The 54,967-nt window shown below is 68.8% G+C and carries 57 protein-coding genes, 1 tRNA gene and 2 pseudogenes (2 of these 60 only partly in view); 22 read left to right on the forward strand and 38 right to left on the reverse strand.

Annotated features, from left to right (window positions below; genetic code table 11):
• Positions 1 to 801 carry the 3' portion of a LysR family transcriptional regulator gene (locus EDD41_RS00225; RefSeq protein WP_170165167.1) on the forward strand. It extends 90 nt beyond the left edge of the window, so the window shows 801 of its 891 coding nt (coding positions 91-891); its start codon lies off the left edge, out of view; it ends in the stop codon at positions 799 to 801.
• Positions 802 to 885: 84 nt separating this feature from the next.
• Here EDD41_RS00225 and EDD41_RS16460 read toward each other — a convergent pair whose 3' ends face one another.
• The gene (locus tag EDD41_RS16460) at positions 886 to 1,377 is read right to left on the reverse strand and encodes a TetR/AcrR family transcriptional regulator (protein WP_245995472.1); all 492 of its coding nucleotides are present in this window, start codon (positions 1,375 to 1,377) and stop codon (positions 886 to 888) included.
• Between EDD41_RS16460 and EDD41_RS16465 the strand changes: the two genes are divergently transcribed.
• Positions 1,366 to 2,094, forward strand: coding sequence for an SDR family NAD(P)-dependent oxidoreductase (locus EDD41_RS16465; protein WP_245995473.1), 729 nt, complete (start codon positions 1,366 to 1,368; stop codon positions 2,092 to 2,094). The two genes, EDD41_RS16460 and EDD41_RS16465, sit on opposite strands and share 12 nt — an antisense overlap.
• Here the strand turns inward: EDD41_RS16465 and EDD41_RS00235 are convergent.
• The 6 genes from EDD41_RS00235 to EDD41_RS00255 form a co-directional block, all read right to left on the reverse strand.
• Positions 2,078 to 3,328, reverse strand: coding sequence for an alpha-amylase family protein (locus EDD41_RS00235; protein ID WP_123574590.1), 1,251 nt, complete (start codon positions 3,326 to 3,328; stop codon positions 2,078 to 2,080). The genes EDD41_RS16465 and EDD41_RS00235 overlap by 17 nt on opposite strands.
• 112 nt (positions 3,329 to 3,440) lie before the next feature.
• Positions 3,441 to 3,608, reverse strand: a complete 168-nt coding sequence (locus tag EDD41_RS16680) for a hypothetical protein (RefSeq protein WP_170165155.1) — start codon at positions 3,606 to 3,608, stop codon at positions 3,441 to 3,443.
• Positions 3,605 to 4,678 carry an IS3 family transposase gene (locus EDD41_RS00240; RefSeq protein WP_123574591.1) on the reverse strand — a complete coding sequence of 358 codons (1,074 nt, stop codon included), beginning with the start codon at positions 4,676 to 4,678 and terminating at the stop codon, positions 3,605 to 3,607. The genes EDD41_RS16680 and EDD41_RS00240 overlap by 4 nt, the downstream gene beginning before the upstream one ends.
• On the reverse strand, positions 4,675 to 5,559 hold the full coding sequence (locus EDD41_RS00245) for an MlrC C-terminal domain-containing protein (RefSeq protein ID WP_170165169.1): 885 nt from the start codon (positions 5,557 to 5,559) through the stop codon (positions 4,675 to 4,677). The genes EDD41_RS00240 and EDD41_RS00245 overlap by 4 nt, the downstream gene beginning before the upstream one ends.
• 196 nt (positions 5,560 to 5,755) lie before the next feature.
• Positions 5,756 to 6,394 (reverse strand): response regulator, encoded by a 639-nt coding sequence (locus EDD41_RS00250; protein ID WP_094764988.1) that lies wholly within the window; start codon positions 6,392 to 6,394, stop codon positions 5,756 to 5,758.
• The gene (locus tag EDD41_RS00255; RefSeq protein WP_094764989.1) at positions 6,391 to 7,686 is read right to left on the reverse strand and encodes a sensor histidine kinase; all 1,296 of its coding nucleotides are present in this window, start codon (positions 7,684 to 7,686) and stop codon (positions 6,391 to 6,393) included. Before EDD41_RS00255 ends, EDD41_RS00250 begins: the two co-directional genes overlap by 4 nt.
• A gap of 157 nt (positions 7,687 to 7,843) precedes the next feature.
• On the opposite strand from EDD41_RS00255, the gene EDD41_RS00260 reads away from it, so the two are divergent.
• Both EDD41_RS00260 and EDD41_RS00265 read left to right on the forward strand, forming a co-directional pair.
• The gene (locus EDD41_RS00260) at positions 7,844 to 8,917 is read left to right on the forward strand and encodes an ABC transporter permease (protein ID WP_094764990.1); all 1,074 of its coding nucleotides are present in this window, start codon (positions 7,844 to 7,846) and stop codon (positions 8,915 to 8,917) included.
• A complete protein-coding gene (locus tag EDD41_RS00265; protein WP_123574593.1) occupies positions 8,917 to 9,669 on the forward strand; it encodes an ABC transporter ATP-binding protein in 753 nt (250 codons plus the stop codon). Before EDD41_RS00260 ends, EDD41_RS00265 begins: the two co-directional genes overlap by 1 nt.
• 190 nt (positions 9,670 to 9,859) lie before the next feature.
• Here EDD41_RS00265 and EDD41_RS00270 read toward each other — a convergent pair.
• Together EDD41_RS00270 and EDD41_RS00275 are read right to left on the reverse strand one after the other, a co-directional pair.
• Positions 9,860 to 10,544: pseudogene (locus tag EDD41_RS00270) on the reverse strand (IS256 family transposase); the annotation flags it as partial.
• Positions 10,545 to 10,805: 261 nt separating this feature from the next.
• Complete coding sequence (locus EDD41_RS00275; RefSeq protein WP_123574594.1) at positions 10,806 to 11,261, reverse strand: SRPBCC family protein; 456 nt, start codon at positions 11,259 to 11,261, stop codon at positions 10,806 to 10,808.
• A 139-nt stretch (positions 11,262 to 11,400) separates the two neighbouring features.
• Between EDD41_RS00275 and EDD41_RS00280 the strand changes: the two genes are divergently transcribed.
• Positions 11,401 to 11,721 carry a hypothetical protein gene (locus EDD41_RS00280; RefSeq protein WP_148060422.1) on the forward strand — a complete coding sequence of 107 codons (321 nt, stop codon included), beginning with the start codon at positions 11,401 to 11,403 and terminating at the stop codon, positions 11,719 to 11,721.
• Positions 11,722 to 11,927: 206 nt separating this feature from the next.
• On the opposite strand, the gene EDD41_RS00285 is transcribed toward EDD41_RS00280, so the two are convergent.
• Together EDD41_RS00285 and EDD41_RS00290 are read right to left on the reverse strand one after the other, a co-directional pair.
• Positions 11,928 to 12,323 carry a glycosyltransferase gene (locus tag EDD41_RS00285; RefSeq protein WP_123574596.1) on the reverse strand — a complete coding sequence of 132 codons (396 nt, stop codon included), beginning with the start codon at positions 12,321 to 12,323 and terminating at the stop codon, positions 11,928 to 11,930.
• On the reverse strand, positions 12,323 to 13,096 hold the full coding sequence (locus EDD41_RS00290; RefSeq protein WP_148060423.1) for a class I SAM-dependent methyltransferase: 774 nt from the start codon (positions 13,094 to 13,096) through the stop codon (positions 12,323 to 12,325). Before EDD41_RS00290 ends, EDD41_RS00285 begins: the two co-directional genes overlap by 1 nt.
• Positions 13,097 to 13,403: 307 nt before the next feature.
• Here EDD41_RS00290 and EDD41_RS17020 point away from each other — a divergent pair, with 307 nt between their 5' ends.
• Complete coding sequence (locus EDD41_RS17020) at positions 13,404 to 13,709, forward strand: hypothetical protein (RefSeq protein WP_211336536.1); 306 nt, start codon at positions 13,404 to 13,406, stop codon at positions 13,707 to 13,709.
• Between the two features lie 42 nt (positions 13,710 to 13,751).
• Complete coding sequence (locus tag EDD41_RS00300) at positions 13,752 to 13,949, forward strand: hypothetical protein (RefSeq protein ID WP_123574598.1); 198 nt, start codon at positions 13,752 to 13,754, stop codon at positions 13,947 to 13,949.
• Positions 13,950 to 14,017: 68 nt separating this feature from the next.
• Here EDD41_RS00300 and EDD41_RS00305 read toward each other — a convergent pair whose 3' ends face one another.
• The 10 genes from EDD41_RS00305 to EDD41_RS00350 form a co-directional block, all read right to left on the reverse strand.
• Positions 14,018 to 15,112, reverse strand: coding sequence for a glycosyltransferase (locus tag EDD41_RS00305; RefSeq protein ID WP_123574599.1), 1,095 nt, complete (start codon positions 15,110 to 15,112; stop codon positions 14,018 to 14,020).
• Complete coding sequence (locus EDD41_RS00310; protein WP_148060424.1) at positions 15,109 to 15,885, reverse strand: glycosyltransferase family 2 protein; 777 nt, start codon at positions 15,883 to 15,885, stop codon at positions 15,109 to 15,111. Before EDD41_RS00310 ends, EDD41_RS00305 begins: the two co-directional genes overlap by 4 nt.
• Positions 15,886 to 15,899: 14 nt before the next feature.
• The gene (locus tag EDD41_RS00315) at positions 15,900 to 17,282 is read right to left on the reverse strand and encodes a bifunctional PIG-L family deacetylase/class I SAM-dependent methyltransferase (RefSeq protein WP_170165170.1); all 1,383 of its coding nucleotides are present in this window, start codon (positions 17,280 to 17,282) and stop codon (positions 15,900 to 15,902) included.
• Complete coding sequence (locus tag EDD41_RS00320; RefSeq protein WP_123574602.1) at positions 17,275 to 17,589, reverse strand: hypothetical protein; 315 nt, start codon at positions 17,587 to 17,589, stop codon at positions 17,275 to 17,277. Before EDD41_RS00320 ends, EDD41_RS00315 begins: the two co-directional genes overlap by 8 nt.
• Positions 17,586 to 18,989, reverse strand: a complete 1,404-nt coding sequence (locus EDD41_RS00325; RefSeq protein ID WP_170165171.1) for a glycosyltransferase family 2 protein — start codon at positions 18,987 to 18,989, stop codon at positions 17,586 to 17,588. Before EDD41_RS00325 ends, EDD41_RS00320 begins: the two co-directional genes overlap by 4 nt.
• Entirely contained in the window at positions 18,986 to 19,660 is a 675-nt protein-coding gene (locus EDD41_RS00330) for a glycosyltransferase (RefSeq protein ID WP_123574604.1), read from the reverse strand. Before EDD41_RS00330 ends, EDD41_RS00325 begins: the two co-directional genes overlap by 4 nt.
• Before the next feature lie 358 nt (positions 19,661 to 20,018).
• Positions 20,019 to 20,918 (reverse strand): glycosyltransferase family 2 protein, encoded by a 900-nt coding sequence (locus tag EDD41_RS00335; RefSeq protein WP_123574605.1) that lies wholly within the window; start codon positions 20,916 to 20,918, stop codon positions 20,019 to 20,021.
• Positions 20,915 to 21,364, reverse strand: coding sequence for a glycosyltransferase (locus EDD41_RS17025; protein WP_211336537.1), 450 nt, complete (start codon positions 21,362 to 21,364; stop codon positions 20,915 to 20,917). Before EDD41_RS17025 ends, EDD41_RS00335 begins: the two co-directional genes overlap by 4 nt.
• A 556-nt stretch (positions 21,365 to 21,920) precedes the next feature.
• Positions 21,921 to 23,039 carry a glycosyltransferase family 1 protein gene (locus EDD41_RS00345; RefSeq protein WP_148060425.1) on the reverse strand — a complete coding sequence of 373 codons (1,119 nt, stop codon included), beginning with the start codon at positions 23,037 to 23,039 and terminating at the stop codon, positions 21,921 to 21,923.
• Between the two features lie 113 nt (positions 23,040 to 23,152).
• Positions 23,153 to 24,562 (reverse strand): tryptophan-rich sensory protein, encoded by a 1,410-nt coding sequence (locus EDD41_RS00350; RefSeq protein ID WP_123576725.1) that lies wholly within the window; start codon positions 24,560 to 24,562, stop codon positions 23,153 to 23,155.
• A 143-nt stretch (positions 24,563 to 24,705) separates the two neighbouring features.
• Here EDD41_RS00350 and EDD41_RS00355 point away from each other — a divergent pair, with 143 nt between their 5' ends.
• Positions 24,706 to 25,437, forward strand: coding sequence for a CPBP family intramembrane glutamic endopeptidase (locus tag EDD41_RS00355; protein WP_094764744.1), 732 nt, complete (start codon positions 24,706 to 24,708; stop codon positions 25,435 to 25,437).
• A 45-nt stretch (positions 25,438 to 25,482) separates the two neighbouring features.
• Here the strand turns inward: EDD41_RS00355 and EDD41_RS00360 are convergent, their stop codons facing one another.
• The 4 genes from EDD41_RS00360 to EDD41_RS00375 all read right to left on the reverse strand — a co-directional run bounded on the left by EDD41_RS00360 (position 25,483) and on the right by EDD41_RS00375 (position 28,833).
• Complete coding sequence (locus EDD41_RS00360) at positions 25,483 to 25,989, reverse strand: DUF3253 domain-containing protein (RefSeq protein ID WP_211336538.1); 507 nt, start codon at positions 25,987 to 25,989, stop codon at positions 25,483 to 25,485.
• 53 nt (positions 25,990 to 26,042) lie between these two features.
• Entirely contained in the window at positions 26,043 to 26,519 is a 477-nt protein-coding gene (locus EDD41_RS00365) for a pyridoxamine 5'-phosphate oxidase family protein (protein WP_170165172.1), read from the reverse strand.
• A gap of 170 nt (positions 26,520 to 26,689) precedes the next feature.
• Positions 26,690 to 28,090 (reverse strand): cryptochrome/photolyase family protein, encoded by a 1,401-nt coding sequence (locus tag EDD41_RS00370; RefSeq protein ID WP_123574609.1) that lies wholly within the window; start codon positions 28,088 to 28,090, stop codon positions 26,690 to 26,692.
• The gene (locus EDD41_RS00375) at positions 28,087 to 28,833 is read right to left on the reverse strand and encodes an FAD-dependent oxidoreductase (RefSeq protein WP_123574610.1); all 747 of its coding nucleotides are present in this window, start codon (positions 28,831 to 28,833) and stop codon (positions 28,087 to 28,089) included. The genes EDD41_RS00370 and EDD41_RS00375 overlap by 4 nt, the downstream gene beginning before the upstream one ends.
• 244 nt (positions 28,834 to 29,077) lie before the next feature.
• On the opposite strand from EDD41_RS00375, the gene EDD41_RS00380 reads away from it, so the two are divergent.
• Together EDD41_RS00380 and EDD41_RS00385 are read left to right on the forward strand one after the other, a co-directional pair.
• Complete coding sequence (locus tag EDD41_RS00380) at positions 29,078 to 30,166, forward strand: lycopene cyclase family protein (RefSeq protein ID WP_170165173.1); 1,089 nt, start codon at positions 29,078 to 29,080, stop codon at positions 30,164 to 30,166.
• Positions 30,163 to 31,383 carry a cytochrome P450 gene (locus EDD41_RS00385; protein WP_123574612.1) on the forward strand — a complete coding sequence of 407 codons (1,221 nt, stop codon included), beginning with the start codon at positions 30,163 to 30,165 and terminating at the stop codon, positions 31,381 to 31,383. Before EDD41_RS00380 ends, EDD41_RS00385 begins: the two co-directional genes overlap by 4 nt.
• 57 nt (positions 31,384 to 31,440) lie before the next feature.
• Here EDD41_RS00385 and EDD41_RS00390 read toward each other — a convergent pair whose 3' ends face one another.
• The 5 genes and pseudogenes from EDD41_RS00390 to idi all read right to left on the reverse strand — a co-directional run.
• Positions 31,441 to 32,994, reverse strand: coding sequence for an FAD-dependent oxidoreductase (locus EDD41_RS00390; RefSeq protein WP_094764737.1), 1,554 nt, complete (start codon positions 32,992 to 32,994; stop codon positions 31,441 to 31,443).
• The gene (locus EDD41_RS00395; protein WP_123574613.1) at positions 32,991 to 33,917 is read right to left on the reverse strand and encodes a phytoene/squalene synthase family protein; all 927 of its coding nucleotides are present in this window, start codon (positions 33,915 to 33,917) and stop codon (positions 32,991 to 32,993) included. Before EDD41_RS00395 ends, EDD41_RS00390 begins: the two co-directional genes overlap by 4 nt.
• Complete coding sequence (gene crtI / locus EDD41_RS00400; protein WP_123574614.1) at positions 33,914 to 35,401, reverse strand: phytoene desaturase family protein; 1,488 nt, start codon at positions 35,399 to 35,401, stop codon at positions 33,914 to 33,916. The genes EDD41_RS00395 and crtI overlap by 4 nt, the downstream gene beginning before the upstream one ends.
• A complete protein-coding gene (locus EDD41_RS17285; protein ID WP_281273176.1) occupies positions 35,398 to 36,333 on the reverse strand; it encodes a polyprenyl synthetase family protein in 936 nt (311 codons plus the stop codon). The genes crtI and EDD41_RS17285 overlap by 4 nt, the downstream gene beginning before the upstream one ends.
• A 141-nt stretch (positions 36,334 to 36,474) precedes the next feature.
• Positions 36,475 to 37,062 (reverse strand): annotated as a pseudogene (gene idi / locus EDD41_RS17290) (isopentenyl-diphosphate Delta-isomerase); the annotation flags it as partial.
• 134 nt (positions 37,063 to 37,196) lie between these two features.
• Here idi and EDD41_RS00410 point away from each other — a divergent pair.
• Both EDD41_RS00410 and EDD41_RS00415 read left to right on the forward strand, forming a co-directional pair.
• Positions 37,197 to 38,057 (forward strand): MerR family transcriptional regulator, encoded by an 861-nt coding sequence (locus tag EDD41_RS00410; protein ID WP_123574615.1) that lies wholly within the window; start codon positions 37,197 to 37,199, stop codon positions 38,055 to 38,057.
• Positions 38,058 to 38,103: 46 nt separating this feature from the next.
• Positions 38,104 to 39,174: a ferrochelatase gene (locus EDD41_RS00415; protein ID WP_245995474.1), complete on the forward strand. Its 1,071-nt coding sequence runs from the start codon at positions 38,104 to 38,106 to the stop codon at positions 39,172 to 39,174.
• 17 nt (positions 39,175 to 39,191) lie between these two features.
• On the opposite strand, the gene EDD41_RS00420 is transcribed toward EDD41_RS00415, so the two are convergent.
• The 4 genes from EDD41_RS00420 to EDD41_RS00435 form a co-directional block, all read right to left on the reverse strand.
• Positions 39,192 to 39,449, reverse strand: a complete 258-nt coding sequence (locus EDD41_RS00420) for a hypothetical protein (RefSeq protein ID WP_123574617.1) — start codon at positions 39,447 to 39,449, stop codon at positions 39,192 to 39,194.
• Complete coding sequence (locus EDD41_RS00425) at positions 39,446 to 39,874, reverse strand: type IV toxin-antitoxin system AbiEi family antitoxin domain-containing protein (RefSeq protein WP_245995475.1); 429 nt, start codon at positions 39,872 to 39,874, stop codon at positions 39,446 to 39,448. The genes EDD41_RS00420 and EDD41_RS00425 overlap by 4 nt, the downstream gene beginning before the upstream one ends.
• Positions 39,875 to 40,379: 505 nt before the next feature.
• Positions 40,380 to 40,453: transfer RNA gene (locus EDD41_RS00430), tRNA-Met, on the reverse strand.
• Positions 40,454 to 40,658: 205 nt separating this feature from the next.
• Positions 40,659 to 41,810 carry an FUSC family protein gene (locus EDD41_RS00435; RefSeq protein ID WP_094764730.1) on the reverse strand — a complete coding sequence of 384 codons (1,152 nt, stop codon included), beginning with the start codon at positions 41,808 to 41,810 and terminating at the stop codon, positions 40,659 to 40,661.
• A 161-nt stretch (positions 41,811 to 41,971) separates the two neighbouring features.
• On the opposite strand from EDD41_RS00435, the gene EDD41_RS00440 reads away from it, so the two are divergent.
• From EDD41_RS00440 to serA, 6 genes are read left to right on the forward strand one after another with little or no spacing between them, the layout of a single operon-like run.
• Complete coding sequence (locus EDD41_RS00440; RefSeq protein WP_123574619.1) at positions 41,972 to 43,501, forward strand: ABC transporter substrate-binding protein; 1,530 nt, start codon at positions 41,972 to 41,974, stop codon at positions 43,499 to 43,501.
• 4 nt (positions 43,502 to 43,505) lie between these two features.
• The gene (locus EDD41_RS00445) at positions 43,506 to 44,471 is read left to right on the forward strand and encodes an ABC transporter permease (RefSeq protein ID WP_245995476.1); all 966 of its coding nucleotides are present in this window, start codon (positions 43,506 to 43,508) and stop codon (positions 44,469 to 44,471) included.
• On the forward strand, positions 44,471 to 45,286 hold the full coding sequence (locus tag EDD41_RS00450) for an ABC transporter permease (RefSeq protein ID WP_094764728.1): 816 nt from the start codon (positions 44,471 to 44,473) through the stop codon (positions 45,284 to 45,286). Before EDD41_RS00445 ends, EDD41_RS00450 begins: the two co-directional genes overlap by 1 nt.
• Before the next feature lie 8 nt (positions 45,287 to 45,294).
• Positions 45,295 to 46,158 (forward strand): ABC transporter ATP-binding protein, encoded by an 864-nt coding sequence (locus tag EDD41_RS00455; protein ID WP_123576731.1) that lies wholly within the window; start codon positions 45,295 to 45,297, stop codon positions 46,156 to 46,158.
• Complete coding sequence (locus tag EDD41_RS00460) at positions 46,155 to 46,958, forward strand: ABC transporter ATP-binding protein (protein WP_123574620.1); 804 nt, start codon at positions 46,155 to 46,157, stop codon at positions 46,956 to 46,958. Before EDD41_RS00455 ends, EDD41_RS00460 begins: the two co-directional genes overlap by 4 nt.
• Before the next feature lie 43 nt (positions 46,959 to 47,001).
• On the forward strand, positions 47,002 to 48,189 hold the full coding sequence (serA, locus tag EDD41_RS00465; RefSeq protein WP_094764726.1) for a phosphoglycerate dehydrogenase: 1,188 nt from the start codon (positions 47,002 to 47,004) through the stop codon (positions 48,187 to 48,189).
• 99 nt (positions 48,190 to 48,288) lie between these two features.
• On the opposite strand, the gene EDD41_RS00470 is transcribed toward serA, so the two are convergent.
• The 4 genes from EDD41_RS00470 to EDD41_RS00485 form a co-directional block, all read right to left on the reverse strand.
• The gene (locus EDD41_RS00470; protein WP_123574621.1) at positions 48,289 to 49,116 is read right to left on the reverse strand and encodes an inositol monophosphatase family protein; all 828 of its coding nucleotides are present in this window, start codon (positions 49,114 to 49,116) and stop codon (positions 48,289 to 48,291) included.
• Positions 49,117 to 49,554: 438 nt separating this feature from the next.
• Entirely contained in the window at positions 49,555 to 50,580 is a 1,026-nt protein-coding gene (gene rsgA / locus EDD41_RS00475; RefSeq protein ID WP_094764724.1) for a ribosome small subunit-dependent GTPase A, read from the reverse strand.
• Positions 50,577 to 51,890 carry a 3-phosphoshikimate 1-carboxyvinyltransferase gene (aroA, locus tag EDD41_RS00480; protein WP_094764779.1) on the reverse strand — a complete coding sequence of 438 codons (1,314 nt, stop codon included), beginning with the start codon at positions 51,888 to 51,890 and terminating at the stop codon, positions 50,577 to 50,579. The genes rsgA and aroA overlap by 4 nt, the downstream gene beginning before the upstream one ends.
• 22 nt (positions 51,891 to 51,912) lie before the next feature.
• Positions 51,913 to 52,527, reverse strand: a complete 615-nt coding sequence (locus EDD41_RS00485; protein ID WP_123574622.1) for a DoxX family membrane protein — start codon at positions 52,525 to 52,527, stop codon at positions 51,913 to 51,915.
• A gap of 81 nt (positions 52,528 to 52,608) precedes the next feature.
• On the opposite strand from EDD41_RS00485, the gene EDD41_RS00490 reads away from it, so the two are divergent.
• From EDD41_RS00490 to EDD41_RS00505, 4 genes are all read left to right on the forward strand, one after another.
• A complete protein-coding gene (locus EDD41_RS00490; RefSeq protein WP_094764778.1) occupies positions 52,609 to 53,394 on the forward strand; it encodes an SOS response-associated peptidase in 786 nt (261 codons plus the stop codon).
• A gap of 5 nt (positions 53,395 to 53,399) precedes the next feature.
• Positions 53,400 to 54,062 (forward strand): alpha/beta hydrolase family protein, encoded by a 663-nt coding sequence (locus EDD41_RS00495; protein ID WP_148060426.1) that lies wholly within the window; start codon positions 53,400 to 53,402, stop codon positions 54,060 to 54,062.
• 106 nt (positions 54,063 to 54,168) lie between these two features.
• Positions 54,169 to 54,846 carry a sigma-70 family RNA polymerase sigma factor gene (locus EDD41_RS00500; RefSeq protein WP_094764721.1) on the forward strand — a complete coding sequence of 226 codons (678 nt, stop codon included), beginning with the start codon at positions 54,169 to 54,171 and terminating at the stop codon, positions 54,844 to 54,846.
• A protein-coding gene (locus EDD41_RS00505) for a zf-HC2 domain-containing protein (protein ID WP_123574623.1) crosses the window boundary here: on the forward strand, positions 54,839 to 54,967 show its 5' portion. Its footprint extends 141 nt past the window's final position; 129 of the gene's 270 nt are visible here — the first part of the coding sequence; the start codon lies at positions 54,839 to 54,841; the stop codon falls past the right edge of the window. The genes EDD41_RS00500 and EDD41_RS00505 overlap by 8 nt, the downstream gene beginning before the upstream one ends.

Consider the following 54,967-nt stretch of genomic DNA (forward strand, 5'->3'; position numbering starts at 1 on the left):
CTGACCGCGGCCGGACGGCGCCTGCTGCCCGAGGCACCGCCAGCGGTGGCGGCCTTCGATGCGGCCCTCACTCGCCTGGATGGGCCCGAGGGGGTGGCCCTGCTGGGTTTCAGCTGGTTGTTGCCCAGCTGGTTGTCGGGGGAACTCGACGGAGCCCTGCGGGCCGGTGATCCGGCCTTTCGCCTGCGGCTGCAGCGCACGGAGCAGCCGGTGGCCGACGTGCTGGCGGGAGTCCTGCACGGCTGCCTGGTGCGCGAACCCTCGTCGCGGGAGGGCCTGGCGGTCACGCCGATCGCCACCGAGGAGCGCATGCTGGCCATCGCCCATGATTCGGCCCATCAGGCGGCCATCGGGGCAGCCTGGGCTGCGCTCGGCTCCCAACCGCTGGTGGTCAACCGGGCGACGGGCACCACCCAGGCCTCCTTGTGGACGCCTGTAGCCCGGGTGGCTGCCATTTGCTCGAACTTCGACGAGTGGCAGGCCTGTGTTGCGGCGGACCGGGGAATCGGGTGGCGCTGGCCTCGGCGGCGGAGCTGGCGCCGCACCCCGGCATCCAGTACCACCACATCACCGATGCCCCGCCCGTCACCGTCGCGATCGTCCACCGTCGTCAGGACCTTCGCCCCGCCACCCTGGCCCTGGCTGCTTGGGCCGTGGCCGTGTCAGAAAGACCTCGGCCATGGTGACGGCCAGGACACGTCGGCCGGTGAGCGGCGGGTCATCCGTCAACAGGGAACAACCGGGCGATTCACTGCTGGACCACCGACAGGACGGTGTTCGCGCATCATGTACCCGAAGTAGCCGGCCAGAAGCAGGGCGCCGCCGCGCACGGCGTCGAGACCGTGGATCCGAATTTTGGTGGGGGCTGGCCGGGTGGTTCTGAGATCATCGGACTGTCTCTTTCGTGATGCTGGCGAGGTGGCGGTGCACGACGGTTCGTGCGCTCAGGCTGGTGTGTTGGCCGAGGGTGATCGCGGTGGGGAGGCTCTCGAGGAGGGCCCACAGCACCCCCGCCGCCTGAACGGGCTCGGTCCGGCCATTCAGGCCGCTCCCGTCCAGCAGGCCGGTGAAGAGGCGGATGACCTCGGCTCGCCCCTGTCCGAGTCGTTCCGCCGTGGCGGGGTGTCGTCGCGCCCGGTCGAGGAACATGGCGTTGACGCGCTCGAAGACCTGGTTGGTCTCATCGGCGGTGAGGATCTCGTCGGCCAGGGCGTCGAGGATGGCGGCCGGAGTGGGGGTGGCAAGGGCCTGGACCGCGCGCTCGATGCGAGCGGTGCGCTGTTGCTGGACGTAGTCGAGGACGAAGTCCAGCATGGCCTCGCGGTCGGCGAAGTAGTGCTGCACGGTGCCCATCGACATCCCGACGTGCTGCGCCACCGTGCGCAGGCTGGCATTGTCCAACCCGCGTTGGTCGGCGACTTCGACGACGGCATGCGCCAGAACGCGACGGCGTTCCTCGTGGAGCAGGGGAGGGGCATCGACCTGCTGGTCAACAATGCCGGGGTGATGATGCTGCCCTACGGCACCACGGAGCAGGGCTTCGAACGCCACTTCGGCATCAACCACCTGGGGCACTTCGCATTGATCGGCCACCTGCTGCCCCTGCTCGTCGACACCCCGTACAGCCGCGTGGTGACGATGGCGAGCAATGGTCACAAGATGCCCGGACTGTCCTTCGACGACGTTCGTTCCGACGTGGACTACAAGGCCATGCGCGCCTATGGCCGCAGCAAACTGGCGAACCTGCTGTTCAGCCAGGAGTTGGCCCGACGGCTCGCCGCCCACGGGTACTCGACACTGTCCGTCGCGGCCCATCCGGGTCAGACGGCCACCAATCCCGCGGGCAAGCGGGGGCTGCGTGCCCTGATGGACCGGTTGGTGGGCCAGGGCGTCGCTCGTGGCGCCGAACCGGCCCTGCCTGCAGCGACGGATCCGACGGTGCAGTCCGGTGACTACTACGGCCCCGACGGACCGGGCGAACTGCGAGGCCCTGCCACCAAGGTCAAGCCCTCACGCGTGGCGCTGGACCCCGAGCTGGCGGCGGCCCTGTGGCGACGCAGCGAGGACTGGTCTGGCCTCAGCTACCTGGACTGACCAGCAGTGGCTCGCCGTTGCCGTCCTGGATCCGGATGCCGTTGCCAGCCAGGTCCAGGGTGACCTCCAGCCGTTCCCCGGCGGGTCCGTGGACGGCATAGCGGTAGAACTCGTTGCGCAGCTCCAGCTTCTCGGTGCGGGCGTGCACCAGCCACGGATTGCGCCGGCGCAGGCCAATCAGGTCCTGGTGCAGGCGGAAGATCGGTTCTCCCAAGGGGGAGAGCAGGTCCGGGTTCTCCGGGAAGGTGGGACGGACCTCGTCGTCGCCGCCAAGGCGCTCGAACTTGGTGCCGGTGAAGCCCTGCTCGTCGCCGTAGTAGAGGCTGGGGATGCCCCCGACGGTGAACAGCACGGTCAGCGCCGCCGTGACGCGTTCGTGGCCCACCAGGCTGGCAATGCGGGTGACGTCGTGGTTGCCGACGAAGGTCTGCGGCACCAGACCGCCATCGAGCCAGCCGTTGTGGCGCTGCAGGGTCCAGTCCAGCTCGAACAGGTTGGTGTCCTTGAGCGAGCTCCAGGTGGCCTTCCACAATTCGTACTGGGTGATCGAGTCCAGCCCGGAGCGACGCACGTAGTCGGCATAGTCACCATGGATCATCTCGCCGACGAACCAGGCCTCGCCGAACTCGGGGCGGACCTTGGCCAGCACGTCCTGCCAGAACTCCGGCTTGATGGCATAGGCGGCGTCCAGTCGCCATCCGTGGATGCCCCGTCGCAGCCAGTGCCGCATGACGTCTGCCACGAGGTCCGCGCCGGCGGGCTCGTCGTGGTTGAGGGAAACCAGGGAGCCGTGTCCCTCGAAGACGGCGGCGCGCGGCGGGTTCTGGTCCCAGTCGATCCGGAAGAGCTTCGCCTCGTCGCTGTCCGGCCCGTTGGCCAGGGCGGCGCGGTAGAGGGGGTGCTGGTCCCCGACGTGGTTGAAGACCCCGTCGAGCAGCACGACGATCCCGCGCTCCCGGCAGGCAGCGATCAGCTTGTCGAAGTCTGCTTCGTCGCCCAGCCGTGGGTCGATGCTGAAGTGGTCAGTGGTGTCATAGCCGTGGGTCGACGAGCTGAAGACGGGCCCGAGCAGCAGGCCGTTGGTGCCCAGGCGTTGGGCATAGTCCAGCCAGTTGTGCAGGTGCCCGAGCCGGTGGGTGAGTGCGCGTTCCTCCTCGCTCGACGGCCGCACCGGCGCCCCGGTGAAGCCCAGCGGGTAGACCTGCCACCAGATGGCGTGCTCGAACCAACGCATTGCCCTGACCTTTCCTCGACGGTTGGGTGTCCCCACCTACAATGCCATCCGGCCGGATGTGCTGCCTGGATGACCCGGAAGCCCCACCCAGTTGCGCCCAGTTGGCCAGGGATCAGGCGAAGGCCGTGACCTCGGTCGGCTCGGGAATCTCGTCGTCGAAGGGGATCATCGGACGCAGGATGCGCTGATGCCCCAGCCGCTTGAGGTCCTGATCGACGCCGCCAGGGGTCAATGCCAGGAGCCAGCCCCGCTGGAGGTCGAACAGGTCGGAAGCTGTCAACCTGTGTGGAGACACTCGCGGCGGGTTTGCTCGTCGAGGATGCCGTCGGGGTTGAGCCAGGCATGTGCGGGTGGTGTGGCCAGGTGGGGTGGCTGAGTGAATCGTTGGGGATATCGGTGGGCGAGGGCCTCAAGAGTGGCTTGGCGTCGGTGGTGGACCTGGTGCCAGGTGCCGTCGTGAACCGACTGGGGCGTGTGGCCGGCCAGGGATGAGTGGGCGTGGTGCTGGTTGTAGTCGGTGACCCGACGTGCGGCCCAAGACCGGGCGGCGTCGAGGTCGGTGAAGTATCCGGGCCAGTCACGGTGGTACTTCGCGGTCTTGAACCATGACTCCATGTGGGGGTTGTCGTTGGAGACCCGCGGCCGGTTGCGGGAGCGGGTGATGCCCATCGCGCGGAACACGCGGGCGAGTTCGTCGGACATCATCGACGGACCTCCATCGGAGTGGACGATGCGGGGATGGACGCCGTGCGTGGTGAATGCGGTGGTGAACATGTCGGCAGCCAGCTGGTCATCCTCGCAGTCCTCGACACGCCAAGCCATGATCCGGCGGGAGAACACGTCAATGACGGCATACAGGTTGAACCATTGGCCCTTGTACCGGCCGGGCAGCTTGGTGATGTCCCAGCACCACACCTGGTTGGGGCCGGTGGCATGCCACTGCGGCATCGCCGACGAGCGCTTGCGGGAACGTCGAGCAGTGGTGCAACGGATCCGTTCGGCGCGGGCGATGCGGTACCAGGTCGACAACGACGCCACCGGATCCCCGGCGTCCAACGCGTCGAACCACGCCTGATACGCGCTGATTCCCTGCTGCGCCGCCGAGCGCAACAGGCCGATGATGCGCTGCTGGTCCTGCTCCCCGACCCGGTTCGGGTAGGCCCGCCCCCGGTGTGGTGTCGGGCTGGCGATCCCGGGACGGGGATGACTGCGGTAGTGCCACGACGAACGCGACAACCCGATCACCGACAACGATCGCCGCAGGCTCCAACCCGCCTGGCGCAGGTCGTCCACCAGCGCCTGTTCGGCCGCCAAGAACCGCTCCTGCTCGGCGCTGACCTGCCCCGTCACTCGCCGTTGGTGGGCCCCTGCCTGACGGACAGCTGCTGCAAGAGCCCGATAGCTTTTCCCAACGCATCATTGGCCCGGGTCAACGACTCGATCTGCTCCCGAGCCTGCCGCGCCTCTTCCTCACGAGCCTGACGCTCGATGGCCAACTGCGCCTTCAACCGGGCGAACTCCGCCCCATCCGTGGCACTCATACGCGCAGTATCGCGAGGCTCCAACCCCAACTCCAAGTCCCCATACAAGTACTGCCGACGCCACGACTGCATCCGCCGCTGGGAAACCCCATGCTCATCCAGCCACCGCCCCTTCGACCCCTGCGGCAACACCAAGTACTCAGCCACCAACTCCGCCCGCTCCCTCGCGGTCCGCTGCTCAATCATCACGGCACCTCCCTGACTCACAACCAGCTTGCCAATCAGGGGGTCGGGCTCCAGGTAGCCCATCTTGACCACCACGATGTCCATCGCCGACGGGTCGACTCGCATCCGCTGGTACTGCACGCTCTGGGCGTACTGGGTGCGGCGGCTGGTCACGATCACCTCCAGTCCACCGTGGACCAGGCGGGCCGACGTCCCACCATCCGGGGTGTCCGTGACCTGGGCCACCGTCGCGGTCAGGGCTTGTGGGCCCGGATCGCGGGAGTCGATCACCCCGCCGATGGTGAACTCGCCCTGATTTCCCTCGCCCAACTCGATGGCGTGCTGGACGGTGGCCGGGTCGACGATCGAGGCGAGGACGGCGCGCAGCTCTCCCGAGCTGATGGCCGGCTCGCCCGCCAGGGCCGCCAGGGCAGCGGTGCAGTCGTCGGCGCCGCCTGCCCCCGGATTGTCGCCGGAGTCGGAGATGAAGAAGGGGCGCTGCTTTGAGCGGACGGCGTTGTCCATGTCGAGGTCTTCTGGACGGCGAGCGTAGGAACTTCCATCATCAAGGGGACCTGGATCCCTGTCACCACCCGCGTCCCGCCTACCGACCCACACCCTCATCTGTGAAGAGCCCCATTACCTGCCAGAACTTCTCCACCACCGCGACTGGACAGCCTACGCTCCAGCGCCTTTGGGCTGGGCCCTGTGGGGGTAAAGGTCAGCGAATCAGGCGGCGTTCGCGAGCGACCTTAGCGGCAGAAGTGCGGTTGTCGACGCCGAGCTTGGCGTAGAGGTTGACAAGGTGGCCCTTGACCGTGGATTCGGAGATGAACAAGCGACGGGCGATGTCACGGTTGCCGGCGCCGGTGGCAAGCAGGCCGAGGATCTCGGTTTCCCGGGTGCTTAGACCGGTGTCGGGGTGGGCAGCGCGCCCCATAACGCGCATCGCGACCTCGGGAGACAGGGTCGGGCGACCAGATGCAGCGTCCAGTACCGAGCGCACCAGGGCGTCGGTTGGGGTGTCCTTCAGGAGGTAGCCCACGGCCCCGGCATCCAGTGCGCCGAAAATGTCGGTGTCTGCGTCAAATGTCGTGAGGATGAGTACTCGTACGTCCGGGTGTGCGGCCCGAAGCGCCCGAGTGGCTTCTATACCGCTGATCCCGGCGCCGAGTTGCAGGTCCATGAGGACGAGGTCGGGTGCGTCCCCGCGCCGTTCAAGGGCCTGGACGAGGGTGAGGGCCTCCTCGCCGGACCCGGCTTGGCCGATGACCTCGATACCCGGGTCGGCGGCGAGCAGCATCCGCATGCCGTCGCGTAGCACGGGGTGATCATCGACAAGAATGATGCGGGCGGTCATGGGCGGACCTCCGGGGCGTCACGAATGGCAGGAGTGGGGGTTAGGTGCGCGGTGAGGGCGACCGTGGTGCCCTCGCCGGGAGAGGAGTCGATGATGACGTCGATGGCGACCTCCTCCATGCGGGAGTGCAAGGCCTGCAAGCCGAAGTGGGCGTCGGCGTCCACGGTGCGCGGGTCGAACCCGACCCCGTTGTCGATTACGTCCACGACGACCCGGTCATCGAACCAGCCGATCCCGATCTGGCAGCGGGTGGCCTGGGCGTGCCGCAGCACGTTCGACATGGATGCCTGGATCCCCCGATGCAGGGCAGCCACGATGTGGTCGTCGACGTGGCGCGGCGGGGTTCCCTCCACGACGACATCGACGGTCAGCGTCTCGCCGGCGGCCTCGCTGAGACGAAGGGCGTCCTGCGCGATCAACCGGGCGGAGTCTTCCAAGGTCGCCTCGCCGGGGTGAGCGAGGTCGCGGATGAAGCGGCGGGTCTCGATCAGGTTGTCACGGGCGGTCGACTCGATGAGGGCCAGGGCTTCCGGATTTTGCGGTCCGGCGGTGCGGGCCAACACCACTATGGAGGCGAGGGCCTGTCCGAGGGTGTCGTGGATCTCCCGGGCCAGACGTTCGCGTTCCGCCAGCACCCCTTGGGTGCGTTCGGTCGCAGCAAGGCAGTCCTGTGCCTCACGCAACCGCGCCACGAGCTCGCGTTGCCGTTGTGCGTCCTCCCTGAGCTGCATGAATACCGTCCATCCGATGAGCGCCACGCACGCCGGGACGAGCATGCCCAGCCACACGTCGAGGGCGGTGGTAACGCCCGCGGTGTGTCCGTGCAGCAGTCCCAATCCGACCGACAGTACGACGAGTCCGGCGACCACCATCGCGCCGGCCACGCCCGGCAGCAGCGCTAGGGCCAGCAAGTGCAGCGGCAAGGCCACCCACACGAAACCGTCGGTGACGAGCACCCCCGCGCTCCACACAAGGGCCATCGCGACGAGCCATATCCACACGGCCGCACTTGCCTCCGAACCCCCGGACAGGAGCCTGTCGCGAGATGCGCCGTCGCGCAGACCAGCGCTGTCGGGCGCCACTCGAAGACCGAGGAGGTAGACGGCAAGGAACACGACGGCCACGCCCGTGGCCGCCGTGGTTCGACCCAGCCCGTGCACCGACCCGCCCCCGACGGCCGCGGCGTGGAGCACGGCCGCGGCCAACAGCGTCACGACAACGAAGTGCATGGCGTGCCGCAACGTGAACGTCAAGTGGTCGGCCTGCGCCGGACGAATCGCGATTGGGTGCACGCTTCCACGTTAACGCGCGCCGGTGGTGGCCGGCGTCTCTCGTAGCGTTGTTGGCGGGGGCCGGTCCGAAAGGACTGGTCCCACCCGACCACACGGCTCCACGAATCCGACCGCTGGCGGGCCGGAACGCGGTCCGGGGGGCCTCGAATATGGATACATGTTTGTCGCTATTCGAGAGATCCGCACCGCGTGGGGCCGCTTCGGCCTTATGGTCGCGGTCGTCGCCATGATCACCTTTCTGCTGGTCACGTTGACCGGCCTGACCCAGGGACTGGGCAACCAGTCGACCTCCGCCATTACTACGCTGCCCGCGGACCGAGTGGTGTTGACCCCCACTGACGGGGACAAGGCGTCCTACGGTGATTCCGTGGTCACCCGCGATCAACAGGCGGCGTGGACCGGCGCGGCGGGCGTGACGGTCTCGCCCCTGGCCATCGGTCACGTCCGCATCGAGAAGACCGGGTCCGAGTCGGCCGCCACGGCAGCGGTGTTCGCCGCCCCCGCTGGCTCCGAACTTGTGGGCGACCTGGCGAACGACCGGATCGTCCTGCCGCGGGAAACCGCGGACGCCCTCGGTGTTGACGCGGGACGGACGGTCGCGGTCAACGGCAGCGTCCTCACCGTCGATCGTGTGGAGGAGACCCGCTGGTACTCCCACTCACCGGTAGCGACGATCACCGCGCCCACGTTCGCGCGGATGAACCACACCGCTGACGACCAGGTCGGCTCCGCCCTCATCGCGCGCGTTGATGACTCCGTCACCGATGACGCCCTCGCCCGGGTCAACGCCAAGGCCGGCACCGTCTCATATCCGGTGAAGGACTCGCTCGTGGCCCTGCCCGGATACAACAACGAGCGCTCCTCCCTGCTGCTCATCCAAGGCTTCCTGTATGGGATTTCCGCCCTCGTCGTCCTGTCCTTCGTCAGTGTGTGGACGATCCAGCGCACCCGGGACCTCGCCGTGTTGCGCGCCCTCGGTGGTTCGCGCCGCTATGTCCTCTTCGATGCCCTCGGCCAGGCTGCGCTCCTGCTCGTCGTCGGCGCGCTCATCGGTGGCCTGCTCGGCGCCGCGCTCGTTGGTGGCCTGGCCGGGGTCGCGCCCGTCCTGCTCCAGACCCTCACCGTCGCCGGCCCAGTCGTAGGGATCGCGACCCTTGGCCTGATTGGGTCGTGGATCGCCACCCGCCGCGTGTCCCGTGTCGACCCCCTGCTCGCCCTTGGAGGCAACTGATGCCCACCTCAATCCTCACCACCAACACCGCGGCACCCGGCCAGATCGGCGCCGCACCAGCCGCGCTCACCCTGCACGACGTCGTCGTCCGATACGCCGATGGAACCGATGAGACGGGCGCCACCCGCTGGTTCACGGCCCTCGACCACGTGTCAATGCAGGCCCTCCCCGGCACGATGACGGCGATCCTCGGCCCGTCTGGATCCGGCAAGTCCACCCTGCTGTCCGTCATCGCCGGGCTCGTCGTGCCAACCTCCGGTGAGGTCTCCGTGGCCGGTACCCGACTCGACAAGCTGAACGAGAACGCCCGCACGGCCTTGCGCCGCGACCACGTTGGCATCGCCTTCCAGCAGCCCAACCTGCTGCCGTCCCTCATGACCACGGAACAACTCACCGTCATGGCCCATCTGGCCGGAGCCTCACGATCGGAAATGAAACAGGCCCGCATACGCGCCGCCGAACTCCTCGACCTCGTCGGGCTCACCGACCAAGGCGACCGACGCCCCCACCAACTGTCGGGCGGCCAGCGTCAACGCGTCAACATCGCCCGCGCGCTCATGCGCCACCCCGAGGTCCTTCTCGCCGACGAACCCACGAGCGCCCTCGACCACGAACGTTCACGCTCCATCATCGAACTACTCACCCGCGTCACCCGCGAGACCGGCGTGGCGACACTCATGGTCACCCACGACACCGAATTCGCCGACGACGCAGACGATGTCGTCCACATGCGAGACGGCCACATCAGTTGAGAAAGCGTGCGCGGGGCCGTCGGGGAGAGGAACTCGCCGACCCCGTGTCGCGCTCCTCGAACGGTAGAACACCGTGGCCTACGCCATCCTGCTGTCACCCGCGGTGCCCGCGGTCCAGGCATCTCCCACCGAGTGCAAGGACAGTCTCGACCTAACGGGAGTATCCGATTAACCGTGTAAGTGGCGGTTTCTACTGGTGGGTGCTGGCCGCGGGCATGCGGTCAGCGAAGGTGGTGGCGAACGCGTTCACTCCTGGCTTCCAGCGCATGCCCCCAGCGGGTCTGGCCGGTGCCCTGGGCGTCCAACGATCTCACGGTCAGATACAAGGTCTTCAGCGCGGCCTGCTCGTTCGGGAAGTGCCCTCTGGCTCGGACAGCCCTGCGGAAGCGAGCATTCAACGACTCGATCGCGTTCGTGGAGCACAGGACCTTGCGGATCTCGACGTAATAGTCCAAGAACGGCACGAACTCGGTCCAGGCATTGCGCCAGAGACTGATCATCGCCGGGTAGGCCTTGCCCCACTTCTGCGCGAACTCCTCGAACGCGACCTCGGCCGCCTCCACGCTTGGAGCCTCGTAAACGGGCCTGAGGTTGACGGCGATCTCGGGCCAGTGCCGCTTCGACGCATAGCCGAAACTGTCGCGCAACAAGTGGATCAGACAGGTCTGCACCTTCGCCTCGCCGAACACGTTGCCGATGCTGTCCGAGAGGCCCTTCAACCCGTCGCAGACCATGAAGAACACGTCCTTCACAACCCGGTTCTTGAGTTCTGTGAGGCAGGCGAACCAGAACTTCGCCGACTCGCCGTCGCCGTTGCCGGGCCAGATCCCCAAGATGTCCTTGTGACCCTCCAGGTCGACACCGATCGCGGCATAGTATGACAACTGCACCAGCGTTGCTCGCGGTTACGAGACATTGCTCGGCAACTGCTGGTTGCCGAAAATGGTGTTCGGCCAGCGGCAGTTCTGCCCGCGGCCGTCACCGTCCTCCATCCTAGGCTGGACCCGATCTCGAAGGAGCCCTCGCCGCGGTCCGGCATCAGCATGGATACCTCGACATGGGTCGCCTGTGGACGAAACCCCTGCATGGGGGGTGGTCAGAGCGGCCCGCTCCATCCATTCCGTGTCCAGGGCCCGTCATCCCAGGATGCGCTGCAAGACCCGCGCGTAACCGGAGGCCACCGGCCCCCGCGCGAGCGCGGCAAGTGCGTTCGGAATGCCACGCGCGCCAAATTCCTGCTCCCAGTGCAGCCTGCTCCCGAGGCCCGCGGCCTCGACGCGCGCTCGAATGGTGCCGGTGAGGATCGGGCCGGTCTTCTCCACCACGGCCACCAGGGGCGGTTGCCAGGTCTCCACCACCATCCGGTCGTCGAACCACACCGGGCCGAGCTGGGTGCGGGCGACGAACCGATGACCCTCCCGCAGTGGGGAGCCGTCGCTGCTCCCCACCCGGGTGAGCGGGACTGCAGCGGTGTGCCGGTCCAGGTCCCAGAGCCGATCCCAGAGCTCGGTGGGGGTCAGCCGCGAGTCCAGCGTCACCTCGAAGCTGGCGCGGGGCGTGAAGGACTTGATGTTCCCTTGGGATGGCGTCACCTCGCGACGGTACCAACCATTCGACTGCCCGCCCGGCACGGTTGCCGGTGAGACCAGCCCTTGGCCCGCTGGATAGTCTCGGTTCCATGCAGCCCGACAGCACCGAGCCGACGACGGGCACCGTCCCACCGTGCTGGTGGTGACCACGGCCATTCCCGCCCACAGCCTGAACGCCACCCAGTCGGTGCGGGGTCTGGTGGCCGGCGGGGCACGCGTTCTGTGGAGCACGACGCCGAGTTTTGCCGCGCAGGCAGCCCGCCACGGCGCGCACCCGGTGCCGCCGGTCCCCGAACCACCACGGCTGGGCGTGGCTGACGAGACCCACGGTGCGCTCAGGGGCCTGCGGCAGGTGCGACGGATGTACCGGGACGACCTCGCAGCCCCGGTCGAGGCCCAGGTCCTCCACCTGCTGGGGCTCGTGGAGGAGCACCACGTCGACGTCATCCTCAGCGACACCTGATGTTTGGTTCCGGGAATGCCGCGGAGGTGGCGGGCTGCGCCTGGGTGACGTTGGGCGACGGACCCCTGGCCCGGCCCGACCCGCTGGTCCCGCCACTGGGGACGGGGCTGTGGTTGATGGATGGACCGGCCGGTCGTCACCGCAACCGCACCGTGAAGCGGATCAGTGACCGGATGGTCTTCGCCCCCGGCTGGTTCCCACCAGCATCAGTTCCGGGTCAGGCTGCGGCGACGTGCCAGCGTGTGGCCCATCTGCCGGGTGATCCCGCCGCTGACGATCGCGTCCGCCCCGACGGTGGCAGCGCACAGCGTGTCGACGACAACAGGGGCGGAGCGAGCGGCATGGTGGCGCATGCCCGCCCACATCAGTCCCGGCTGGGCGATCATGGCGTCGCGCAGCACGGGTGAGTGAGGCCACAGCGCCTCGTCGCCCAGTGGCACCGACTGGCAGTCCAGGCCCGCGGCCTCCACCAGGTCGCGCCACGGCTCCAGGACGACCAGCACCCCCTCGTGCCCCGCCCCACGAAGCGCCTGACCCACGGCGATGAACGGGGCCACGTCACCCCGGGAACCGATCGAGATCAGGCAGAAACGGGCCGTCATCAGCGGCGATGCTCGTGCGGGGCGCTGGCATGGATGATGTGGAGGATGTCGCGCTGCCAGCCCCGCACGGTGCGCGAGGCCACATCGCTGAAGCCTGCGCGGTGGAGCTGATCTGCGAGTTCCGGCATGGTGCTGAAGTCGTCCACCGAGCTGTGGAGGTACTCGTACACCCCGGCGTCGTCGGTGAGCACCTTGGCCAGGGGCAGGATCACACCCCGGTTGACGGCATGCCAGCGACGCTGCGCGTCGGCGGATCCGCGCACCGAGTAGTCCTCAGCCACGAAGGGCGCCCCGGGCCCGAGCGCCGCCGCGATCCCGGCCAGGGTGGCGTCCAGGTCTGTTACATTGCGCAGGAGGTAACAGGCAAGGGCCCCATGGGCGGGCGGCAGGCCCAGTTCGTCGAGGCTCTCACCGCAACCGTGCACGAAGGTCACTCCTTGGGGCCAGCGATGACGCTCTGCCTGGGCCAGCATTCCCGTTGAGGCGTCGACGCCGATGATCTGTGGCGTCATCCCGCGCCTGCGGGCAGCGCGCAACAGCTCCAGGGTGGAGAGCCCTGATCCGCAGCCCAGGTCCAGCAGCGTGGGCGTGGGGTGTTCGATGCTGGCCACCAGCAACTCGGCTGCGGTGCGCAGGTGGCGGCGGTAGCCCGGATTCAAGGCCACCATGAGGTCATAGCGGCCAGCGGCCTGGTCGAAGCCGTCCGACAGGTCCTCACGGGTCGGCGGGCTGCTGGCAGGGCGCTGCGGCGTGCTGCTCACGGTGCTGTTCACGGTGGCCTCCTCAGTGTCCGGGAGCTCCACGATGGCACACCCGCGAGGCTCCGGTTGGATCCTTGGGCCGGGCGTGGATACTGGGACTGGCCGCCCAACCCACTTCGGTGCCGCATCTCCCACCTCAGGAGCACACCATGTCCCAGCTGATCACCACCTATCTCCAGGACCACCTCGCAGGATCCACCGCTGGCATCGAATCCTTCGACCGCGTAGCCGAGGGCCATTCCGACGAGGCTGTTCGCAGCGTCGTCGCGGCCCTGGCCGACGAGATCCCCGTGCGGACAAGGCCTCGCTCGAGGGCATCATGGAGCGCATCGGTGCCAAGCCCTCCACCGTGAAGAATGCCGGGGCATGGCTGGGGGAGAAGGCAGGCCGCCTGAAGCCCAACGAGCGCCTCGCCCAGCGCTCCCCGCTGTCGGACCTCGTCGAGCTGGAGATGCTCGTCACTGCGGTCCACGGCAAGGGTCTGCTCTGGAAGGGTCTGGTGCAGCTCAATGACCAGCGGCTCGACTTGGCGGGACTCGAGGAACTGGCCCGTCGTGCCGACCACCAGGAGGCGACGCTGGAAGAGCTCCGCCGCAGCCAGGTGGGCAAGCTGTTGGTCGAGTGAGGGCCCCGTGTGACACCAGGACAACCAACGAAAGGAAGACCCATGACGAGCACCCCCGAATCCCCCCGCGACCTCGCCGACCAGGTCCAGGAGGCGCTGGCCCACCCCACGGAGCAGTTCTCCGAGGGCCAGACTGCGGGAAACGCCATCCGCAACTCCGCGGACGAAGTGGCGCAGCAGGCCTCCGACATCGATGCCGGTGACATCGACGACCTCGTCGAGCGCCAAGCCAACTCCTGAGGTCCCGCACCCCCCTGGGCTGCCATCCTTCGCCAGGTCCGGCGAATCTGGCTGCCCGGGGTAGGCCGTCATCCCGTAGGGTCCGACCCTCCCGAGGCTGCTCGGAGCACCGCCAGATGTGCCTCGACGCACGCGTCCAGGCCGGCGGCCTCCGCGGCGGCGCGGCGCACCAGGGCACGATCAAGACGCTCAGCCACGGTCACGGCCGCCGCCAGCGCCTCCAGCCGGTCCGCATCGACGGCGTCGGAGTGGTCGGGCACGACCACCCCGGCGCCATCGGCCACGGCCTCACTGACCCCGCCTCGCCCCAGGGCCACCACCGGGGTACCGCACAGGGCCTGCTCCACGCACACCAGGCCGAAGGGTTCGTCCCAGTCCGGGGTCACCAGCGCCACGGCACTGGCCCCGACGACGCGCGCCAGCTCCCGCCTGTCCAGGTGACCGGCCATCGTCACCCGTTCGTCCAGCAGCGGCTCCAGTACCCGACGCACGTAGCCCTGGTCGCTCGGCGGCCCCACCAGGACCAGGCGACGCCCCAGCCGACGGGCAACCTGGACGGCTCGGTGGGGGGCCTTCTCCGGGGCCAACCGCCCCACCCACACCAAGTCCCCGTCGGGGGATCCGGGTCCCAACGGCCACACCGAGGGGTCCACTCCGTTGGGCACCACCGCAACCTCCCTCAGCGTCGTCCACTGCGCGGCGAGGGCTCGTGACACGGCCACGTACCGGGCCGTTGGTGCCGCCAGCGCCGCCCCCAGTTCCATCCAGGGGAAGGGCGGTGTGTGCAAGGTGGTGACCACCGGCGCCGGAAGGGCCCCCGACAGTGACATCGGGAGGTGGTGCAAGGTGTGGTTCGCGATCACGTCCAGGTCACTGCGGGCGGCCAACATGGCGCACGAGGCGGTGAAGGCGTGGTGGTCCGCGAGGAACCAGGCTTCGGGTATCTGGGCGTCCCGCAGCGCCACCTCCGACAGCGGCGGCAAGGGCGGATAGGTGAACAGTTCATCGGCCAAGGTGTCCGGCGTGCCGGCGGCGGCGTGCAGGGCGACGTAGTGGCCCCGGGCCCTGAAGCCCGTCACGAGCTCGGCGGTGATGGACTCCATGCCTCCCGCGTAGGGGCGCGCCAGGCAGTTGCGGTTCGTGGCCAGGACGGCGATCCTCACGGCCCCGCCTGTCCGGCAGCGTCGTCCTCGCACAGGCTGTCCTGCGTCGGCAGTGCCTTCAGGTAGCGGGAGAAGCCGGCCGGTGCCCGGCCCCGCAGGCGACTCGACGTGACGACGCGGTGGCGGTCAGTGGAGCTCACGACCACCCCCTGTTGACGCCGCAGTCGCTCCACCAGGTCCACGTCCTCATGGGCGCCAATGGCGGCGAAGCCTCCCACCGCCAGGTAGGCGCTTGCCCGGAAGCCGAGGTTCGCGCCGTGCACGTGGTGATGGCCCTCTCGCAGGTCGTGGCGCTGCAGCCAGGCCCGCATCCTCCCGGGATCGAGGCGCCCGTCGGGGACGACCGTGCCCACGAGCACGTCGATGCCCGCGGTGGCGCAGCGCACCTGCTCGTCGAGCCAGTTGCGGGGCACGTGGGTGTCGGCGTCGGTACAAGCGATCCACAGCGACCGGGGATCCTCCGTCCCGTGCTGCGCCAGGGCCCAGTCGACCCCCGCTCGCCGTGCGGCCCCCACATTGCGAACCGTGACCGGCAGCGTGTCGCAGCCGTGCGCCCGAGCCACCTCGGCGCTCCGGTCGGTGCACCCGTCCAGCACCACGAGGCGACGCACCACCACGTCGGGACGGATGGCCGCCAGCGCGACGACGGCCCCGTCCAGATGCTTGAGGGTGCCTGGGAGGGCGTCTTGTTCGTTGCAGGCCGGCACCACCACGGTGAGGGAGGTGACACGCGTGGGGTGGCCTCTCTCATCCGGGCCCCGTGCTGCGGACATTCGTGCCAGGGCGCTCACCTCCCACCTCGTGTCACCGCTGGTCGATGCGGCGCGCTGAGGGTGATGGTCACGTCGTCGTCGGTGTAGCGGGCCGTCGTGGGCCACAGGCTGTCCAACTGGGCCTCGACGAGCCGTCCATCCAGGGGGATCTCACGAGTGGGTCGTCGCCAATGGGCCGCCAGAACGGTGCCATCGCCGTCCAACAGGCTCATCACGGCCGACAGAGTCGCCATCAGCGCGGCTCCATCGAGGAAGTATCCGACCTCGGAGAGCACCACCAGGTCAACGGGGCCCTCCAGCTCCGGCAGGACCGACGGCAGGGAACCCTGACGCCAGTCGACATTGGTGATGTGGCGATCGCGGGCCACTCGCAGGGCCTCGGCCGAGTGGTCCACAGCCACGACCTCGCGCGCCTGGGCGGCCAGGGCCGCGGTCAGGCGCCCGGTGGAACAACCCAGGTCGAGCACCCGTCCCAGCATCTGGTGCGGCAGGATGGCCTCCACCAGGGCCTGGCGGCGTGCCTCGTACCAGCTGGTCTCGACGTGCCACGGGTCGTCACCGTGCTCGAACATTGCGTTGAACTCACCCGGCGCGACGGTACCCGGCACGCGGCGGTGGGGCAGCGCGCCGTCGGGATCGATGAGCACGTCGGCCACCCGCTCGGCACGCTGTCGGGCCTGACCGGTCAGTACCGGGCCGGCCCCGGGGGCCCTGCCGAATGGGGTGTGCTGGCTCTCGAAGCAGTCCAGCGCACGGCCCCGACGGTGCAGCGCGTCGGCACCCGGGCAGGACAGCACCAGGTCAGCGACGGGGAGGTCTTCGTGGGTGCCCCAGTGCCATAGCCACACCGGGTAGGCGATGCAGGAGACACCGGTGTCGACGGCGGCGGCCCGTGCCACCCGGCCCAGGGCGTCGTGGTCGGCACGCCCGTCGTGGGACCAAGGAGCGACCAGCAACAGGCCTTCGTGCCGGTGCCACTGCAGCAGGTCGTCTATCAGCTCCTTCAGCGCCAGGTGGGTGTCCGCCTCGCCCAGTCGCCCGTCGGGCAGGCCCCAGTGTTCGGCAGGCGCCAGACCCAGTTCGTCCAGGGCTGCGGTGAGTTCGTCGCTTCGGACATCGGCCAGGTCGGTCCGCGAGAGGCAGGGGGAGTGGGGGTGCGAGGCCTCCCCGCGGGTGGCGATGACGACCTCGATCGCCGCGCCGGTTGCTGCCAAGGCTGCCAGCGTCGCCCCCAACCCCAGGGTCTCGTCGTCGGGGTGTGCCGAGAGCACGACGATGCGGTCGAAGCGTTCGCCCAGGCCGGTCAGGTCGACGACGGGCAGCTCAGCCCAGGGTACTGCGGTCAGCCACTGGCCCTCCGGTCGGCCGTCTTCGGCCGCGCTCCAGCGCTCACCCATCGCAACGCCCCATTGACTGGCGGCCGAGATCGACCAGGCTGCGTTCGGCATGGTGCTGGCGCAGGTAGACGGTCAGGTCACCCACCAGCCGGGCATGCCGCTCGTCGCCCGTCATGGGTCCCGGCCCCAGGGCGTGGCCGGCGATGGTGAGCGCCTGCTCCCCGACCTCGGCGACCACGCACCGCACCCGCGCGGCCAGGAGTGCGCCCTTCCTCAGGGTGTGGAGGTAGTGCCTGAAACCTGGTGGGTCGGCCAGACCCGCACCCACAGCGGACAGATGCGGGGCAAGTGCCAGGGCGGCGGTCACGTCGCCCCGGGGCAGGGTGTCAACGTCGGTAATGGGGTCCTTCTGGTGGGGGGCTTGGTGGGTGGGGTTTGATCCTGGGGTTGAGGTGGTTGGGGGACAGGTGGGCAGGACGGGCCGGGGAAGTCTCCGTTGGCAAGGCCGCGCCACAACTCCTCGACGCTCGTGGCGGGCGTGGGCACTGGGGTCCACTGTGAGGGGGCCGGATGCAATGGCCAGGTGCGACCGGTGGGCACGTGGCAGGCGGTCAGTGGAGCTTGGGACCCGGGATCTTCGAGGCCGTCGGCAAGATCTTGACCCGCGGCAACGGCCTGTCCGATCAGTCCTGCCAAGGTGATGCCGGACAGCACACCCACCTCGCGTGCCCGGACCAGCCAGCGAACCCCGGCCGGTGGCTCCCCGACGGTGTGGATCCGGGGATCAGCCAGCGCATCTGCGACGACCTCATCAAGGCCCGTCACCCAGACATGGCAGTCGGTGTTCGTCACCAGCGGGGCCAGGATCGACAGCGTCTGCGCCGGGGTGAGCGCCACTGCCTGCAGGGTCACCGCGACGTCAGGGACGGTCCAGACCAGGCGGGGGTCACGGGCTCCGGGAACGGTGATCAACGGGGCCAGACGCAGGGCCTCAGCGTCCTTGTCCACGCGGCGCTGCTCCGTGCTGTCGCGGCCGGCGAAGTCAGGGCCGTCGTGCCAGGCCACTGCCTGCGGCACGTGGCACAAGGATCCCCCGGACAGGCGCCAGCGGTGCGCCAGCTCCCAGTCCTCACCGCCGTAACCGCGGAATTCCGCAAAGCCACCAAGCTCGGCGAAGTGCTGGGCGGGCAGGGCCATGGCGGCGGAGATGACGAAACGGTAGGAGGTGTCGTCAGCCCCGGCCAGATTGCGGGTGATGGCGTAACCCTCGGCCAGCCACTGTGGCTCCTCCAGCACAGGAGGCCGCGGTGGCATGTCCCCCTCGGCACTGCCCCGAGGGTGCGCGTCCAGCCACCGCCGCACCATGTCGAGGTCCCAGCCGGTCAGGTCCGCGTGGCGGCGTCGTCCGACGCACAGCATCGGTCGGGCGGCCGAGACCACCGCATGGTGCATGGCGGCCAGGAAACCGGCTTCCGGCATCATGTCCCCGTCCAGGAAGACCGGCACCTGGCCGCGGGCGGTCCCGGCTCCCAGGTTGCGGGCCGCCGCCGCACGAAAACCGTCATCGGACTGCCGGACGATCCGTACCGCGTAGGGGTGGGTGCCGACGCGTGGCGGCTCGGGGGAGCCGTCATCCGCCACGACCACCTCGAAGCACCCGGCGGGGAAGTCCTGCATGTCGAGGGCGACCAGCAACCGGTCGAGTCCATTCTGGTCGCGGTACCAGGGCACCACGACGCTGACCTCGGGCGCATCAAGGCCGTTCACCGGGTCACCCCCGCGCTCAGCAACCGGTCCAGGGCAGCCCATGCCTCGGCGGGGGTGGGGCCCACCGGGGTGCCCGGGGCCAGCCAGGTCGAACCGGGATCGAGGAGGCAGGCCCGCACATCCGCAGTAGGGTCGGCAATGATCCTCACCACACCGGGGCAGCGCGCCAGCAGTTCTCGAACCCAGGGACCGTCTGACACCAAGGGGCGTCGCCCGGCCGCGATCCAACTGCCGATCGAGCCGGAGGCCGACAGATGTGCGTGGTGGGCCAGCGGAACCGCCACCTGCCGCGCGCGCTCCACCAGCGCCTCGTCGTCCAGATAACCGGTGAGCTCCCAGGACAGATCGCGGCCGTGGCACTGGCGGGCCAGAACCTCCACGAGGTCCTCATGCCCCTGGGCGACGGTCCCGAGCGCCAGCACGCCCCGCAGGCCGGCACCGGAGGCGGCCTCGATGGCCTCGGCGTGCCCCTTGCCCGGATAGACGAAACCGAGGACGGCCACGACGGGTTCGGGGCCACGACCGTCGTCGACCGGTGACGCCATCGGCTCGACCAGCGGCAGGGGCACGACAAACACCTTGCGCAGCTGGGCCTCGCGCTCGGCCGAACTCGTCCCCGGGGGGAGGCAGGCACCCAGCAACTGCCGCTCGTGCTCGCTCGCGACCACCACCAGACGCGCAGACCTGAGGACCGGGTACAGGCATGCCGCCGTCGCGTGTACCGAACTGCGCCCTCGGCCGGGCTCGGCACGTCGTGCAGGGTGACACTGGTGGGACACCGCTCGGCCAGCGCCTCCACGACACCGGGCGTGTCACCGAGCAGCTCATCGTTCAGGTGGAGGTGCACCCCCGCGGCCGGAGGGAGGGCAGTGAGGACCTCGTCGACGCCCATTCGCGGACCATCGGGAAGGCGCACGACGCGAACACCGGGCGCGTGGGTCAGCAGCCCGAGTGCGTGGCGCACGATGCCGTGGTCGTCCGGGCCGGGCACCACGTGCACCACACCGTCGGCGGCCTGATTGGGGGCGTTCACCGGGCGCCCTGCACGGTCTGCCAGCCGTCCCCGGTGCGCCGTACCAGTCCGAGGCCCTCGAACTCCTCCAGCCAGCCGGTCATGCAATCGCTGCCCCACCGTGCTCGAAAGAGCGCGGCATTGCGCACGATGTCCTCCACATGTTCGACGGGAGGCCGCGAGACGGGGTGGTGCTGGTGGTAGGCGTCGGCACCGCCAACCCAGCAGATCCCGCCACCGGCCGTTCCCAGGCGGCGGGCGAAGTCGGTGTCCTCGCCGCCGTAACCCTCGTAGGCCTCGTCGAAGCCACCAGCCGCGGCGTGGTCGGCGGCGGTGATCGCATAGCTCAACGACCAGAACAACCGCAGGTCAGTTCCGGGGACCAGCGCGCCGGCCGCCGGGTCGGGACGGGCAGTGTGTGGGGCCCGGTGCGAGCGCACCATCTGCCAGTCAATGCGTGGCGTGCTGGCGGGGTCGCTGCCCGGCAGGTCGACTCGAGCGTTGGGGCCGAGGTAGGTCACCGGCCCGCACCAGACCACCGGTCCGCTGCCCAGGCCCGGTGGGCGGGGCGAGGACATGGCGTCGGCGTAACGCTGCAACAGGAACGGATCGGCCAGGCAGTCGACGTCCAACAGGACCAGATTGGCGCTGTCAGCGGCCGCCACGCCCAGGTTGCGGGCCCGGGCCAGCGGAAGTCGGGAGGGATCGGCATCCATCGCCACGAGGGTGATGGGCAGCCCCAGCTCTGCACCGGTGGGCTCGGCCAGGGCTCCCGCCCGGTCGTCGGCCATCGCGACCACGACCACCCGCGTGGCGGGCAGGACCTGGTCGGCCAGCGAGGACAGGCAGCGCCGCAGATGTTCATGGCGGCCGTGGACGATGACCACGACGGCGAGCTCGGGTGATCCGCTGTTCATCGGCCCTCCTGGGCATCGAGCAGGCCGGGGTGCGCGCGTGCCACGTCGGAGATGGCGGCGGCGGCGCGGCGTGCGCCGAGTCCGTCGTGCCAGCGCGCCCAGCCCTGGCCGCCGAGGGCAAGGGCCTGCTCCACGAGGGCGAGCCACTGTTCGTGGTCGGGTGATCGTTCGCAGCACACGGCCAGACCGGCGGCCTCCAGGGCGCGGGCGGTGTGCAGTTGCTCGTCGAAGGGTCGGGGCTCGGCGACGACGACGGCCGGCCGTCGGGCTGCTGCCACCTCGGCGACGGCATTCTGGCCGGCGTGACAGATGACGACGGAGGCAGCGTGCAGCTCCCCCCAGACCTCGTCACCGGTTCCTGACGGCTTGTACCAATTCCAGCCGGGCATGGCCGCCGCCAGGCGCGCCGGATCGGGGCCGGTGCCACCCCCACGGCCCCACAGCACCAGCCCGTGCTGTCCAGGGAAGCCTCGGGAAGCGGGGCCGAGTCGAAGCGGGTGAGGGCTCCGACGTGGTCAGTCTTGTCCAGCCAGACCACGGGCCACCAGGGCTCCGGGCAGTCGGCCGGCCAGGGTGCGAGCAACCGCGTCGCCACCCCGTAGCAGGCGCGGTGGGCCGTGTCGTCTCGCTGACCGCGCATGGCGACGACGACGGTGGGCACGCCCAGCAACCGGGCAAGCAGCGTCACCTCCACTGAGACATCGACGACCAGCACCTCGGGGCGGTGTGCGACCAACCATCGGGCCAGGGCACCCATCCGGGACCGGTAGGCGTCATGGTCCAGCGGGGCCCAGTGCAGGGTACCGCCCGCGGTGGGATCCTGGTGGTTGCCCTCGACGGGCACGGCGTCGTCTGCCAGTTCCACCCACGCGCCCTGCCACCCCTGCGGGCGCGGCAGGGTGGATAGTCCCGTCACCTCGTGGCCGAGCGCCGTCACCTCGTGGCAGATGGCTGTGGCCCGCGAGACATGACCTGCCCCGTGGTGGTGGACGTAGTAGCCGATCATTGCGCCACCGATCCGTCGCGCCGCGAGGTCGCCACCTGGCGATAGATCCGGCGATGGGCGGCCCGCACCCCCTCGGCCTCGGCGCGCCGTTCCTCCCGGGTCGCGGTCCACTCGACACGCCCATCCAGGGCGACTCGCAGTGCACCCGGCAGGGTGTCCTCGATGTCGTCGAGACTGAAGGTGGGGCAAGCGTGCTGGTCGTGGTAGCAGCCCACGGCCCGCGCCACGACGGCGGTTCCCACGTCGCGGCAGGCTTCCAGGTAGCCCGAGTGGGTGCCGAAACGGTAGGGGAGCACCACGGCGGAAAGTGAGGAGAGGTGGTCCAGCAACCCGTCGTCGGAGTACCGCTCGTGAGGTGCCACCGTGACGCCCGCTTCATCGCCCTTGCCGGCCTGCCAGCCACGCAGCAACCGCGCCAGATCCGGGTCTCGAGTCTCCAGACCGTCGAGCACCTCGGCGTGGATTCCAACACGCAGGTCGCAATCGCAGCCCGTGACCGCCGTGGCAACTTGGGCCAGCTCGGCCGCATGCATCGTGTTGGTGCGCAAGCCCTTCAGATCCACACCCACAAGCGGCCGTCGGCCCTGCCCACGGCGCCTGCCACGTGGTCCGGCCACGCCGCCGATCCGACCCAACGGCGCGACGTGTGGGTGCGGCAGCACGACGGCCTCTCGACCCCAACGTCTCCGGATCTCGGTGGCGGCGGACGCGGTCAGGGTCACCACGACCTCGGCCTCGCGGATGAGCAGGTCGAGGCGCTCCGCATGGTGAGCATCCTCCTCCAGGTGCGGGTTGCGCAGGTCGTGCACGGTCACCACAAGGGCGATGCCGCGGCGGTCGAGCTCGTCGATGGTGGCCAGCATGTCGTGCAGCGGCACCTGCTCGACGCCGAAGTGCACGTGGACGACGTCGGCGCCGTCAAGTGCAGCCTCGCGTCGTGCCGGGTCGAAGAGCGCCGGAGGCCACCAGAGCCCGTCAGCACCGGTGATCTCCTGCAGCACCACCACTTCATCGTGCGACTCCCCGTGGGGGCCGATCGCGCGGGCGACATATGGGTGGTCGGCGGGTACGCACCGCACGGCGAGCTCTGGAGCGGCGGTGTCGCGATTGTGCACCTACCGAGTCTCGCACCGGTGGCCGAGGCGCGCCACCCACGCAGGGGTGGGCCCAGCGCCCCCAGCCCGGCAACCCGCCGGCAACAATCCGTGCAGCTCGGGGCTGCTGGCAATCACCGGCTCCGACGCCACAACTCGGCCGCCAGCCCCGTCGCGAAGGTCGTCCACGCGGCATACGGGCAGAGCAGCACACCGCGTTCCCGGCGCTTGCCGACCCTGCGGACGAGGTCGGTGGAGCTGGCGGCGAGGGCTGCGGCGACGACGGCCGCCGGGCCCAGGGTCCTGCCCCGCCAGAAGACCCAGCACCACAAGCTGTTGAGCACCAGGTTGAGTCTGAGCGCCGCGGCGAAGCGCCGGGCCTCATCGGTGCGGTCTTGTTCCATCAGATCGGTCAGGTGCAGGGCGCTGATGACGGTGATGTCGGCATAGAGCGCCGTCCAGACCGGTCCGAACAGGGCGTTCGAGGGCTGCCACGCCGGGGTGTCGAGGCGCTTGAACCAACCGGTGTTGGGGATGGTCGCGACGGCCCCCAGGGCGGCCGTCGCCCCGACGGCGGCCGAGGTGGCGGCCAGCACCTTGGCGAAGCGGTACTGGTCGTGGCCCCCACTGGCGAGCTGCACGGCCTGTTCGAACGTCCTGGTTCCACCCGGCGGCGGACCGACCAGCTCATCGAGGTCACGTTCTGCGACGACGGTGTCGTGGTGGAGCGACTCGATCAGCGGGCGCGCCATCGCGGCCTCGATCGGGGTCACCAGGCTGATCCAGTACGAGGCGAGCCGGGGAGTCCACACCGGGGCCGTGATCGACGGACGGGGGCCCATGTGCTGCACGCGGGCGTAGCGGTCCATCATCTCGGCATAGGTGAGGACGTCAGGGCCGCCGACGTCGAAGGTGCGGTTCTGCTCGGCCGGGAGGTCTGCGGCGGCAACGAGGTAGTGCACGACGTCGTCCACGTGGATCGGCTGGATGGTGTTGTCCAGCCATCGCGGGCCGACCGAGCCGGGCAGGCGCTCGGAGAGGCAGCGCAGCATGTCGAAGGAGGCAGAACCGTCGCCCAGCACGACGCCCGCCTGGATCGCGGCCGTGGGAACACCGCTGGCCATCAGGATCTCGCCCACCTCGACCCTGCTCGCCAGGTGGGGGGAGAGTTCTTCACCCTCTGGGTGCAGTCCGCCGAGGTAGACGAGGCGACCGACCTGCTCGTCCTTGGCGGCGCGGGCGAAGGTGGTCGCGATGTGACGATCCTGCTCGGCGAAGTCCTCCTCACTGCCCATCGAGTGGATGAGGAACCAGGCTGCCTCGGCGCCGTGCATGGCCTCCCGCAGGGCACCGTCGTCACTGGCATCACCCTGGACGACGTGCACGCGCTCGCCCCACTCGGGAAGCTTGCGGGGATCGCGGGCGAGAACCCGGACGTCCCAGCCATTGTCGAGCAGTCGTTCGACCACCTGCCCCCCGACGTAGCCGCTCGCGCCTGTCACCATTCCCACTCGTGTCACCATTCCCAAACGTGCCTGTGTCATGGGCATCAGCCTGCCGTACCGCAAGGCGGTACCTCCGGCCTTTCTGCTCTCGGCGCATGAGGGTCTCCACGGCGGTGTGGGTGCACGGGGGCGCGTTAGGTTGGGATCTTCACCGGGAACCGGACCGCACCGAGGAGGGCCCGATGGGACCAGACGAGATCAGCAGGTTCGTGCATGACTCGCTGCTGGAACCGGCCATCGAGTCGTCACCGGCCCGGCTGGACGGTCCGCTCAGGCGACGCGTGGTGTGTCTCGTGACCGTGGTGGCGGGCGCGTTGCTCCTGCGTGCCTCGTTGTCCGTGGCGCCAGGTGATCGACTCTTCTACCCGGCCACCGCCTCGCTCGCCCTGCTGTGGCTGGTGGGCGCGCGCCTGTCCGGACCTGTCGTGCCAGGTCACGCTCACTCCAGTCGTGGGGGCCGGGCGAGCCACGCAGTGGTGCAGTCACTGGTGTGGGGCGGGCTGTTGCTGGTGATCTTCCTGGCCGGCGCGCTGGTGGTCTCCCAGGTGCCGTGGCTGTCGGTTCCGGTGCAGGACCTGCTGGACCACGCCCGACGTGGATCGTTGCCCATCGTGGCCCTGCTCACCGCCCTCAACGGGCTGGGGGAGGAGTACTTCTTCCGAGGTGCCCTCTTCCAGGCCCTGCCCCGACACCGCCAGGTGCTGGTGAGCACCGTGCTGTACAGCGTGGTGACGGCCTTCTCCGGCATTCCTCTGCTGGTGCTGGCGGCGGCCATGCTGGGCGCCGTGGTGGGGCTGCAGCGTCGGGCCACCGGTGGTTTCCTCGCGCCGACGATCACGCATCTCGTCTGGTCGCTGGGGATGCTCTTCCTGCTGCCGAGCGCCCTGTCGCTCGGCGCGGCGCTGTTCGGCTGAAAGACCCGGTCGCCCTCGGTGCTGACGAGGGGATCGCGGGACCGCTCAGCGGCCCAAAGAGGGGCCTGCCGCCAGTCTGATCGGGCCGCGCACCGTGGCCAGGTCCACGTCGACACCCGTCTGCTGCACCCTGACCTCCCCGCGGGCGACGAGTTCACCGGCCACCTCCCGTGCGGTGTCCATCAGGCCGCGCCAGTCCTGGCCGCCCACGACGCGGGCCGCGTCACTGGGGCAGATGGTGCTGCCGTCGCGGTGCCGCAGCAGGGTGCGCATCGTGGACGCGAGGCGGCCTCGGCGACCATCGGGTGTCTGTTGCCACCACGGGTCTCCCCGCTCGCCGAGGGCCACCTTGGCGTCCTGGACGCAGGGGCGGACAGCGTCACCGCGGGTACGCACCTCGCGGCGGGCTCGCATCAGTTCCGCGACGAGTTCTGCGCGCAGGGCGTCGGGGATCGACGGATCACTGGCCCGCCACCTGCGGCCGTTGACGATGATGTGGTGCCCATCGGGTGTGGTTGGTGGTCCGGGAGGTGCCGCTTGGGGCCCGTTCACCGTGGAATCCGGCTCATCGCGCATCAGCGTCGAGGGGCGTCTGGACTTTGGGCTCAGAGGTCGACGGTGCCGTGCTCACCCGAATGTGCCTTCTCACCGGTGACGGCGGCTTTCAGCATCGTGAAGACCGCCACGGGCGCTGCATCGGAGTCCCAGTAGCTGGCGCTGTCCGGCACCACGGCCAGCACCACGTTCTCCGGGTCCTCCGGGCCGCTGTCGGTGTGGGCGGTGGTGGCCACATTCCACAGCTGCTTCTTCAGCTCGACGTCGTCGCGCAGCTCACCGGTACCGGTGAGCGAGACGAAGGTGCCCGAGTCCACGAAGGCGAGGTTGACGCCCTGAGCGTCGGCCTGCTGGGCGACGTCGGTGCTGCGCTGGGTGATGAACAGGATCGTCAGGTCGTCCTCTATCCGCAAGGGGGTCATCGGGCGGCTCATCACACGCCCGGCCTCCGTGGTGGCCAACATGGCGAAACGGATGTCCTTGATCAGGTCGCGGATCTTCTGCTGGCCGGCGCTGGACTGCGTCATGTCGGTCTCCTGGTGCTGATCGGCGCCGACCGTCGCGGCACCTCGTCGTGACATTCCAACAGGTCACGGCCCTTGCTGGACAGTGAATCTGCCCACGGCGGAAGTGGGGGCCACCGCATGGTCACCGTGTGGTGCGGCGTCACCCGTCGCGACGACCCTGTCGGCCGCCCTCATCGCCGCTGACGGACCTCCTCGTAGGCCTCCAGGGCCTCCTGCCGGGACTGCTTCAGGTCGACGACGGGTGTCAGCGGCCTGGGCCTCGCGTCGCGGAGCCACCGGGTGGTGTAGGCGCCGTCCGCGTCGAAGCGGGCCCTTTGGAGCTCGGGATTGAAGACCCGGAAATAGGGCGCCGCGTCGGCACCGCAGCCGGCCACCCACTGCCAGGAGACCGGATTGTTGGCCTCGTCGGCGTCCACCAGGGTGTTCCAAAACCACTGCTCGCCCAGCCACCAGGGCTGCAGCAGGTTCTTGGTGAGCAGTGAGGCGGTGACCATGCGCACCCGGTTGTGCATCCAACCCGTCTGCCACAGCTGCAGCATGCCCGCATCCACCAGGTCGTATCCGGTGCGTCCCTGCTGCCAGGACCGCAGGCGCTCCTCGTCCGGTTCGTAGGGAAAGGCCTCGAACTGGGGCCGCATCGGGCGGGTCGAGAGGTCGTCGAGGTGGAAGGTCAGGTGCCAGCAGAACTCGCGCCAGTAGAGCTGCCGCAGCCAGGCTTGGCGGTCGGTCGCGGGGACGTCAGCCCGGTTGGTTGCCTCGAGCAGCTGCCTCGGGGAAACCTCCCCGGTGCGCAGATGGGGCGACAGGCGGCTGGTTGAGTCGTGGTCCGCGGGCAGGTCGTGTGAGGTTCGGTAGCCCGGTAGCCATTGCTCGATCGCGTCGAGGCGGGCCAGCGCCTCGTCCTCTCCGGGGGACCAGTGCTGTGCGACCGTGTCTCGCCACCACTGCGGGTGGTCGTCGAGCAGGTCCAGGTCGTCGATCTGGCGGGTGACGCCCTCACCCAGGTCGTCGGGCAGAGCCATCGCGCTGTCTGTGGCCTGCGGCGGGGTGTCCGGGGCCGGCAGGCAGGCACCCACGTCGAGCTCCGAGGCTTGGCGGTGGAATGGGGTGAAGACCGTGTAGTGCCCGCCGGTGGTGGTGGACAGCGTCCAGGGCTCCACCAGCAGGCTGCCGGGGTGGCTGTGCGCCGCCAGGCCAGCCGCCAACAGTCCGGCCTTCACCTCGACGTCCAGCGCGCGGGCTGCCGGGGCGTACCGGCGAGTCCACCTGACGGTGCTTGCTCCCAGTCGTTGCGCGAGGTCGGGCAGGATCTGGCGCGCGTCACCCTGGGCGAAGAGCAAGGGGATGCCCAGTTCGGCCAAGGACTGTGACAGCGCGACAAGACTCTGGTGGTACCACCAGCGACTCGCTGCTCCCAACGGGCGCGGTCCCCGGACCTCACCTGTGGCATCGCGCTGGCCGGATTCGCGGATCCACAGTGCCACCACCACCCCGTCGTCCTGCAGTGCAGCACTCAATGCCGGGTGGTCGTGGACCCTGAGGTCGTCGCGCAGCCACAGCAGGGTCGTCACTGCGCGGTCCTCCCCTCGGGCATCTGGGTGAGCAGGCGACGGATGACCTTGCTGGCGGCCGCTTGCCCGGAGGCGATCGCCTCGTCGATGGAGGCATTTCCGAACTGGTCACCGCAAAGCACCGCCTCGTCTCGATACCCGATGCGGCCGTGGGCGAACTGTCCCGGGGCGACGGCGGGCAGCGTGTGGGGTATCCGGTGCGCCGCAAGGGTGCGCCACCCGTCGGTGTCCGCGCCGTAGATGTGCCCCAGGTGCGCGAGCACCTGCTGCTCGTCAACACCGCCATCGGCCTCCTCGCGATCGGCCCGATCACCATCGGTCATGTCACCGTCGGCAAGGGTCAGGGCCGTGACGAGGTGCTGGCCGGCAGGTGCGTGGTCCGGTGCGGCGTGGCTCACCACCGCGGTGGTGACCACCGGGCCGGATGGCTCGCCGTCGACGTGAATGGCGCCGCTGTGACTGGGGGCCCGGTCCGTGGCGAACCACCAGGTGGTGGTCGGGTGCGTCACTGGAGGCTGCTCGCCGGCCAGCACCCCGGTGGCGCGCAGATGGGGATGGGCGGGGTTGAGCACCTGGAAGCCTCGCTCCAGCAGGAAGCCGTCCACCTCGTCGCTGTTGGCCCGTCCGCCAACGCGGTCCGTGGCTTCCAGCACCACGGTCTCGAAGCCTGCATCCTCCAGGGTGGCGGCACAGGCCAGGCCAGCCAAGCCCGCTCCCACCACGATCACGTCATGATGGCTCATCGGGTTTCCTCCTCGTTCCGGGGATCGTCTGCCTTGGGCGAAACGGATGGGTACATCCCTCGATGGGGACCTGGGGCAAACCTAGCGTCATGTCCGGTGCCCGGACGTGGTGCTTGGGACGCTGTCCGCCCGCAGCGGATTGCCACGTACGGGTAGGAATGGGCGACAGTAGTGGCATGGATGAGTACTCTGCACTGACCGTCCTCACCTCCGGCCTGTGGCCAGACCAGCACGGGATGACCGCGTGAGTGCCGAGGTCGCGGTGGTTGGCCTGGGCCCGGCTGGCCGGGCCCTGACCCATCGGCTCCTGGCCCGCGGAGTGCGCGTCATGGCCGTGGACCCGCACCCGGACCGCCCTTGGGCAGCGACCTACGGGGGCTGGCGGCATCAGCTCCCGTCCTGGATCGACGACACCGCGGTGGGCGCCACCAGCGGCGACACCCGCCTGGTGGCGCGGGGCAACCATGTGCTCGCCGGCGAGTACCTGGTGCTGGACAACGAACGGCTGCAGCGGTCGCTGGTCCTCGACGGTGCCACGGTCGAGGCGCGGTGGGTGTCCGACAAGGAGCTGGTCTGTTTGGCCCCCCGAGTGGTCGACTGCCGGGGCAACCGGGTGGGTGTGCCCGGTGGGGTGGCTGTGTCCCAGACGGCCTTCGGGGTCCGGCTGGATCCGCACCAGGCGCGGCCCCTGCTGGCTGGTGCCGAGGCCGTCCTGATGGACTGGCGGCCCTTCGACGGAACATCGCACTGGGGAATCAGGTCACCCAGCTTCTGCTACGTGGTGCCCTTGCCGGATGGCAGGATCCTCGCCGAGGAGACATGTCTGGCGGGCCGACCCGCGCTGTCCCAGCACGAACTGGCCTCACGACTGCACCACAGGCTGAGGGTCCATGGGATCGAACCGCCGGGACAGCACGATGCCGACGTGGAGCGGGTGCACATCCCGATGCTCCCGCGCCCCGGCGCACGCCACGGTTTCGGCGCTGCCGGCCGTGAGGTCAATCCCATCAGCGGCTACAGCGTCTTCTCCTCCCTCGCCCGCGCCGACGAGGTGGCCGATTGCCTCGCGAACGGGCAACCGTGGAGCAGTCGGACCTCTGCATGGCGAACCCAGGCTCTGGAATCCCTGCTCCAGCTCTCGCCCGAGGCAGTCGTCGATCTCTTCGACGCCTTTGGTCGGCTCTCTCCCGGGAGCCAGCAGGCCGTGCTCGATCCGGGCACTCCTGACGGGCCACTGCTGCGGGGTCTGACGCAGCAGTGGATGTTGATGTCGGGTCGAAACAGGCTCGTTGGCGCCACCGCCCGCGGCCTGTTCCAGCGAGGTCGATCATGACGGCACGGCGCGCGGTCCGCGCGGACGAACAGTCCGGCAGGCGGGTGGAGAAGGTCGGCGGCATTTGGCGCGTCGGATCCCTGGAGGCAGCGCGGCAGGTGCTGCGAGCGCGCCACCAGACGACACAGGCCGGGTTCACGGCAGAGTTCATTCCCCAGGGACGCATGGAGCACCGCCCCATCCTCATCTCGGACGGCCCCGTCCATGACGAGCAACGCAGCCAGATCGCCCGGTTCCTCGCCCCGGCGGTGGTGGAGGAACGCTACGGGGAGATGATCGACGCCTGCGCGGATCGGCTGCTGGATGCGGTGGGCGTCGGTGGCGAGGTGGAGCTGCACGACTTGGCGCTGCACTACACGGTGGAGGTGACCGCCGAGATCGTTGGGCTCACCCACAGGTCGGCCCAGCGAGGCCCCGTTGCACGAGATCGAGCGGTGCGCGCCATGTCACGTCGGCTTGTGGCCTTCTTCGACCAACCTCCCTTCGACCTGTCGCGCAAGGACCTGGGGCGCAGTGGCAGGCAATGGGCACGGGCCGCTCACAAGGGTCTGTGGCCGCTGCTCACCTTCTACCTTGCCGACGTGCGTCCGGCCATCCGGGAGCGGCGTCGCAATCCCAGCAACGACGTCATTGGCCACCTGGCCAGCCAGGGATGGTCCAGCACGAACATCCTGGTTGAGGCCGTCACCTACGGCACTGCCGGGATGGTGACGACGCGGGAGTTCATCTGCATGGCGGCGTGGCACCTGATGACCAACCCGGCCCTGGCGCAGCGCTATGTCGTCGCGGGGGCGCGCGAGCGCCTGGCAATCCTGGCCGAGCTGATCCGTCTGGAACCCGTCGTGGGCCACCTCTACCGACGGACGTGTGCGGAGATCGTCATCACCGACGGCGGCGTCTCGCACACCATCCCGGCAGGGGACCTGGTCGACGTGTCCGTGCGTGACGCCAACGCCGATCCACTCGCCATGCAGGACCCCTTGGAGCTGTGTCCCGCTCGCGAGCTGCCCCGGGGAGTTCGCGCCGCTGTGCTCAGCTTCGGTGACGGGGCCCACAGATGCCCCGGCGAGACGCTGGCGCTCCTGGAGGCCGACGTGCTGCTGACGCGGCTGCTGGCACGCAACCCGCAGATGCTGAGGGAACCGTCGATCGGCTGGGACGACCTGGTCAGCGGTTACGAGCTGCGCGGCATGGCAGTGGTCCTCGACCAAGGCTGACAGCCCAGCCGGGGGCACCCCACCGGAACCGCTGTGTGACGCGCTACCGGGGTGTTTTCACGGCTTGGCACGACGCAGCATCGGGGGAGTGAGTCGCTGTGCGGTCAGCAGGCCGTGCATCGGGACGGTCCACAGGTCATGGCCTCGGCCGCCCCATTGCGCCAGAAGGTGGTTGGCGGCCAGGAATCCGGTGGTGGCGGCCCGCTCCATCAGCGCCACCGGCAGATCTGTGCGGACCCAGTCGCCGGCCAGCGTGACCGTGGGCCACGGCGTCTCGACCCCAGGTCGCCGCGACCACGGTTCGGGGGTGACGAGGGTGCAGTCATCCTGCACCAGGACCTCGCGGTGCAGGATGTTCGCCGGGCGTGTCTCGGGGTAGGCGCGATGCAGTTCCTGCAGCAGCTCGTCGACCAGCTGGTCGCGTCGGTGAGGATTCTCCATCAGGTCCCCAGCACAGGCATAGGCGTGCAGCTCCACCACCGAACCTGTGTGCTCCGCGGCCCATTGCGCCGCGCCAAGCTCGAACCGTTCGAGCAGCGAGACGTTGTCCAAGGGGCCGTATCCGGCGGTGCCCAGGAAGGCCGGGCGATCGGCGTCAACCGGACGGTCGAGCCAGAGCCTCACGACGACGAACGGCGGGGCGTTGCGGGTTGCCCCCACCCGCTCGCGCCACTTCACGACCTCGTGGTCCTCACCGGGGATGGTCGCGCACAGGCGGCGCGCCACGCGCGGATCCGTGGCGATGGTCACCGCGTCGGCGGCATGGTCGCCGTGATCGGTGTGGGCGATGATTGCGTCGGGGCCTGCTTCGATGTCCGTGACCGCCGTATCTGTGCGGACATCGACGCCAAGGCGCGTCAGGTGGGCGCCGAGGGGAGCCCACAGCGTGCTGTCGTAGTCATCGTCAGGGACGTCGAAGAGCAGGCCCTCGGCCGACCCCACGAAGTAGGTGTGGAACATTGCCACGAGCTCGCCGGCGGCGAATTGGTAGGGGTCGGCGAAGAACGACCGGGCGAAGACCTCCAGCGCCAGGTCTCGTGCCGTCTCCGGGAAGCGCAACCGGTCCAGGAAGGCGCCCGCCGACTCACCGTCGTAGCGGTCGTAGGTGCCCGGGAAGTGGACCTGGAGCATCTCGAGCGCGGCGATCTTGTCGACCTTCGCCAGGGCGCGTGCCGAGAAGGCTGGACTGCGGCGGACGAACTCCAGGACATTGATTGGCGGTGTGGTGGGCAGGCCGGTGAAGCTGTCCCGGGTGCCGTCCGGACGTTGGAGAGGGTAGTCGTTGATGGCAACTAGGCGTTCGAGGTCGGGGTCAGCACGGCGAAGCAGCGCTCGCAGGTTGTAGTACTGCCGGAAGAAGGCGTGGAAGCCGCGGCTCATCGTGCGCTGGCCGTCGACGGGCCAGGACTGCACCCGGCCGCCCAGACGCGGTCCAGCTTCCAAGAGCGTGACGTGGACTCCGCGTTCGGCAAGCGCCGTGGCAGCGGCAAGGCCGGCGATGCCACCTCCCACGACCACCACCGTTCGGTCGTGCACCACGTCATCCCCAGCGTGACCGGGGTGGCGCACCGCGTGGCGATCGATGCCCGGTCGGCCGGTTGTCGGGATCATTGTTCCTCCATGCAGGTGGTGGGATCAGGGCGCGTGGTCACGCCAGGCGACGCAGAGATGACGTCGCGACCGGCCCAGGCGCGTGCAGCCAGCGCGGCCTTCTCTCGCGTCGGGACGCGACGGCGTTCGGTGAACACGTCGTAGTCGGCGTCCTCGATGCGCACCAGGATGCGGCGGTACAGCTCGAGGGCGGTTGCCACGCAACGTCGTGAGGAATCGGGCAGCATGGGAAGGCCAGTCTCTGCCTCACGGTAGAGCTCCCGGTTCCGCTCGATCTGCATTGCCATCAGGCTGCGCCACTGGGGGGTGACGACCCGTTGCCACGGATCTGCGCCGTGGGTGGCCAGTTCGTCGGCCGGGAGGTAGACACGTCCGCGGTCCAGGTCCTCTCCGACATCACGCAGGAAGTTGGTCAGCTGGAAGGCGTGCCCGAGCATCCTCGCCGGGTGCGTGGCCTCGGACGTGAGGGGCTCGAGGACCGGAAGCATCATCTCCCCGATGACCGCTGCGGAACCCTCCATGTACCGGTCGCGCAGGTCGGGCCATGAGGCCCAGGTCGTCATGACCAGATCCAGGGCCATCGCGTCGAAGAAGCGGTCGAAGCATTCCAGATCAGTTCCGCGACGTGTGAGGCTGTCCGCGACGGCGGCCAGCACCGGATCCGGCGATGTCCCCCTGTCAACGGCGTCCCTGAAGGCGCCGCGGAAGGCGGCCAATCGTTCAGTGGGGCTTCCCTGCGGGATCCCGGCGATCTCCCGGTCGGGTTCGTCCAGGATGTCGTCGGCCAGACGACACAGGGCATAGACGGCGTACACGTCCCGCCGTTGCTCCTTCGGCAGCAGCATGGCGCCCCAGTAGTACGTGGTGCCGTGCTGGCGGGTCAGCGCAGCACACCGACGGTAGCCCGCGGCCAAGGCGTTCATCGCAGACCCTCGATGATGCGTTGTGCGGCGAGTTTGCCGGAGATCAACACCATCGGGATCCCGACTCCCGGAGTGGTTCCAGATCCCGCGAAGGCAAGGCCTGGCACTCGTCGGTCAATGTTCCGGGGTCGGAACGGACCGCTCTGGCGCAGGGTGTGGGACAGGGCGAAGGGCGTTCCGGCGGCCATTCCCTGTTCCTGCCAGTCCAGCGGGGTCACGAGCTGCTCGGTGCGGATGGCCGTGGGATAGCCCGCCGACTGCAGGAAGGACAGCATCCGCTCACGCATGGCTGGGGCCTCGCGCTCCCAGTCCACGTGACCGACCTTCAGGTTGGGCACGGGTTCCAGGACATAGAGGCTCTGGCACCCTTCGGGGGCTGCGGCGGGGTCATGGATCGACGGGATGGCCACATACCGCGACGGGTCCCTCATGGGTCGTCCAGCAACCATCAGGTCGTCGAAGGCCTCGTCCCACTGGTCTCCGAAGTGGATGTTGTGGTGGAGGGCTCCGGCGGGGATCTCGGTGCCTTCGACACCGAGGTGCCAGACCACGGCCGACGGCGAGTACTCACCGTGCCGTGCCACCCACGGCGCGCGCAGGCCCGGGAGCATGCGTTCGTAGGCGGTGGGTAGATCGGCCGTGACCACGACGGCATCGGCGACGAGCTGCTCCCCATCGTCCAGGACGACGCCGCGGGCTGCTCCGCTGGCGTCCCGCAGGATGTGGTCCACCGATGTGGAGTAGCGAATGTGGACGCCGTGGGACTCCAGGGCTGCGGCCATGGCCTTGGGCACCGCATGCATGCCGCCTCGGGGGAACCAGACGCCCTGCACCGAATCCATGTAGGTGATGACCGAGTACAGCGCGAGGGCCTTGGCCGGAGCGAGGCCCGCGTACATGGCCTGGAAGCTGAACAGCTTGTGGAGGCGTTCGTCGTCGAAGCGGCGGTTTACCTCGGGTCCGAGCTTTGCGAAAGCCCTGAGCCGCAACAGTTTCAGCGCGGCGCTCGGCGAGCTGAACAGTGACAGCGGAGAGGAGAAGTTCTTGTCGATGAAGTGCGGTAGTTCAACATCGTTGAGCTCTTGCAGCCAGTCGACGAAGGTGTCGAAGGCTGCGGCGTCCTTTGTCCCGCATTCACGGGCGATCTCCTCGCGCATGAGCTCGCGGCCCGGCCGCACGTCAAGGGTCGAACCGTCGGCAAAGACGCCGTGGTAGCAGGGGTCCAGCAGGTCGAGTGTGACGTGGTCCTCAACGTGTTCCCCGAGGGCGGCGAAGGCCTCCTCCAACAGGGGGACCATGGTGAAGACGACCGGGCCCGTGTCGAAGCGGAAGCCGTCCTGCTCCAAGGTGCCGTTGCGCCCGCCCGGGAAGGACTCCCGCTCGACGATGGTCACCCGGTGACCGGCTCCCCGCAGATGCATGGCGGCTGCCAGGCCCGAGAGGCCAGCGCCGACGACCACGGTGGTGGTGCCCGTGCCGTTCATCGGTTGCGCCACGCGATCTGTCCGGCGGCTTCGGTGAGCCCAGCGATGCAGGTCTCCTCAAGTGGTGGTCCGAGGAAGGCGACGGCGCGATCGTGCTCGGCGGATATCAGCTCCTCCATCCGGTTGCGCACGCCGGCCCGCTCCAGGGCCTTGGCGAGGTGGGAGGCCTCCCGTTGGCCGAACCGCTCCGATCCGACCCGTCCGAGCAGGTCCGCGTCGCTCCCTTCGAGGACGTCCGAGGCCAGGCTCAGGACCATTGTTGCCTTGCCTTCGACCAGGTCGTCGCTGGCGGGCTTGCCGGTCACCTCGGGATCGCCCCAGACGCCCAACAGGTCGTCGCGCAGGGCGAAGGCAGCGCCGGCGTGGTCGGCGTAGCGTGCGAGGACATCGAGCACGGTGTCGTTGGCGTCTGCGGCCATGGCACCCAGCTGGAGCGGCCGGTCGATCGTGTAGCGTCCCGACTTGAGCCGCGCGACGTGGGTGGCGTGGTCGCGGTCCCTGCGCCCCGCTGCCGCACCTGTCAGGTCGGCCCGCTGGCCCACCATGAGCTCAGTGCACAACTGGTACCAGACGTCCCTCATCGGGCGGGGAGCCTCGGCCATGATCTGGTCCGCCAGCATGTGCGCCAGGTCGCCCAGAAGAATGGCGATGTTGTTACCGAAGACGCTGCTGGAGCCCAGAACCCCTGCATCCTCGTGGTGGCGGCTGGCTGCGATGTGCGCTGCGGGCAGGCCCCGCCGAATCTGCGACTCGTCCATCACGTCGTCGTGGATCAGGCCGAAGAGGTGGAGCAGCTCCAGTGCGGCGGCCGCCCGCACCGCCTGGGCCATCTGCTGACCGTTGGCGGCGCTGCCGCCTCCTGCGAGAAATCCCCACCACACCATGGTTGCCCTGAACCTCTTGCCCTTGCCGATCAGGTGGGCGCTCAACATCGCAGGCAGGTCGTCGGGCAGCACGTCGAGGCCGACCGGCTGGGCATCGGGGTGCCATCTCGCGTCAAGGCCGCCCAGCTGCTCCACCAACTCGTCCTCCACGGCTGCCAGGAACCCGGTCAGGTCTACGGGGCAGCATTGCGCGGAGGTCGGGGTGAGGCCCCTGGGCCGGTCCGCGAGCTGCTCCACCTGGAGCACTGACCAAGGGCTGAACACTTGGGGAGTAGCTGTCACCGCCGCGCCCAGCGCTTCCCATTCCACCCAGGCCCAGTCCATGACCTCGTCAGGGTCAGGGTTCAGCTCACCCCCGTCGGTACGGGCGACGTAGACGGGGCAGATCTCGTTCTCGACGATTCCACCCGCATCGACGGCGCGGTAGCGGAAGTCCGGCAGCACAGGTCGCGGGTCCTGGATCTCGATGCCCAGCTCCTCGAAGGCCCGGCGACGAATCGCGTCCCGGTCGTCCTCCTCGGGGCGAGGGTGGCCGCAGCAGGCATTGGTCCAGACGCCCGGCCAGGTGACCTTCGTGAGGGCACGACGAGTGATCAGCACGCGACCTCGATCGTCGAACAGGTAGCAGGAGAACGCCCGGTGCAAGGGGGTGGTGCTCGTGTGGACGGCCAGGCGGGCCGACGTCCCCACAGGGGTGCCCTGGTCGTCGAGCAGGATGACGAGGTCGTCCACGGCTTCGTCCACCATGGAACCGCTGTTCGTGCTGAGGTTGATCATGGCGCTCTCCTGTACGGGGGTCTCGCCCGATGCTATGGGTGCCGGTCAGTGCGAGACACTGACCTACTCAGAAATCTACGCACAACAGCACTAGTGAGCAAATCTGTGCGCAGAAATCTTGATAGAATTTCCGTATGGAGACGACAACCGCCCACGACATGAGCATCGGTGACGTGGCTGCTGCTGCGGGGATCAGTGCCTCGACGCTGCGCTCATGGGAGGTGCGGTACCAGCTGGTCGACCCGATTCGCTCGTATGGTCTGACCCGTCGCTACACCGAGGCGCAGTTGGAGACCATCCGAACGATGAAGCAACTGGTGGACTCCGGGCTGCCCGCGCGCAAGGCCGCAGCGATGCTCCGTCAGGCGGCGCCTGCTCAGCCCCGCGTCTCACAGGCGGGGCCGCTCGGCGACTCCGGGCTGCTGGTGCGCCATGGGGCAGCTCCGGCGCAGTTGCGACGGGCGATCGACGAGGTCTTCGCCTCTGCGCCGTTCGAGACAGTCCTGTCCATGTGGCTCATGCCGAACCTGCGCACCCTCGGCGACGCGTGGGCGGACGGGCAGTTGGACATTGCCACGGAGCACCTCATCAGCATTCTGATCCGACACAAGCTCGGGACCTTGCTCGACGCGCTCCCTTCGGACGGGCCACGGGTCCTGGTGGGCCTTCCCGCGGGCGCCCGGCACGAGATCCCGTCGCTCGCTCTGGCCATCTGTCTGCGTCGGCGACACTTCGACGCCCAATTCCTGGGAGCTGACACCCCAGAGGAGAGCTGGGCGGCCGCCTGCGCCATGCTCACGCCACAGGCCATCGTGCTGGGCACGCTCCTGCCAGCGGACACCCACAGCGCGCAGTCCGCGATCCAGGCCTGCAGCGGCCGGGTGCCGCTGATCTACGTCGGCGGCCCACAGATGCCTGACACGGACCTGGCCACGCATCTTCCCGATGACATCCCCATGGCGGCGGATGTCATCGCCGCCTCCCTCGCCAGCTAGTTCCACCATCTGCACAACCCAAGTGCCATCAGCCAAGGAGCCATCAGTGAGCAATCCATCCAACGGGGCCGCCCCTACCCATCCACTCGCCCCCTATGACGCCCTTCTGCTGGTGTCTTTCGGGGGTCCGGAGGGGCCCGATGAGGTGATCGACTTCCTCGAGATCGTCACGAAGGGCTCCGGTGTGCCTCGTGAGCGGCTGGAGCATGTGGGGGAGCACTACTTCCGCTTCGGTGGTCGCAGCCCGATCAACGACCAGAACAGGGCACTCATCGCCGCCCTGCACTCGGAACTGGCGGACCGCGGCGCAGACATGCCCATCTACTGGGGAAACCGCAACTGGCATCCCTTCATCACCCAGGCGCTGGAGGAGATCGTCACCGCTGGTCATCATCGGGTCCTGATGCTGACCACCAGCGCCTACCCCAGCTACTCGGGCTGCCGGTCCTACCGTGAGGACGTGCAGGAAGCCCTCGACGAGCTCGATGCGCCAATGGTCATCGACCGCATCGGTAACTACGGACTGGACGACGGTTTCGTCACCGCCAACGCCCAGGCGCTGCAGGCCGCTCTCGGCGAACTGCCCGGCGCTCACGTGCTCTTCGTCACCCACTCGATCCCCACCGCCATGGACGAGGCATCCGGGCCCGTCGGCGAGTCGGGCGCCTACGTGCGCCGGCACCTCGACGTGGCCGGGCGGGTGGCAACCGTCGCAGGGGGTGCCAGCGGTCACGAGCTGGTCTTCTGCTCGCGCTCCGGGCGCCCCGAGACTCCGTGGCTCGAACCGGACGTGAACGATCGCCTCGCAGAGCTACATGAGAAGGGAATCGACAGGGTGGTGATCGCTCCCATCGGTTTCGTGAGTGATCACATGGAGGTCATCTATGACCTCGACACCGAGGCGCGGCAGACCTGTGACGAGTTGGGCATGACGATGGTCCGCGCGGCAACGGTGGGGACCATGCAACCCTTCGTCGCGGCGCTGATTGACCGGGCCATGTCCCGCGCGGACCAGGCACGAGTGCAGCCTGGGTGCCCGCTGCAGACCCCCGAGGGGTGCGGTGGCCACGGGTGCTGCGCCAACTCGCGGGCGCCACTGACCCCGGCGCTCGACTGAGATTGCCACGACCTCGGTCAGCGTGAGGGAATGAGAAGCCACGGGCGAGCTGTCCACCATCGGCACACCCAATCCACCAGTGTCGTCATGTCCGGGGCAATTCCTCCCTTGAGAATGAAGTCGCCTTGGTGCGGGGTGAGGCTGAGGCGGTGCTGGAAGGACTCCAGCAGGTGCCGGGTCAACAATTCCTGGGTGGGCGCGGCAGTTCGTTGCTTGGCTGCCGTGGAGCGGGCCAAGAACTGCAGTCGGCGAAACGTTTGGTCCCCGGTGGTCATGACAGGACCTCCAGCGCATCGAACACGGGTCGCTTCGCCCGGGGGATCTGGATTGCGAGTTGGGCGATCTCGGCGGGTTTGCCTCCCCGGCGCAGCCATTCCTTCAGTGCGTCTCGTGCCGTTTCATAGCCGAGCTGCCCGCGCAGCCGGAAGGCATCCACGATGCTGCGTTCAGGGCTGTAGAGCTCAATCAGCTCTGATGACCCGTCGATGGTGACCAGGTCACGCCCCAGCTCGAACGTGTCGGGGTCGAAGGCGTGCCACGTCAAGGTCGGAGTTCTCTTGGGAATCCTGGTTCCCCGTGGCAGGGCGACCTGCAGGGAGGTCGGAATCTCGTCGACCAGATCGTGATGGGCCAGGGCCGAGACCAGACAGATGGTGGCGTGTGGTCGCAGTGCCACCGCCTGCAGCTTGTCCTGGTCCACGGCGGTCCGATCGCTCTTCCGGTAGACACCAGGGGCAATTCGCTGCAGCTCTCCTCGTTGGAGCGCCCGATGAGCTGCGACAGGTGACAGGTCGCGGCGCCTAAGCCGGAGCAAGTCGGACATCAGGCACCTCCTTCTGAAATGAAGCGTACACAGATAACTGTATCTGTAGACGATTCTATCCATCCGAGTTCATGGACGGGATGCGTGGAAGGAACCGCGCTGCGACGGCGATGTGCTGTTGGTGGTCATGCACCTTCAAGCCAGAGACCATCGCCTCGTGCCTGCTGTGGTGCGCGCCGTCGCCGAGGTGGAGGGGGAACGCCTGGTGAAGCAGGGGGAACTGAGGTCGTGTGCGACTCGGCGGCGAGTCTCATGCACAATGGGTGTCAACTCTTTCGAGGAGGATGCGGCGCTCAAGCCAAGTGCACGTGGAGTGCACGACACAAAGACAATGTGCCGCTGACTGATCCATAAGACCTAGTCAGCGGCACATTGCGGTTAGTAGCGGGGACAGGATTTGAACCTGTGACCTCTGGGTTATGAGCCCAGCGAGCTACCGAGCTGCTCCACCCCGCGTCGGTGAAAACAACATTACAGGGATCCGAACGAAACGCAAAATCGAGGGCTGTGGCGGGCCCCAAGGCGTGCGGATGGAGCGGGCCCAGAGGGGGATTCGACGTGCGGAGTGCACTGCGCACGTCGGAGAACCCTTCGACAGGCTCAGGGATCGTGATGGGCAGCCGGGTCCATGGTGGGACGGGCCCAGGGATCCACGGGGCGATCAGTCGACATCGGGCACCAGGGCCCGGGCCTCCACATAGTCCAGACCGGTGAGTTCCAGCAGGTCGACGAGCATCGAGCGCAGCTGGGCAAAGATCACCAGTCCGGAGAGGGTCCCGTGCATGCCGGCGGCCGACGTGGCATCGGCCAGCGCAATGATCCGTGGGCGGGCGCGTTCGGGGATGCGACGTGCGGACAGCTCCTGCGCGCAGAAGTCGGTGACATCGGCCAGCTGGTCCACCAGGTCCAGGTAGTCGAAGGGCACGGCCTCCTTGCGCCACGTGGCGATGGCGGCACGGCGGGCGAAGACCCGCAGGTTGCGCACCAGCCGGTCCAGCGGCGCGACGAGCTCTGCGATCGCCTGCGTCTGTTCGCGATGTCCGCGAAGGAAGGGGGAGTAGCGGGTCACCGCGACGCCCTCCGCAGCCGCGTCAGACAACTTGGTCAGCCGGCTCTGGGTGGCACGGGCCCGCTCCAGCACCTGTTCCCCGGCAGCGTCGTCCATCTCCCGCAGCGCCTCAGCGGCGCGACGTACGGTGCCGGCGCAGTGCTCCAGGACCTCGGCGGCCCGCAGTCGCGGCCTCTGCACCGGGCCGGTGGGGGCCACGGTGGCGAAGAGCAGGGCCAGGCAACAGCCCAGGAGGGCATCCTCCCAGCGGCTGAGTCCCTCGTTGGGGGCGGGCATCAGCGTCATGACCGTCGCCGCCTGGATTCCCGACTGGTTGATCATCAACGGTTTCGCGTTGAACCAGGTGGCCACCGACATCGCCACGAGACAGACCAGGCTGATCTGCCAGGGCCCCGTTCCGAAGAGCGTGACGAAGATGTCGCCGGTCAACACGCCGATGAAGACGCCGGAGGAGACCTCGATCACGCGGGTGAGCCGTTGGCCGAAGCTGAAGCCCAGGCAGATGATGGCAGCCACCGAGGCAAAGAAGGGCATCTCGTGCCCCAGCAGGTTGCGGCCCAGGAACCACGCAAGCCCTGCCGCCATGGAGATCTGGCAGATCATGAACAGCCGGCTGCGCCACCGCTCGACCCGACGACGCTGTTCCTGCAACCCCAGCCGGGCCGCGCTCTCCGAGAGGTCGAAGGCGCGCAGGGCGACGTCGTGGAAGACCTCGCCGGGACGGTACGCGCCGTTGCCACCCATTGCGGTCCTCTCTCGTCAGCTCTCTGGCACATTCTGCCCCGTCCACGTCTCGTGTTGGGCGCGGGTACGGCTGGGGGCATCGGTGTGAAGGGTAGAGTTTCGTCGAACTGTGGCAGGTGTGCCCGGTTTGCACGGCCTTCAACGAACGCAGGAGAAGATCCATGGGACCCGTCCGGATCCGTCGACGCAGCGCCCTCGCGGGCGGCATTGCCCTGGTGCTCGCCGGCACCGCGGGCTGCACCTCCAAGCCGTCCGGTGAGAACACCGAGCAGGCGCGCAATCTTGTGATCGGTGCCACTGCCCAGCCGCAGTCCATGGACCCCACCACCCAGAGTGGTGCGGCCATCCCGCAGGCCCTGCTCTACAACCTCTACGAGACGCTGGTGAAGATCGACGGGGAGGGCAAGCTCAAGCCGCTGCTCGCCAAGGCCTGGACCGTCTCCCCGGATCGTCTGACCTACACCTTCACCCTGCAGCCGGGCGCCAAGTTCTCCACCGGGGAGCCCGTCACCGCCCAGGCAGTGGTGGACAACATCAACCGGATCAAGTCCGGCAAGAAGATCCTTGCCCTGCTCGCCAAGCAGATGTCCGTGGTGGCCGATGCCGCCGCCACGGACGACCAGACCGTCACCGTCAAGCTCTCCCGGCCCTCGCAGTCCTGGCTGTACAACATGGCCTCCGCGGCTGGGGTCATCGCGGATCCCAACTCCTTCGACACACTGGCCAGCAAGCCCGTCGGCTCCGGCCCCTTCTCCTTCGGGGAGTGGAAGCAGGGCGAGAGTGTCTCCCTGGACCGCAACCAGGAGTACTGGGGCACCGCGGCCCGCTTCGACAAGGCGACCTTCCGCTACTTCGCCGACGCCAACTCGATGAGCTCCGCGATGCTGTCCGGAGAACTGGACGTCATCAGCGACCTGACGGCCCCCGAGGCACTGGACCAGTTCAGTGACACCTCGAAGTACACCATCGTCGAGGGCACCAGCAATGGCGAGGTCTTACTCGGCATGAACCAGGGCAAGGGTGGCAATCCGGCCCTGAAGAACCTCAAGGTGCGCCAGGCCATCAACCACGCCATCGATTGCCAGGCCCTGCTGAATGCTGTCTGGGGTGGCAAGGGCACCTTGATCGGCTCCATGGTCCCGCCCACCGACCCGTGGTACGAGGACCTGTCCAAGACCTACGACTATGACCCCGCCAAGGCCAAGCAGCTCCTCGCGGAGGCCAAGGTCAGCGGTCTCAAGCTGCGGCTTCGCGTCCCGACCCTGCCCTACGGTCCCAGTGCCGCACAGTTCATCGCCAGCCAGCTCAAGGCCGTCGGCATCACCGTCAGCGTCGAGGAGCTGGACTGGGCGCGCTGGCTGAAGGAGGTGCACGGTGACGGCAACTACGACATGACCATCGTCAACCACGTCGAGCCGCGAGACATCGTGCAGTTCGCCGATCCCAGCTACTACTGGCACTACGACAACCCCGCCTTCGCCAAGCTCATCGCCCAGGCGGATGCCGCCGACAACACCCAGTACGTCAACCTGATGAAGCAGGCGGCCAGGACGATCGCCACGGATGCCGCCGCCGGGTTCCTGTGGCTCTTCCCGCACATCGCCGTCGCCAAGGCCGACATCACCGGCATGGTTGCCAACGCCACCAATTCCAGCTTCGACGTCACGATGCTGGCCTCCCGCAACGGCTGAGCCATTGACCCGCTCCCGACTGATCGCGGGCAGGCTCGCCACCTTCCTGGCGAGCCTGCTGGCTGCTTCGGTGGTCATCTTCTGCTTGGTGAACCTGCTACCGGGCGACGTGGCCACCGCCATCCTGGGTGACCAGGCCGATGCCGAGTCCCTGGCCGCGCTGCGCGCCCAGCTGGGCCTGGACCGGCCGCTGGTGGTGCGCTACCTGGAGTGGATGGGTGACATGCTCACCGGGAACTTCGGGACCAGTGTGGGCACCGGCCAGAGCGTCGTGGGCATGATCGCCCCCAAGCTGGGCGTCACCCTGTGGCTGGTGGGTCTGGGCATGATGCTGGCCATTGCCGTCGCGGTGCCGGTGGGCATGGTCGCGGCCCTGCGGCGCCGACGCTGGAGCGGTGCCCTGATGTCCGCCCTCAGCCAACTGGGGATGGCGGTTCCCGCCTTCCTGGCCGGCATCCTGCTGGTGGTGCTCTTCGCCGTGGAGCTTCACTGGCTCCCGGCCAATGGCTACACGCCGCTGAGCAGCAATCCCGTCGAATGGGCCCGGCATCTGGTGCTCCCGGTGCTCTCACTGGCCCTGGTGCAGGCCAGCGTGCTGACCCGCTATGTGCGCAGCGCCTTCATCGAGGTGCTGGGGGAGGACTGGTTCCGTACCGCCCGCTCGGTGGGCTGGACGACGCGCAACGCGATGGTTCGTCATGGGCTGCGCAACGCGGCCCTCAGCGTGGTGACCGTGCTGGGCCTGCAGCTGGCCACCCTCTTTGTCGGCGCCATCGTGGTGGAGAGCGTCTTCGCGCTGCCGGGCCTCGGCCGCCTGCTGCTCGGTGCCGTCCAGCAGCGGGAACTGGTGCTGGTGCAGGCGATCGTGATGATCCTGGTTGCCCTGGTGCTGGTGATCAATGCGCTGGTCGACCTGTCCTACATGGCCATCGACCCGCGGCTCCGCAGCACGGAGGGGGAGGCCCGGTGATGCGTCGCCTGCCCCTGTGGTCCGGGGCCGTGCTGGTCGGCGGTCTGGTGCTTACCGCTCTGGTCTCACTGCTGTGGACTCCCTTCGATCCCACGGCCGTCGACCCCACCCAACGCCTGCAGGCGCCCGGCTGGCCGCACCTGCTGGGCACCGACGCGATGGGCATCGACGTATTCTCCCGACTGATGGCGGGGGCGAGGATCTGCCTGCTGGTGGGGGTGGTCGCGGTGTCGATCGCCGCCGTGATCGGTGTTCCCCTGGGCATGCTCGCAGGCATGAAGCGGGGCCGGTTGGGACAGTTCGTGATGCGCTGCACCGACGTGCTCTATGCCTTCCCCGCACTGCTGCTCGCCATCCTGCTGGCCGCGGCCGTCGGTGGGTCCACCGTGACCGGCATGATCGCCATCGGCATCGCGACGGTCCCGGTCTTCGTGCGGATCACCCGGGCCGCCTGCCTGCAGGTGATGAGCCAGGACTACGTCATGGCGGCACGCAGCTGCGGCACCACCTGGCCCACCATCGCGCGGCGCCACGTCTGGCCCAACATCGCGCCGCTGGTGGGGGTGCAGGCCTCAGTCAGCTTCGCCATGGCCATCCTCGCCGAGGCCGCCCTGAGCTACCTGGGCCTGGCCACGGCGATCACCACCCCCAGCTGGGGCCGGATGCTGTACGAGGCGCAGAGCAAGCAACTGTTCAGCCATCCCGAACAGGTCATCTGGCCCGGCATAGCGATCGCCCTGGCCGTCCTCGGCTTCAACCTGCTCGGTGACGGGCTGCGAGAACTGCTTGACCCACGGCTGCGGGAGGTGCAGTGATGGCGACCATGACGGCGGGCCAGCCGCTGCTGCAGGTGCAGGACCTCGACGTCTGCTTCGGCCGTCGGCGCATTCCGGCGGTGCGGGGCCTGTCCTTCGAACTGGGGCGAGGCCAGCGGCTGGGGCTGATTGGTGAGTCCGGCTCCGGCAAGAGCGTCACGTCACTGGCCGTCATGGGCCTGCTGCCGGACAATGCCCACGTCTCGGGTTCGGTGCAGGTCAACGCCCACGAGGTGATCGGCAGCTCCGACAAGGAACTGTCGCGCCTTCGGGGCGATGTGATGAGCATGGTCTTCCAGGAACCCATGACCGCCCTGGACCCGACGATGACCTGTGGCCGTCAGGTGGCCGAGGTGCTGCGGCTGCACCAGGGTGCCGCTCCGGGGGCCGCGCGCCAGGCCGTCGTCGACATGTTGGAGCGCGTCGGTCTGCCCATTGCGTCGAGGATCGCCGACGCCTATCCCCATGAACTGTCCGGCGGGCAGCGGCAGCGGGTGATGATGGCGATGGCCCTGGTGAACGCACCGGACCTGGTGATCTGCGACGAGCCCACCACAGCCCTGGACGTGACCGTCCAGGCCCGCGTGCTCAAGGTCCTCGACGAACAGCTGGATGCCGCGGGAGCGGCCTGCCTGTTCATCTCGCACGACCTGGCGGTGGTCAGCCAGGTCTGCGACGAGGTGATGGTGATGTGGCACGGACGCGTCGTGGAACGCGGCAGCATCGCCCAGGTCCTCGGTGACCCGCAGCACGGCTACACCAAGGGACTGGTGGCCACCGCCCGGTTGGACCTCGTGGAACCCGGGCAGCGGCTCCCCGTCGTGGAGGACTTCTGGGATGGCGCCGCCCAACGCGCCGAGGAGGACAGATGAGCGTCCAGGAGGACCGGCTGGCACTGTACGAACTGCACGGTGTGGACCGCACCTACGGCGGTGGCTCCCAGGCCGTGCACGCGGTCAGTGACGTCGACCTCGCGGTGGATGCCGGGGACCGCCTCGGCATCGTCGGGGAATCGGGCTCCGGGAAGTCGACGCTGATCCGGATGATGGCGGCCCTGGACCGCCCCACCCGCGGCGAGATCCTCTTTCGTGGCACCGACATCGCCTCGCTGCCGGACAAGCGCATGGGTGACCTGCGCTCCAGCGTCCAGATGGTCTTCCAGGATCCGCGCAGCTCGCTGAACCCACGGATGCGGGTGGGGGAGATCATCACCGAACCCCTGCGCAGCCCGCTGCTGCGCCAGCGAGATGACGTGCCGGTGGACCATGGCCACCGCCTGCGCGAGGTGATGGAGCAGGTGGGCCTGCCGGCCGACAAGGCCGACGCCTACCCACACGAGTTCTCCGGAGGTCAGCGTCAGCGGATCGCCATCGCCCGTGCGTTGGCCCCGAAACCCGATGTCCTGATCGCCGACGAACCGGTCAGTGCCCTGGATGTCTCCGTGCGGGGCCACGTGCTGAACCTCTTGCGGGAGCTGGTCGCCGAGTATGCGCTGACCATGCTGTTCGTCTCGCACGACCTCCGGGTGGTGCGTCACGCGTGCGATCGTGTGGTGGTGATGCGCCACGGCCAGATCGTGGAGCAGGGGCCGATCGAGCAGGTCTATGAGGACCCGCAGCATCCCTACACCCAGGAGCTGTTGGCGGCGGTGCCCACCATCCGGTTGCGGTGAGACATGCATCACAGCATTGACCAGCGCGGATAGACTTCCGCGGGTGAAGGTACTCCTGCTCGAGAACATCCATTCCGAAGCCACCCGCATCCTGACCGAGGCCGGTCTCGAGGTTGATGCACGTCCCGGTGCCCTGGGCGAGGACGAGCTCATCGAGGCACTGCAGGGGGTCAGTCTGGTGGGCATCCGCTCCGCGACGCACCTGACCGAACGCGTCATCCAGTCCTGCCCCGACCTGATTGCCGCCGGCTGTTTCTGCATCGGCACCAACCAGGTGAATCTGGGTGCGGCGGCCAATGCCGGCGTCCCGGTCTTCAACGCCCCCTACAGCAACACGCGTTCCGTCGTGGAGCTGGCGATCGGCGAGATCATCTCCCTGGCGCGCCGGCTGAACGAGAAGAACCGGTTGATGCACGAGGGCGTCTGGGACAAGTCCGCCGCCGGTTCCCACGAGGTCCGGGGTCGCACCCTGGGCATCGTCGGATACGGCAACATCGGCGCCCAGCTTTCGGTGCTGGCCGAGAGCCTGGGCATGAGTGTCATCTTCTACGACATCGCGGACAAGCTCGCGTTGGGCAATGCTCGTCGTTGCGAGAGCCTCGACGAGCTGCTGGCCGAGGCGGATGTGGTGACCTTGCACGTCGATGGGCGGGCCGCGAACAAGGACTTCTTCGGCGAGGCGCAGTTCGAGATGATGAAGGACCGCGCGATCTTCCTGAACCTGTCCCGCGGCCACGTCTACGACGTAGATGCCCTGGTCCGCCACCTGAAGTCCGGCCACATCGCCGGGGCCGGGCTGGACGTCTTCCCGACCGAGCCGAAGAAGGCTGGCTCGCCCTTCAGCTCCGAACTGCAGAACATCCCCAACGTGATCCTGACCCCGCACGTCGGCGGTTCCACCAAGGAGGCGCAGGTGGACATCGGCCGTTTCGTGGCGGGCAAGCTGTTGGACCACGTGAACACCGGCGGCACCCAGATGAGCGTGAACGTGCCGCAGATCAACACCGAGCCCTTCGAGGGCACCCGGGTCCTGCACATGCACCACAACGTGCCCGGCGTGATGGCCCGGTTGAACAATGTCTTCGCCAACCACGACGGCAACATCACCTTCCAGACGCTGTCCACCCGGGGCAACATCGGCTACGCCATCACCGACGTGAGCGGTGAGCACCCGAACCTGCAGCACGAGCTGGCGGAGCTGGAGGAGACCATCCGGGTCCGCGTGATCTGATCCGGCCCCAGCGGCCTCTGGACGTCGAAGGTGGCCCCGTCCTCATGCGAGCTCATGAGGGCGGGGCCACCTTCTCGTGCATGGCGGGCCCGGTGCGGTTCAGGCGTCGAGGTCGCCCTCCGGCCGGGCATCGGGGCGCAGGGCGTGCACGACGGACTCGTGCAGCAGGCGGTTGGTGGCGATCGCACCCGGGCCCTTGGGGCCGTCGGCACCGTCCAGGTTGGTGAAGCGGCCACCGGCCTCGCGCACGATGACGTCCAGTGCGGCCATGTCGTGCAGCGCCAGTTCGGGTTCGGCTGCCAGGTCCACGGCGCCCTCGGCCACCAGCATGTAGCTCCAGAAGTCGCCGTAGGCGCGGGTACGCCAGCTCTCCCGCAGCAGGTTGACGAAGTTCTGTCCGCGGCCGGAGGTCATCCAGCCGTCGACGGAGGAGTAGCTGAAGGAGGCGTCGTGCAGCGTCGAGACCTGCGAGACGTGGATCAGCTCGCCCTTCATCAGGCTCTTGCCGGCATAGGCGCCGTCGCCCTTGCTGGCCCACCAGCGTCGTCCCAGGGCCGGGGCGCTGACCACGGAGGCCACCACCTCGTCGTGGACCATCAGGGCGATCAGCGTGGCCCAGACGGGCACGCCGCGCACGAAGTTCTTGGTGCCGTCGATCGGGTCGATCACCCAGCGTCGGGGTCCCCACCCGGTGTCGTCGCCCTCCTCGCCGTGCACTGCGTCGCGGGGGCGGGCCTTGGCCAGCGTCGAGCGGATCGCCTCCTCGACGGCGACGTCGGCGTCGGAGACCGGCGTCATGTCGGGCTTGGTGTCGATGCGCAGGTCTCCGGACTTGAACCGACTCATCGTGATGGAGTCGGCATTGTCCGCCATCAGGTGTGCCAGGCGCAGGTCATCGGTGAAGTTGTCGCGGTTCAGGGGGGCCATGGGGCAAAGACTAGCGGTCCGGTCTCAATCCCGACCCTAGGAGGATGCGGTCTGGCGCTGTGCCTGGCATTGAACGTGGGCGATGCGTCCACGTGGGTGTTGTTGCGATCCCCGTCCTTCCTGATCCTCGCCCTCCCGAGGGGGGCGCTGCCCGCGTAGCCAGTTTGGAAGACTGGGGCTCAGGTCTGTTGCGTTCCTCGTCCCTCCCGAAGGAGGGACGCTGCCCTGCCTGAGCAGGGGAAATAGAGCCCTGTGTCGGCCGCCTCAGCAGCTGCACGCTGTTGGGCTGCGAGTCTGGCGACTTCCGTTCGTGTTGGCGCTATGAGCCCATGCAGTCATGGAAGCAACAATTCCATGGAGCGGCCCGGCTTACTGGCAGGAATCCACGAGGCTCGCGATCAATTCGGCGCTTCGCCAGAACAGTGTGTGGGCCCCCGCTCAGAGCTCCCAGTCCTTGAGCCGGCCGGCCTGCCACATGCGTCGGTAGCTGTCGAGCCGTTCGGGCGCCAGGTCGCCGCGTGCGACGGCAGAGTCCAGGCCGCACTCGGGATCATTGGTGCCGTGCTGGCAACCGCGCGGGCACTGGTCGGTGAAGGCGGACAGGTCACCGAAGGAGGCGAGCACCGATTCGGGCGTGACGTGGGACAGTCCGAAGCTGCGCACCCCGGGGGTGTCGATCACCCAGCCGTCCTCGTCGGGCAGCTCGAGGGCGATGGCGCTGGTCGACGTGTGCCGGCCGCGTCCGGTGACGTCGTTGACGACTCCAGTGGACCTGTTGACCCCGGGGATCAGGGCGTTGACCAGGGTTGACTTGCCGACGCCGGAGTGGCCGACGAAGACGGTGACGTGTCCTGCCAGGAGTTCGCGGACCGGGGCGAGGTCGCTTCCCGGGGAGGTCACCACGACGGGCACGTCCAGCGGCTCGTAGGCGGCGATCAGCTCGTCGGGGCTGGCCAGGTCCGCCTTGGTGAGGCACAGGATGGGCTTCACCCCGGCGTCATAGGCGGCCACCATGATCCGGTCGATCATCCCCACTCGCGGCGGGGGGTCGGCCAGCGCGGTGACGATCATGATCTGGTCCGCATTCGCGACGATGGGGCGCTCGAAGGGGTCATTGTCATCGGCGGTGCGGCGTAGCACGGTGCGCCGCACCTCTACGGCGCAGATCCGGGCCAGGGTGCCCTCCTCGCCGCTCACGTCGCCATCCAGCCGCACGATGTCGCCGACGATGGCGCCCTTGCGCCCAAGTTGGCGTGCCTTGGTGGCGGAGACCAGCACGTCATCGTCCAACTGGCAGCGGTAGCGTCCCCGGTCAATGGTGATCACGCGGGCCGTGGGGAGTTTCGAGTAGTCCGGACGATCCTTGGTGCGGGGCCGGGTGCGTTTGCCGGGACGGTCGAAGGACTCCATGTCATCGGAGCGCACATTGCGCCCCATGGCTCCACGAATCGCGCGCGGGCTCATCGGTGGTCTTCCGGGCTGTTCACCATGGTGCTCCACAGGGTGTCGAAGTGGTTGATGGTCTTGCTGGTGCAGGCGACGTCGTCAACGGTGCAGCCGGGCACCAGTAGTCCGACCAGCACCGCGGTGTGTACCAGGCGGTGGTCGGCGTAGCTGAGCAGGTCCGCCGGGCGGAGTCCTTCGCCAGCAAGGCCGGCGCCGTGGATCTCCAGTCCGTCGTCGGTCTGCCGCACGTTGCCACCGGCGCGGTGCAGCTCGGTCTCCAGGGCGGCCAGTCGGTCCGTCTCGTGGCCTCGGATGTGGGCGACGCCGCGGATGGTGGAGGTGCCCTCGGCGAACAGGCACAGGGCAGCGACGACGGGCGTCAGTTCGCTGGAGCCGTGCAGGTCGGCGTCGACGGCACGCAGCGTGCCCGTCCCGGTGACGGTCAGCTCGTCGCCGGCCAGCTCCACGTGTGCGCCCATCCGGCGCAGCACGTCACGGACCTCGTCGCCGCCCTGTGTGGTGGCGGACGGCCAGCCGGGGACGGTGACGGATCCCGCGGTCAGGGCGGCGGCAGCCAGGAAGACGGCGGCGCTGGTCAGGTCGGGCTCGATCCGCTGGTCATTGGCCAGCACGGGCCCGGGAAGGACCTGCCAGTGGTCCGGTTCGGTCTCGGTGACCTGGACCCCACGGTCGCGAAGCATCTGCAGCGTCATCTCCACATGTGGCCTGCTGGGGATGCTCGCCCCGGTGGGCGAGTGGTGTCTCAGCACCAGCCCGTTCGGGAAACGAGCCCCGGCCAGCAGCAGCCCTGAGACGAACTGGCTGGAGCCCGAGGAGTCGATGGTGACCTCGCGGCCCTCCAGGAGCTCGGGGCCGGTCACGGTGCACGGGATGGCGTCGCCCTCGACGGTGGCGCCCAGCAGACGCAGCGCGTGCAGCACTGGTGCCAGGGGCCGGACACTGGCGGCGGCATCCCCGACGAAGCTCGTGCTGCCGTGTGCCAGCGCGGCCAGCGGCGGCACGAAGCGCATCACGGTTCCCGCCAGTCCGCAGTCGATGGGCTCCGGAGCGGGGGAGAAGCGCTGCGGGGGAGTGACCCGCAGAAGCCCCGCGTCGTCGTCGATCTGCACGCCCAGCGACACCAGCGCCCGGCGCATCAGCGCCGTGTCACGGGCGTCCAGGGCGCCGGTGATGGTGCTGGGTCCGTCGGCCAGAGCGGCCAGGAGCAGGGCGCGGTTGGTCTCGGACTTGGACCCCGGGACCTCCACCCGGGCATGGACGGGCCCCGGCGCGACGGGAATCGGCCAGGGCCCGGCAGTGTCTTGCAGCGTCTTCACACAGGTGATTGTGTCAGCTGAACAGTCCCGTGATGGTGTCGGCAATCTCGTTCGCCTGCTGGTTGGCGTTCTTGTTAGCCTTCTTGGTGCTCTTGGCCAGCTGCTTCTTATGCTGCGCGGCGGTCTTCTCGAGCTGCTTCTTCTGGTCGGACACCTCGCGGCTGAGTGCCTGCACCTGCTTGTTGGCGCGGTATCCCAGCGAGGGCTTGCCCTGGGTGTCCTGGCTGGCGATCATCGCGGCGCCCAGCAGGGCGACATTGCGCAGCATGACCGAGCGTGCAGCGGCCTTCTCCTCGGCCGTGGCGCCCTTGGCGGGGCGGGAGGCCAGCACGTGCGGAACCATCGAGGCGCCCAGCAGGCCGGCGGAGAGCCTGCGTCCGAGGCCGGTGGCGAGGCCCAGACCACCCAGCACCTGGGCGACACCGGTGGCGCGCACGAGCGTCTTGGTCTCCTCCGGCACGTAGTTGGCCACGCTCGGCGGTGCCACCTGCTGTACCAGTGGCACCACCTTGCGGACGATGGGCTCGGCGTCGGCGACCAGCGCGTCAGGCTTGGTCGCGGCCTTGGCCCCGTTGACGACGAAGAAACTGGCGAGCATGGTCCGCCCGGCTGCACGAGTAAGGTTCATGCTCCCTTCATACCGGAGCGGCTGGGTCGACGCCAAGCGATTGCGCAGGTGGCGAAATCGGGCACTGGTTAGATGGTGCGCATGTGCGGACGCTACGCGGCCTCGGCCAGTCAGGACCTGCTCGTGGAGACCTTCGAGGTCGACGAGGTGGTGGAGCTGGAGACGCTGCCGCCACTGGCCCCGCGCTACAACATCGCGCCGACCGATCCGGTTCCCGCGGTGATGGAGCGACGGGACAAGAACTGGGGTGAGGTGCGACGCAAGCTGGCCCGGCCCCGCTGGGGGCTGGTGCCCAGCTGGGCCAAGGACCGCTCTCGCGCTGCCGGCCTGATCAATGCCCGCAGCGAGACCGTCGCGGAGAAGCCGTCCTTCCGCAAGGCCTTCGCCACCCGGCGTTGTCTCGTGCCGGCCGACGGATACTACGAGTGGTACACGGGCCCGGCCACAGGGAAGGGACGCCCGGTCAAGCAACCCTTCTGGATCCACCCGCTGCCCCGCATGGGGGAGCCGGACCTGATGGTGATGGCCGGTCTCTACGAGTTCTGGCGCGATCCGACGCTGCCGCAGGACCATCCAGAGGCATGGCTCACCACCTGCACCGTGATCACCACGCAGGCCACTGATGCCCTGGGCCACATCCACGACCGGATGCCGATGCAGGTGCGGCGCGCGGACTGGGACCACTGGCTGGATCCTGCACTCACCGACCCGCTGGCCGCCCATGACCTGCTGCACGCCCCCGTCCCGGAAGAGATGACCGCATGGGCCGTCTCCCGGCTGGTGGGCAATGTCCGCAATGACGGGCCGGAACTGATCGTGCCGCTGCCCAGCGTAGAGGACCTCCCCACCCAGGAGGAGTTGCTGTGAGCCACGTGATCGAAGTCGAGACGTCCCAGGGGCCGGGCCGGATGGTGGTCGATGGGGTCTGTGAGCGCCCCTCGCGCCTGCTGGTGCTGGGTCACGGAGCAGGCGGGGGCATCGAGGCCCCTGACCTGCTGCAGCTTGCGCATCGGCTGCCCTCGGACACGTCTGGGTCGATCACCGTGGCACGCTTCGAGCAGCCCTGGCGCACCGCGGGCCGCAAGGTCGCCGTCGCTCCCCGGCGGCTCGATGAGGCGATGTGTGAGGCCCTGCCCCAGCTGGTTGACCGTCTCCGGCCCGGCACCCTCGTGCTGGGTGGTCGTTCGGCGGGAGCGCGGGTGGCCTGCCGGACAGGGCGCGAACTTGGTGCGGCGGGCATCGTCGCCCTGTCCTTCCCCTTGCACCCGCCCGGCCGCCCCGAGAAGTCCCGCGCGGACGAACTGCTGGGGTTGGCCCTGCCGGCGCTGGTGGTGCAGGGGGAGCGCGACCCCTTTGGTGGCCCGGCTGAGTTCGCTGGGCTGCTGGCCGAGGAGGCAGAGCTGCAGCTGCTCGCTGTCGCCGGCGCCAGGCACGAGCTGGTGCCACCGGTGCGGGGCCGGCAGGAGCCGGAGTTGGTGTGGGCCGCCATCGCGTCGCGGGTCGCGGCCTTCGTGCGCGGCACGGCAGGGGAATAAACCGCCGTACCGGCTGCGTTCTGCCGCCGTGATGAAGTTGCGAGAACGCCCAGGGCGAACGGACGATGCGGCCACACGGGCCGAGGATTCGGTACTGTCGTACGTGATGACTCTCCCAGGTGCAACCCATGACGAGCCGGACGCAGAGACCGTCCGCGCAGCCGACCCTGCCGTCGACGAGCTGGAGGCGGCCTTCGCGGAGGAGACCGACGAGCAGCGCGCGGAGCGCTTCGAACGCGATGCGATGGTCTACCTCGACCAGCTCTACGGTGCCGCCCTGCGGATGACCCGCAATCCGGCGGATGCCGAGGACGTGGTGCAGGAGACCTATGCCAAGGCCTTCAGCTCCTTCAAGCAGTTCACGCCGGGTACGAACCTGAAGGCCTGGCTCTACCGCATCCTCACCAATACCTACATCAACACCTACCGCAAGGCGCAGCGCCAGCCCAAGACCACTGGTGGTGCCGACGTCGAGGACTGGCAGCTCGCCCAGGCGGAGTCGCACACCTCGACGGGTCTGCGCTCGGCCGAGATGGAGGCGCTGGACCGGATTCCCGACGGTGACGTGCTGGACGCGCTGAACTCGTTGGCGCCGGACTTCCGCACCGCGGTCCTGCTGGCCGACGTGGAGGGCTTTGCCTACAAGGAGATCGCCGAGATCATGGGCACGCCCATCGGTACCGTGATGTCCCGCCTGAACCGGGGCCGTTCGCAGCTGCGGAGCAAGCTGGCCGAGCACGCAGCCGCGCAGGGCATCGGACGCCGGGGAGGCCCCGATGACTGATCCCGCGATGAGCCACGCCGAGGACCACGACGCCTGTACCGAGGCACTCGGGCATGTGCAGGCCTTCCTGCACGGTGAACTGACCGAGTGCGACGCCGACCTCGTGCGCCATCACCTTGAT

Source organism: Luteococcus japonicus (assembly GCF_003752415.1).
Taxonomy (GTDB): Bacteria; Actinomycetota; Actinomycetes; order Propionibacteriales; family Propionibacteriaceae; genus Luteococcus; species Luteococcus japonicus.

What these genes read in the sequence shown, in the direction of transcription:
- EDD41_RS00245 (WP_170165169.1), bottom strand. Translation starts at nt 5,559, where the DNA reads ATGGACAACGCCGTCCGCTCAAAGCAGCGCCCCTTCTTCATCTCCGAC.
- EDD41_RS00460 (WP_123574620.1), top strand. Translation starts at nt 46,155, where the DNA reads ATGAGCGTCCAGGAGGACCGGCTGGCACTGTACGAACTGCACGGTGTG.
- EDD41_RS00365 (WP_170165172.1), bottom strand. Translation starts at nt 26,519, where the DNA reads ATGACGCAGTCCAGCGCCGGCCAGCAGAAGATCCGCGACCTGATCAAG.
- EDD41_RS00250 (WP_094764988.1), bottom strand. Translation starts at nt 6,394, where the DNA reads ATGACCGCCCGCATCATTCTTGTCGATGATCACCCCGTGCTACGCGAC.
- EDD41_RS00485 (WP_123574622.1), bottom strand. Translation starts at nt 52,527, where the DNA reads ATGAACCTTACTCGTGCAGCCGGGCGGACCATGCTCGCCAGTTTCTTC.
- EDD41_RS00490 (WP_094764778.1), top strand. Translation starts at nt 52,609, where the DNA reads ATGTGCGGACGCTACGCGGCCTCGGCCAGTCAGGACCTGCTCGTGGAG.
- EDD41_RS00310 (WP_148060424.1), bottom strand. Translation starts at nt 15,885, where the DNA reads ATGTCCGCAGCACGGGGCCCGGATGAGAGAGGCCACCCCACGCGTGTC.
- EDD41_RS00375 (WP_123574610.1), bottom strand. Translation starts at nt 28,833, where the DNA reads ATGAGCCATCATGACGTGATCGTGGTGGGAGCGGGCTTGGCTGGCCTG.
- EDD41_RS17285 (WP_281273176.1), bottom strand. Translation starts at nt 36,333, where the DNA reads ATGTTGAGCGCCCACCTGATCGGCAAGGGCAAGAGGTTCAGGGCAACC.
- EDD41_RS00435 (WP_094764730.1), bottom strand. Translation starts at nt 41,810, where the DNA reads ATGGGTGGCAACGGCGCGTACCGTCCCGGCGAGGTCTTCCACGACGTC.
- EDD41_RS00355 (WP_094764744.1), top strand. Translation starts at nt 24,706, where the DNA reads ATGGGACCAGACGAGATCAGCAGGTTCGTGCATGACTCGCTGCTGGAA.
- EDD41_RS00440 (WP_123574619.1), top strand. Translation starts at nt 41,972, where the DNA reads ATGGGACCCGTCCGGATCCGTCGACGCAGCGCCCTCGCGGGCGGCATT.
- EDD41_RS00265 (WP_123574593.1), top strand. Translation starts at nt 8,917, where the DNA reads ATGCCCACCTCAATCCTCACCACCAACACCGCGGCACCCGGCCAGATC.
- EDD41_RS00470 (WP_123574621.1), bottom strand. Translation starts at nt 49,116, where the DNA reads ATGGCCCCCCTGAACCGCGACAACTTCACCGATGACCTGCGCCTGGCA.
- EDD41_RS00390 (WP_094764737.1), bottom strand. Translation starts at nt 32,994, where the DNA reads ATGATCCCGACAACCGGCCGACCGGGCATCGATCGCCACGCGGTGCGC.
- EDD41_RS00350 (WP_123576725.1), bottom strand. Translation starts at nt 24,562, where the DNA reads ATGACACAGGCACGTTTGGGAATGGTGACACGAGTGGGAATGGTGACA.
- crtI (WP_123574614.1), bottom strand. Translation starts at nt 35,401, where the DNA reads ATGAACGGCACGGGCACCACCACCGTGGTCGTCGGCGCTGGCCTCTCG.
- EDD41_RS00450 (WP_094764728.1), top strand. Translation starts at nt 44,471, where the DNA reads ATGCGTCGCCTGCCCCTGTGGTCCGGGGCCGTGCTGGTCGGCGGTCTG.
- EDD41_RS00455 (WP_123576731.1), top strand. Translation starts at nt 45,295, where the DNA reads ATGACGGCGGGCCAGCCGCTGCTGCAGGTGCAGGACCTCGACGTCTGC.
- EDD41_RS00300 (WP_123574598.1), top strand. Translation starts at nt 13,752, where the DNA reads ATGACGAGCACCCCCGAATCCCCCCGCGACCTCGCCGACCAGGTCCAG.
- EDD41_RS00420 (WP_123574617.1), bottom strand. Translation starts at nt 39,449, where the DNA reads ATGACCACCGGGGACCAAACGTTTCGCCGACTGCAGTTCTTGGCCCGC.
- EDD41_RS17020 (WP_211336536.1), top strand. Translation starts at nt 13,404, where the DNA reads ATGGAGCGCATCGGTGCCAAGCCCTCCACCGTGAAGAATGCCGGGGCA.
- EDD41_RS00260 (WP_094764990.1), top strand. Translation starts at nt 7,844, where the DNA reads ATGTTTGTCGCTATTCGAGAGATCCGCACCGCGTGGGGCCGCTTCGGC.
- EDD41_RS00500 (WP_094764721.1), top strand. Translation starts at nt 54,169, where the DNA reads ATGACTCTCCCAGGTGCAACCCATGACGAGCCGGACGCAGAGACCGTC.
- EDD41_RS00385 (WP_123574612.1), top strand. Translation starts at nt 30,163, where the DNA reads ATGACGGCACGGCGCGCGGTCCGCGCGGACGAACAGTCCGGCAGGCGG.
- EDD41_RS00395 (WP_123574613.1), bottom strand. Translation starts at nt 33,917, where the DNA reads ATGAACGCCTTGGCCGCGGGCTACCGTCGGTGTGCTGCGCTGACCCGC.
- EDD41_RS00410 (WP_123574615.1), top strand. Translation starts at nt 37,197, where the DNA reads ATGGAGACGACAACCGCCCACGACATGAGCATCGGTGACGTGGCTGCT.
- EDD41_RS00285 (WP_123574596.1), bottom strand. Translation starts at nt 12,323, where the DNA reads ATGACGGCCCGTTTCTGCCTGATCTCGATCGGTTCCCGGGGTGACGTG.
- EDD41_RS00315 (WP_170165170.1), bottom strand. Translation starts at nt 17,282, where the DNA reads ATGGGTGAGCGCTGGAGCGCGGCCGAAGACGGCCGACCGGAGGGCCAG.
- rsgA (WP_094764724.1), bottom strand. Translation starts at nt 50,580, where the DNA reads ATGAGCCCGCGCGCGATTCGTGGAGCCATGGGGCGCAATGTGCGCTCC.
- EDD41_RS00235 (WP_123574590.1), bottom strand. Translation starts at nt 3,328, where the DNA reads ATGCGTTGGTTCGAGCACGCCATCTGGTGGCAGGTCTACCCGCTGGGC.
- EDD41_RS00335 (WP_123574605.1), bottom strand. Translation starts at nt 20,918, where the DNA reads ATGAACAGCGGATCACCCGAGCTCGCCGTCGTGGTCATCGTCCACGGC.